Origin of the sequence: Ferroacidibacillus organovorans (assembly GCF_001642725.1) — a bacterium.
Lineage (GTDB): Bacteria > Bacillota > Bacilli > Alicyclobacillales > SLC66 > Ferroacidibacillus > Ferroacidibacillus organovorans.
The window spans coordinates 1-54,191 of record NZ_LSUQ01000015.1; the positions used below are offsets into that span (position 1 = coordinate 1).

Here is a 54,191-nt window from a genome sequence, read left to right on the forward strand (position 1 = left end):
GTCTCCCTATGCGGCACTCGGCACGAACAAGCTCGCGGGCACGTTCGCGTCATCGATCAGCACGCTCACGTACATGCGCTCGGGACGAATTCATTGGTCACTGATTCGCGGCATGATTCCCTTCACACTCGTCGGCGCGTGGCTCGGAGCGACTACAGTCCTGCACGTCAACCAACGCTATCTACAGTTGACCATTTTTTTCGCCATCGTCATCATTGCCATTCTTACGCTGGTCAGGCGTTCCCTCGGAAAAACCAATGCGTTTGCAGGTGTGACGACCGGTATCCGGATCAGCTCATCCATCGCGGCATTCGCACTCGGTTTTTATGACGGGTTCATCGGCCCTGGTACGGGCTCCTTTCTACTCTTTCTTTTTCTCAGCGCATACCGATTTGATTTTGTCTTGGCGGCAGGCAATGGCAGAGTCCTCAATTTCGCGAGCAACATCGCCGCTCTGGTTTATTTTGCTTTGCACGGTGAAGTCGCGCTTTTGGAAGGGCTGCCAATGGGCATCGCGATGATGATTGGCGCGCGCATCGGATCAAAGATGGCTGTCAAGCGTGGCGTTCCGTTTATCCGCCCACTGTTTGTCGTCGTTTCGCTCGTGCTCGCGATCAAAATGGCGATCACTGTCTTTCATTGACGATTTGACGTTCCCCGTATAAGCTAAGAAAAATTGCGAGTGACGTGATCGAAGCGATACGAAATTTGCAGGAAGTGAGAGAGTCATGGAAGAGAAAAAACATCCTCAAGAGATCGGATCAGCAAACGCAGGGAGACACGAACCCCTTATGGCGCGCATTGAGCGCGAGGTTTTGATTGCTGATGGCGCGATGGCGACGCAACTCTACCAAATGGGGACTCCCGTCGGAACTTGCTATGAGGCGCTCTGTATCGAGCGACCAAACGCAGTGACGTCCGTCCATCGCTCCTACCTAGAAGCGGGCGCTCAGCTGCTTGAGACCAACACGTTTGGCGCCAATGCGTATGGCTTGGCTCGCTATGGGCTTGAAGGAAAAGTGGTCGAGATCAATCGCGCGGCTGTGCGCCTTGCGCGCAACGTTGCAGGAGAGCACGCGTATGTGGCAGGCACAGTCGGCTCGGTCCGCGGCGTGCGTCCAGCGGGGCCTGCGCGTGCAGAACTCGAAGCGATTTACCGCGAACAGATTGATGCACTGCTCACAGAGGGACCTGACGCGCTGCTTTTTGAAACGTTTTATGATTTGGATGAATTGGAGATTGCTCTTTACGTCGCACGCTCCTTGACCGCACTTCCGACGATTGCGCAACTGTCACTGATTGATCTTGGAGTAACGCGCGACGGCGTCGCGCTCTCTGATGCGTTTGCAAGGCTCTATGAACACGGCGCGTCGGTCGTCGGCCTGAACTGTCGCTTCGGACCTTCGGATATGCTGCGCGTGTTAGAAAAGGCCCGTTTGCGAGAGACCGATCGCATCTCCGTGTTTCCCAATGCCGGGTTGCTCAGCGTCACAGATGGCGCGTATCACTACCCGTCAGAGCCTGCCTACTTTGGCGAAATCGCACAGGCTTTTCACACGATGGGTGTGCGTATCCTTGGCGGATGTTGTGGAACGACGCCAGAGCACATTCGCGCGATGGCGCGCACTGTAGCCGGTAAGGCGCCAATGCCTGTCAAAGTAGGTGGGCAGACGGTGAGCGTCGGGGTAGGGGACGCGCCCCGTTCGCGCGTGACGGAGCGGATTGACGAGCGCCGGGACGATGCGCAAGTGCTGGTACACGAGAAGGCGCGGCACGATTACACGGTGATCGTCGAACTTGATCCGCCGAAGGATCTCTCGCCAAACGTTTTTTTAGAAGGCGCGCGCGCGTTGAGCGATGCGGGTGCCGACGCGGTGACGCTCGCAGATAACTCACTCGCGGTGACGAGGATGAGCAACATGGCGCTTGGCGCGATGATGAGGCAAATGGACATTGAGCCGCTCCTTCACATGTCCTGTCGCGATCGCAACCTGATCGGCCAGCAATCCCATCTCATGGGACTCCACGCGCTGGGAATTCGCCAGGTGTTGGCAATCACGGGCGATCCCTCGCGCTTCGGTGATTTCCCTGGCGCTACGTCCGTGTTTGACGTGTCCTCTTTTGATTTGATCAAGATGATCAAGCAACTTAATGAGGGTCGTTCGTTTACAGGGCGGGCGCTTGATGAATGCGCGCGGTTTACGGTTGGCGCGGCGTTCAATCCACATGTCCGCCATCTCGACAAGGCGATTCGCCGCCTTGAGCGAAAGATTGAGGCGGGCGCAGATTTTATCATGACCCAGCCGATTTATGATCCGGAATTCTTTGACGTGCTCGCAGATCTGACGGCGCATCTGAATGTGCCTATCTTTGTCGGCGTCATGCCCCTTTTAAGCGCGCGTAACGCGGAGTTTTTGCACAATGAGGTGCCTGGCATTACACTGACAGACAATGTGCGAAAACGGATGGCGGAGGCAGGAACTGGCGCACACGCGCGAAGTGTGGGCGTCGAGATTGCGCGCGAGTTGGTCGATGCCGCCATGAAGCGGTTTCGCGGAATCTACCTCATCACGCCAATGATGCGCTATGAAATGACGGTCGATCTTGTAAAACATGTCGCGCGCGTGGCGCGTGAGGTGGATCAGGCGGGAGCGACGCCCGCGTAGGGGATGCTTTTCGATGCATGCGTTTGGAGGAATGCGCGATCGATGAAATAAGTTTGGCGATTATACGGTTTTTGCAGCAGGATGGACGGATCTCCAATACGGAGATTGCTCACCGCCTAGAGATCTCAGAGGGCACTGTGCGTGCGCGCATCAATAAGCTTATAAGCGATGGGGTACTGCGCATCGTTGCGGCGGTTGATCCGGTCAAGGTGGGAAAAAAGGCGCTCGCCATCATTGGCCTCCAGACGTCGCTGCCAGAGCGCGAGCGTGTGGCGGAAAAATTATCGGCGTTTCCTGAGATCCGATTTATGGCATACACCACAGGGAATTACGACATCATTGTGGAAGTATACGCTGAGTCAAATGAGCAATTGCTGGAGTTTGTGAACCAAAACCTGTCAACGATTGAAGGTATACAAAAGGCAGAACTATCTCTTCAACTAAAAATTGTCCGGGATTCATATACGTGGCTGTGATGTCACGCAGGAGAATTGGATCTTGACGTTTCATAGGATGGGAACCGCTGTTCTACTAAAAAAGAAAGCCCGCGCAAAGGTGGGCTTTTTTTATGTTTGCTCTGTTGTATAATAGACGCTGACATTATAGAGGGGGAGAGCCGTTGTTAACAAAGCACGATCAGATTTTGCAACATATTGAAGGGCTCCCGGTCGGATACAGAATTTCAGTGCGACAGATTGCGAAACAGTTAGGCGTGAGTGAAGGAACAGCTTATCGCGCGATTAAGGAAGCGGAAGGGCAGGGCCTGGTGTCCACGATTGAGCGAGTGGGTACCGTACGTATTGAGCGAAAGCAGCGCAGGGATATCGATCGTCTCACGTTTGCAGAGGTGGTCAACATCGTCGACGGATCGGTGTTAGGCGGACGTAGTGGACTTCACAAAACGCTTCACAAATTTGTCATTGGCGCGATGGAACTCGAAGCGATGATGAAATATGTGGAGTCGGGTTCTTTGATGATTGTCGGCAATCGTCAGGAGGTTCACGTCGCAGCGCTGGAGATGGGGGCGGCGGTTCTCGTCACGGGCGGATTTACGGTCAGTACCCGCGTGGCTGAACTCGCTGATCGGCTCGAACTCCCGGTCATTTCGTCGACATATGACACCTTTTCTGTCGCCTCGATGATCAATCGGGCGATCTATGACAGGCTTATTAAAAAGGAAATTCTGCTCGTCGAAGACATCCTTGGGAATCATGTGCCTTCTGTGCTTTATGACACGCAGACGGTGGAAAACTATCGCGAGCTTGTCGATACGACGGGTCACTCGCGCTTCCCCGTTCTTCGCGAAGATGGCAAACTTACGGGTGTCATTGCGGCAAAGGATGTGTACGGACAAGAACCTGTGACGCTGATTGCGCGGGTGATGACGCGCCAACCGATCTCGGTGACGCCAAAGACGTCCGTCGCATCGGCCGCTCACCTCATGGTGTGGGAAGGCTTGGAACTGCTCCCGGTCATCGAGTTTCGCCGCCTGGTTGGCGTGATCAGTCGCCAAGATGTCATTCGCGCGCTTCAATATAATCAAAAGCAGCCGCAGATGGGCGAGACGCTTGAGGATGTCGTTCTCAGTCGCTTTGCTGAGACGTACGAGGAGCAGACGCTCTCACTCGCGGGCGAGGTGACACCACAAATGTCGACGACGCACGGGGGACTCTCGCCGGGTGCGTTTATGACAATCGTAGGTGAGGCGGCTATGAATGTTTTGCGCAGACATCGCGACACGAACATGCTGATTGAAAACGCCACACTTTATTTTCTGAAACCCGTTCAGATTGATCAACGTGTCGAGGCGCGCGCGCGCGTGGTAGATGTCGGTCGCAAGATGGGAAAGGTGGATGTCGAGCTTTTCCGTCAAAATGAATTGGTGGGAAAAGCGCTGCTGACCGTTCAAATGTTAGAGCGGTAATCGACAGGATTCGCGGCGCGTATCGAAGTGATCCGATCTCTGGTGTAGACTGCGCGTGGTTTGAGAGGATAGGGAGACGAAAGACCGATGATTCATCTGCGAACATACAGTGAATATAGCCTGCTCTACAGCGCCGCGCGCGCCAGCGAGCTGGGCTCGTTTGCGTTTCGTCAAGGGATGGAGGCGCTCGGAGTCGTTGATCGCTTTCAACTTTTTGGCTTGCCCGCGGTCGCGCGTGCGCTTGAAGATCAGCAGGTGCGTCCGCTCCTTGGCATGACGGTGCGTATCGCGCCGACGCTTGAGGAGCGAGACCGCAGGCGTGCGCTTTTGCAAATTAGTGAAGTGAGCGTGCTTGCGCAGTCAGATGAGGGATACCGTCAACTCATGCGGCTCGCATCTTCTGTGTCCCTTGATCCGCTCGATTTGAAGCGCATCAGTGAGCAGACGCTGTTTGAAAATACCCGCGGCCTGCTTTGCTTGACGGGGGATCGCGAGGGGCCTGTGGAAGTGGCGCTTTCGCAAAATGAAGAGCAGCGCGCGCTGCGCAGTCTCTCAGCGCTCATAGAGGCGTTTGGTCGCGATGCGGTCTATATCGAGATGGCGAGAAGTGGACAGGCTGACGAGCGGGAGCGCGGAGAGCGATTGCAGGCGCTTGCACGAAAGATCGGATTACCCATTGTTGGGACGAGCCCGGTGCGTCACATGACACCGCCTGACATCCGTCTGCTTGATGTGCTGGCAGGCGTCGAACAGGGCATCACGCTCGCGGAGGCGGCGGCGCTGCGCCCGCGCGGCGCGAGCTTCCATTTTCGCTCGCAAGAAGAGATGGAGACGCTTTTTGCGGATTGCCCGGCGGCGCTCGCGACAACTGTCGAGGTGGCGGATCGCTGTCGAGCCATGATCCCGTCGCAATCGTTCGCCATGCCGCGCTACGCCCTGCCCGAGCGGATGACCGAGGCGCAAGCGCTCGAAAAACTCGCATATGATCGTTTGACTCGCCGCGTCACCCAGCCAACGGATGTCTACACAGAACGGCTCCGCTATGAGCTCGCGGTGATTGAGCGGATGGGGTTTTCCGGATATTTTCTCATCGTCTGGGATTTTATGCGCTTTGCTCGACGGCAAGGCATCACGACAGGCCCTGGGCGTGGATCGGCGGCCGGCAGTCTGGTTTCATACGTGTTGTCGATTACGGATGTGGACCCGATTGTGCACGACTTGTTGTTCGAGCGTTTTTTGAATCCGGAGCGCGTTTCTTGGCCAGATATCGACATCGACTTTGAGACGGAGCGCCGCCACGAAGTGGTTTCGTATGTCGCGATGACATACGGGCTCGATCACGTCGCACATATCGGGACGCTTGGAACGTTTGCTTCGCGCGCCGCCGTGCGTGACGTTGCGCGCGTGCTCGGCGTAGCCGCTGGGTCCCTGCAACCGCTGCTCGACGCGCTTCCGTCGATACCGGGGACAACGCTTGCGGGCGCACTGCGTGAAGACGCAGCGCTCGCGCAGCGCGTCGCGCGCGATCCGACCATGCAGCGCGTTGTACAGTTTGCCCTCGGAATTGAGGGCCTTCCCCGCCACACATCGATCCATGCGGCAGGTGTCGTCATTTCACCGCGCCCGCTTACCGATTTGGTTCCACTGATGGCTGGGGCGGATGAAGTGCGGGTCACACAGTATGCCATGGAAGATGTTGAGGCGTTGGGACTCTTAAAGATGGATTTTCTAGGACTCAAAACGCTTACACTGTGTGATCGCACCATTCGCTACATTCGCGATGTGCGAGGGGAGAGCGTGCACGTCGAGGCGTTGACACTTAACGAGGCGACGATTGAATTGCTCTCACAAGGGGATACAGACGGTTGTTTCCAACTCGAATCACCTGGCGTTAAACATGTGTTGCGCGAGATGAAACCGCGCAACCTAGAGGATTTGATCGCTGTCATCTCCTTGTACCGGCCCGGACCCATGGAGCAGATTCCTGCGTTTTTACGCGCGCGAAGCGGGACCGTCGCGCCGCGCTACGAGGTGCCGGAACTTGAGCCGATCTTGCGTTCGACGTTTGGCATTCTCGTTTATCAAGAGCAGATCATGCAGATTGCGTCGCGCCTTGCCGGATTCTCTCTGGGCGAGGCAGACGTTTTGCGCCGCGCGGTATCAAAAAAGAAACGTGACGTTCTGGATGAGTGGCGCGGAAGATTTTTAGAAGGATGTGCGTCCAGAGGTGTTATTGCGCTTCACGCAGAGCGGGTGTATGACCTGATCGTGCGCTTTGCGGACTATGGGTTTAATCGTTCGCACGCGGCAGCCTATGCGCTGCTCGCGGTGCGCACCGCGGCGCTCAAGGCGAATTATCGCCCGGAATTCATGTCGGCGCTGATGAACGAGCAGATGGCCCGCCCTGACAAGTTGGCGCACTACGCGAGTGCCTGTCGGCGCGCGGGGATCGCGGTTCTGCCGCCTGACATCAACTTGAGTGGAGAGGAATGCCGACCGGAGCGCACATTGTCTGGCGCGGTCGCGATTCGCTTGAGTCTTGAGGCGATCAAATACGTGGGGAATGCGGCTGTACGCCACCTGCTTGAATTGCGTGAAGCGGGGGCGTTTTTATCGGTGCGCGATTTGCTTTTGCGATCGGATAGCCGGGTGCTGACACGGCGAGTGACCGAAAGTCTGGTGCAGGCGGGTGCGCTCGATTCGCTCGGAGGGCGAAATGCGATGCTTTACGCGGTGAAACAATGGTTTGATGAGCGGGAGTTGCCAAGTTCGCGGGGGAAAACACGGTTGACAAAAAACGCTTCGGAGTCAGCGCTGTCCCTTTTTGATGATGACGTGCGCGAGGCGCTACGCGATAACCCCGCTGAGGCTGCTGTTGGAAAGGTCGTGGCGAACGATCCGGTCACGCTTGAACTTCCGGAGCAGTGTGACGCGTGGGAGCGGGAATTGATCGGATTTGTCGTTAGCCGCGATCCGTTTTCAGAACTGATCATGCTGCGCGAAACTGCACGACTCCCAGATCTCGCGCGGGCAAAGGAGCGCGCAAAAAAGGAACCGACGGATGTCGTGGCGCGTCTCCTACACGTGCGTCAGACAAAGACCCGACGCGGAGAACCGATGGCTTTTTTGCAAGTGGAAGATGAATCGGATCGCGCGGAGGTCGTCTTGTTTCCGTCTCTCTTTCGGACGCTCCGGGAGGAACCGACCAGCGGTCGACTCTGCTTTTTGCAGATGCGCACCGATGCGCGCTCCTCAGGACTTGTCGCAATGCGCTTCTCGTACACCCCCCCGGAAGGCGTAGGGGTGTCGGTGAGTTCACCTCCTGTTGCGCTGACGCAGGTGGTGGATGCGCGCGCGACTTCAGCAAAACGCCTTTGGTTGCGCATCGATCAGGAGCTTGATCACTCCGTTGAAAGCTTGCGCGCACTGCGCGAGATTCTGGTGCGTTATCCAGGGGATGTCCCCGTAATCCTCAGCTATTCATCCGGTCAAAATCGGCTGCTGGAGTCTGTTCGCGTCGATCTCTCAAAGGCCTTGGCGCGCGAATTGCTTACGCTTTTGTCGAAGAACGCAATCCGCGTAACAGATGAATAGATAAAAAAATGACATCTTTCAGAAGCGTGCTATAATAACTTCACAATTTATGCGTAAGCGTTTGCGAGAGTGGACGTTGTGAGAGGGCGGATTGATGTATGGCGTTGCGGGATGACGCACTGAAGTTACACAAGGATGCGGTGGGGAAGATTGCGCTCTCCCCGAAAGTAAAGGTCGTCACGAAAGAAGACTTGAGTCTCGCTTATTCACCTGGTGTGGCGGAGCCTTGCAAAGAGATCCACCGTGAACCCGAACGCGTGTACGAGTACACCTCGAAATCGAATCTTGTCGCAGTTGTCAGCAATGGCACCGCAGTGCTTGGCTTAGGAGACATCGGCCCAGCCGCGGCCATGCCCGTCATGGAAGGGAAAGCGGTATTGTTCAAATCGTTTGCAGGGGTTGACGCTTGGCCGCTTTGCATCGATGCACAGACGGTCGATGAGGTGGTTGCATTTGTGAAAGCGGTTGCCCCAACCTTTGGCGGGATCAATTTGGAAGATATTGCGGCGCCCGCCTGTTTTGAGATCGAGGAACGCTTAAAAGCGGAACTTGACATTCCGGTTTTTCACGATGATCAGCATGGAACGGCGATTGTCACAATGGCGGCGGTGTTAAACGCCTTGATTGTGGCAGGAAAGCGGCTTGAGGACGTCCGTATTGTCGTAAGCGGGGCTGGCGCTGCGGGGATCGCGACGGTCAATCTCCTGTTGTCGGCTGGCGCCAAGCATGTCGTCATGTGCGACACGAAGGGCGCGATCTATGAGGGGCGCGGTGATCTAAACACGTTGAAGCATAAGATTGCAGCGGTGACCAATCCTGATCGGATCGTGGGAGATTTGGCACGCGTCCTTGAAGGCGCCGATCTTTTTATTGGTGTCTCGGCGGCGAATGCAGTCACGAAAGAGATGGTGCACTCTATGAATCGCGATCCGATCCTCTTTGCGATGGCGAATCCTGACCCGGAGATCACACCGGCGGATGCGCTCGCTGCTGGGGCGTTGGTGATTGGGACGGGGCGCTCGGATTATCCGAATCAGGTCAACAATGTATTGGCGTTTCCGGGAATGTTTCGCGGCGCGCTTGATACGCGTGCGAAGGAAATCAACGAGGCTATGAAGGTGGCGGCGGCGCACGCGATTGCGAATCTGGTGACGGCTGATGAGTTGTCAGCCGATTATGTGATCCCGCGTCCGTTTGATCCGCGTGTGGCGCCTGCAGTGGCACAGGCGGTGGCCGAGGCGGCGCTTGCGACAGGTGTTGCGCGAATTCGCGTCGAACCGTCAGAGATCGCTTTGCGCACGCGACTTTTGTCGAGCATTCGCTAGGCTTTCTTTCTTGCACGTCTTCTTTTTGCCGTGTTAAGATGGACGATGAGATAGGGTAGCGAGGTGATGCGCAATGTGGACGGTGATCTATATCGCCCATACGTTGCGCCTTGCGGAGCAGATTCAGAGCCGCTTGACGACGGATGGTTTTCTAGTGAAGTTGCGAGCGGCAAACGGTATGCACCAGCAGTATGAGATCCTCGTCCCGGAGACGGAACTGGAAGACGTGCGAGATACGCTTCGGGAGATTTTGCACTCTTCCTTGCTCGGATAGAGTCGTAATGAATCCATGATGTGTCTGAGCCGAATGAAGCGTTGATGATGAGGTGACCTGTTGTTAAAGGATTTGTTTCCTAAGAAAAGAAAGTTTGCAACCATTTCACCAAACCAGGGCGCTAAGGATCGAGTTCCTGAGGGACTCATGAATAAGTGCAAACGGTGTGGTGAAATTCTTCTTTCGCGGGAATTGGAGAAAAACGTAAAGACGTGTCCGCACTGTGGGTATCACTTTTCAATGACGGCTCCTGAACGCATTGACGCGACGCTTGACGAAGGGAGCTTCGTTGAGTTTGACGCGCATCTGCTCACTGGAGATCCCCTCTCTTTTCCGGATTATCCTGAGAAAGTCCAAAAGGCGCGTGAAATGTCAGGCCTTGATGAGGCGATTGTGTCAGGCTATGGGACCATCGCTGGTTTTCCGCTCTACATCGCTGTCATGGATTTCCGATTTATTATGGGAAGCATGGGCTCGGTTGTCGGGGAGCGACTCGCCCGAACGGTCGAACGAGCGACGGATGACGGGGTGCCTGTCGTTATCTTCACTGTTTCGGGTGGAGCGCGGATGCAGGAGGGGATTTTTTCGCTCATGCAGATGGCGAAGGTTTCGGCCGCGTTGCGGCGTCACGCGGATGCGGGGCGACTGTACATTGCGGTGTGCACAAACCCGACGACGGGGGGCGTGACAGCGAGCTTTGCGATGCAGGGCGATTTGAACCTCGCGGAGCCGGGCGCGATGATTGGGTTTGCGGGCAGGCGGATTATTGAATCGACCATTCGCCAACAGCTCCCGGAAGAGTTTCAGACTGCAGAATTCTTACTCGAACATGGCATGTTGGATGAAGTTGTGCACCGCAAGGATATGAAACCTTATCTGGCGACCGTCCTCGCGATGCATTCGAAACGGGGTGAACCGAATGGCCACAGAACTGCCTTTTGAGAAGCCGCTTGTTGAGCTTCGCGTGAAGATCGATGAACTGAAACGCTTTACGGAAGAAAAAGGGATCGATATGAGCGAAGAGGTGGCGACGCTAGAAGCAAAGGCGAAGACGCTCGCGGAATCAATTTACCGCGATCTAAAGCCGTGGCAGAAAGTGCAGATTGCGCGCCATCCGGAACGCCCCACTGCGCTCGATTACATTCGCGCGATGTGTGGCGACTTTATTGAACTGCATGGCGACCGAAACTTTCGCGATGATCCAGCGATGGTCGGCGGCGTGGGGTTGTTTCGCGGACGTCCCGTCACACTGATCGGAACGCAAAAGGGCAAAGACACGAAAGACAATATACACCGCAATTTTGGAATGGCTCACCCGGAAGGTTATCGCAAGGCGCTTCGCTTGATGAAACAGGCGGAAAAGTTCCAGCGACCTGTCTTTACATTTATCGATACGGCGGGCGCTTATCCGGGCGCCGGGGCGGAAGAGCGAGGACAGGGCGAGGCGATTGCGCGCAACCTGATTGAAATGGCGGGTCTGCGCGTTCCTGTCGTCTGTGTTGTGACGGGTGAAGGTGGAAGTGGCGGAGCACTCGGCCTCGGTGTCGCGGATGAAATTTTGATGTTTGAGCACGCGTATTACTCAGTGATCTCGCCTGAGAGCGCGGCGGCGCTGCTCTGGAAGGATGCGACGCAAGGACAGCGCGCGGCGGACACGATGTGCATTACGGCGCAGGATCTAAAAGCGTTTGGCATTGTGGATCAGATCGTGCCCGAACCGTTTGGTGGTGTGCAACGCGACCGCGCGGAAGCGGTGAGCGCGCTTAGCGATGCGTTTGCACAAGCGCTTGATCGATTGGATGCGTTGGGGATGGATGCACTCCTTGAAAGACGTTATGACAAGTATCGAAAGATCGGGAATTATCGCGAAATGACGGAAGAACTGCCTAAACATTCTGTTGCGATGCAGGAATCGTGACGTTCGCGTAGAATCCTTTTCATAAGGATTGGGCGGACGTCCAGTTTCTTCACACTATGTGGGACGCATTTAGTCCCGCGTGGACGAAATGCGTCTTAGTGGGTGGTTGACCAATCAGGCACTCGTGTATCCCGGTATATGAAAACTCTGAGTGATCATGGAATGAGCATGGGGGTTTGCTACGTGGGAAGTGCTGGACAAAATAAGATTGAAAAGATTGCCGTTCTAACGAGCGGTGGCGACTCGCCAGGGATGAATGCGGCGATTCGCGCGGTTGTGCGCAAAGGGCTGTACCACGGGCTTGAGGTGATCGGTATCAAGCACGGCTATGCGGGGCTGATGCGCGGTGAAATGGAAGTGATGGATCTCGGTTCTGTCGCGGATATTATTCAGCGCGGCGGCACAAAACTCTATACGGCTCGCTGTGAGGAGTTCAAGACGCCGACAGGCCAGGCGCAAGGGGCTGCGCGTCTGCGCGAGTGGGGGATTGACGCGCTCGTCGTCATTGGCGGCGACGGATCCTTTCGCGGCGCGCGCGCCCTCTCAGCGCTTGGCATTAACACGGTGGGTATTCCTGGCACAATCGACAATGATATACCATGCACGGACTATACCATTGGCTTTGATACGGCTGTCAATACGGTCATTGAAGCGATAGACAAAATTCGCGATACGGCGACTTCGCATGAACGCACGTATGTCGTCGAAGTGATGGGGCGAAACGCGGGAGATATCGCAATGATTGCAGGGCTTGCCGGAGGCGCGGAGTCGATACTGATTCCAGAGGCGCCTTTTCAATTGCCAGAAGTGTTGCAGCGTTTGCAGCACGGCATTGAGCGTGGCAAGCGGCACAGCATCATCCTTGTCGCAGAAGGTGTCGGACACGGCATGAAAATTGGCGAACAGATCTCTGAAGCGACAGGGTGGGAGGTACGAGTGACCGTCCTTGGTCATCTCCAACGCGGCGGCTCGCCAACGGCGTTTGATCGCGCACTGGCATCGCGCATGGGCGCATTTGCAATTGATTTGCTTTTGCAGGGGACGACAAGCGTCATGATCGGCGTGCGTGGCCAACAACTTGTACCGATCGATATTGAAGAGGCGCTGCGAACGCCGCGGTCGTTTGACATGTCGCTCTATGAACTCGCGGGCATTCTATCCATTTAATCTGAGGAGGAAGTGAACGGATGAGAAAAAGCAAAATTGTTTGTACGATGGGGCCTGCATCCAATCAATTGGAGACGCTTCGCGAAATGATTCGAGCGGGGATGGACGTTGCGCGTTTAAATTTTTCGCACGGAACGCATGACGATCATCGCCGCGTCATTGAAACGGTGCGCGATGCAGCGCGTCTTGAAGGTAAAGCGATCGGGATCATGCTTGATATTAAAGGTCCGAAAATTCGTACGGGTCTCATTGAGGGAGACGAAGTCGAACTCATTGACGGAGAAACCATCATCTTGACCACGGATGCTGTACTTGGGACGAAGCAGCGTGTCTCGATTAGCTATGAAGGTCTGCCAGAAGATGTGACGGTAGGCTCGGTAATTCGCATCGATGACGGACTGATCGGGCTTCGCGTCTTGCAGGTTGTCGGACATGACATTCACTGCACCATTACCAATGGTGGTACGTTAAAAAATCGCAAGGGCATCAATGCGCCAGGTGTGCGCCTGCGCTTGCCTGGCGTGACGGAAAAAGACATCGAAGATATCAAGTTTGGCATTGAGCAAGGCGTCGATATCATCGCGGCATCCTTTGTGCGCAAAGCATCGGATGTCTTGGAAATTCGCGAATTGCTTGAAAATCATCACGTCAAGATGGACATCATCTCGAAGATCGAGGCGCAGGAAGGCATCGATTGCATCAGTGAGATCCTTGCGGTGTCCGACGGTCTCATGGTGGCGCGCGGCGATCTCGGCGTGGAGATTCCTACAGAAGAGGTTCCGATTGTACAAAAGCAACTGATCGAACTCTGCAATCGCGCGGGAAAGGTCGTCATTACGGCGACGCAGATGCTTGACTCCATGCAGCGCAATCCGCGACCGACGCGCGCAGAGGCGACTGATATCGCAAACGCGATTTTTGACGGGTCTGACGCGATTATGCTCAGCGGCGAGACGGCGGCAGGTCGCTATCCGATTGAGTCGGTGCGCACGATGGCAGAAATCGCAGAGCGGGCTGAGCGGGCGATCCTTGAGCGCGTCGTGATGGGGCGCCATCGCGACATCGTTGAAAATACGCAGACGGATGCGATCAGCTCCGCGGTGCAGCGAATTGCCGATGAGTTGCAAGCCAAAGCGGTGATAACCTCGACGGAGTCAGGATTCACTGCGCGGATGATCGCGAAACATCGTCCGTGCTGCGCGATCGTCGCGGTGACACCGTATGCGGCGGTAGCGCGTCGCTTGGCGCTTTGCTATGGCGTCTATCCTGTGTTGGTGAAAAAGACGCATACGACCGATGAAATGCTTTCTGTCGCAGTCGACGGAGCGCTTGCGTCTGGCTATGTTCAGAGTGGCGATCTCGTCGTCATCACGGCAGGCGTACCGGTCGGTGAGACGGGGACGACCAATATGTTGAAGATTCACACAATTGGGGATTCGATCGGCAAAGGTGTTGGCGTTGGGACGAGGAGTCTTGTCGGCCGCGCGGTGGTTGCAACGAATGTGAGTGACGCCTTGGCGCGTGTGGAGGACGGTGATATTCTGGTGACTGTGGCGACCGATCGCGACTTCATGCCAGCGCTTCAGAAGGCGGGCGCGCTTGTGACCGAAGATGGCGGCGTAACGTCGCATGCCGCAGTCGTAGGCCTCTCGCTTGGAATTCCTGTCATTGTCGGCCTCGCTGGCGCGACGCGTCTCGTGAAAGATGGGGAGACAGTGACGGTCGACGCCATTCGCGGACTCCTCTACCGTGGAAAAACGCACGTGCTTTAAGATGATTGACGAATGGATTTGACCTTGTGACAAGAGTGGAGATTGGACGATGAGCAAAAAGAGTGTCACAACGGTTCGCGTTCGCTATGCAGAGACGGATCAGATGGGTGTGGCGTGGCACGGCAATTATATCGCGTGGTTTGAGGCGGGGCGCACCGATTGGATTCGCGCGGCGGGTCTGTCGTATCGCCAGCTTGAAGAAGAAGGCGTCCTCCTCCCGGTGCTGCGCGTCGAAGCGGAGTACTTGAAGGCTACACACTTTGACGATGAACTGACGATTGAGACGCAACTCGCGTCGTATGAAGGGGTTCGCGTGTCGTTTGGGTATGTTGTCTACGCGGTCGATGGACAGTGCATGGCAAAGGGCAAAACGGAGCACGCGTTCGTCTCGCGTGAGATGAAACCGCTGCGAATTCCGCGCCATCGCCCTGATCTGCACGACATTTTTATCCGCAGACAGGAAGCGTGACGTAACACATGAGCCACACCACGCCGCGATTTGCGTATGCGCTGCTGTTTCTCGCCATTTTCTCTGTGTCATTCGCGGCCATTCTGATTAAACTTACAAACGCCCCAGCTGAAGTGACAGCATTCTATCGCATGAGCATCACGGCAGTTCTGCTCGCGCCTTTTGCTGCGCGGGGACTGCGCGCGCAGATCAGCTTGTTGACACGTCGCGATTGGGGCTTGCTCGCGATCAGTGGGGCATGTCTGGCGATTCACTTTGTTTTCTGGATCGGTTCGCTCTTCTACACGTCTGTCGCGAGTTCGACCCTCTTCTTGTCCCTTCAGCCCATTTTTGCGATGATCGGAAGTTTCGTATTCTTTCGAGAGAAAACGCGCGGGGCTGCGTGGCTATACGCGAGCATTGCAGTTCTAGGAACCGCGCTCATTGGCTGGCAAGATCTTCACCTGGGTGGACGAGCGGCGTATGGCGATCTGCTTTCCGTCCTTGGTACGCTGTCGGTGGTCGGTTACATGCTTGCCGGGCAGCGCCTGCGCCAGAAACTTTCATTTCTCCACTACAGTTTTCTTGTGTATTGCATCTGTTCCGCGCTTCTCTTCATCTACAGCGTTGGACGAGGCGATCAACTCACAGGTTATGCGGGTTCTGACGTCCGTGCATTTTTACTTCTCGCCATCATTCCGACGATCTTCGGGCACACGATGTTCAACTTTCTCCTGCGTTTCTTTAAAGCACCCACCATCGCAATGACGATTGTGGGAGAACCGCTCATTGCGACTGCGCTCGCCTATCTCTTTTTCGGAACCAGAGTTCACACCATTTGGTTTTTGGGGGCGACACTCGCCGTTTTTGGCATCATTCAGTTCATGAGAAACACGTTGCAATCTAAAACTTCGGTGCGCGCACCCTCAGGGGTTGATCTTGAGATGTGATGCTGGACGCTGAGAGAGTAACTGTCTTACAAAAAAACCGCGGCTGTATTGCAAGCCGTGCAATGCGTCTCTTTTTCGACAATCGCGAGAGCGTTTGGCCAACGGCGTTTGGCCAACGCTCTTATTTTTGCCAAAAGCCCTTACTGTGCGTGCGATTGTATGATGTATGCGCCGTAAATTGTCGGCCGTAGATGTCGAATTTCCCGGGAAATTGTCACACGCTGTTCCCGGATGTTCGTGCTACTTGCAAACTGTTTGTTGCCTGGAAAGATCCTGTGCTATGATGGGGAATGTAACGTATTCATGGGTGCTTTTTCGAAAGGGGCTAGTCCATTGTCTCTCTTTAAGCAACTTGAAATGCCGAAGCACGGCGAAAAGATTTCCATGCAATCATCCGGGTTACATGTACCCGACCATCCAGTCATTCCGTTTATCGAGGGTGACGGAACGGGTCGCGACATTTGGCGGGCATCCGTACGTGTCCTCGACGCGGCAGTCGAAAAATTGTACGGTGGAAAACGCAAAATTGAATGGTTCGAAGTGTATGCCGGAGAAAAAGCGTTCACACAGTTTGGGGAATGGTTGCCTGACGACACGCTTGTTGCGCTTCGCGAATACTTGGTCAGCATTAAAGGTCCACTCACCACACCGATTGGCGGCGGATTTCGCAGTTTGAACGTCGCGCTTCGACAGGAGTTGGACCTTTATGTATGTCTGCGTCCTGTGCGCCATTTTGCGGGAGTGCCTTCTCCTGTGAAACGGCCCGATCTTGTCGATATGGTAATTTTCCGGGAAAATTCGGAGGATATCTACGCGGGTATTGAGTGGGCAGCAGGAACGCCAGAAGTTCAAAAAGTGATCCGTTTCTTGCAAGAGGAGATGGGCGTTAAGAAGATCCGCTTTCCAGAGACGTCAGGGATCGGCATCAAGCCGATTTCGAAAGAGGGGACGGATCGGCTGATTCGCTCGGCGATCGAGTACGCGATTGCGCATCAACGGAAGTCGGTCACGATTGTCCACAAAGGGAACATTATGAAATTCACGGAGGGCGGCTTTAAAAACTGGGCTTATGAATTGGCGGAGCGCGAGTTTGGCGATCGCGTCTTTACGTGGGCGCAGTACGACCGCATCAAAGCGGACAAAGGATCTGCGGCGGCTGATCAAGCGCAAAAGGATGCAGAGACGTCTGGAAAGATCATCGTGAAGGATACGATTGCGGATATCTTCTTGCAGCAGATTTTGACGAGGCCTGCGGAGTTTGACGTGGTTGCGACGATGAACCTAAACGGTGACTACATCTCGGATGCGCTCGCGGCGCAAGTCGGCGGAATCGGGATCGCACCTGGCGCAAACATTAACTATGTCACAGGGCACGCCGTGTTTGAGGCGACGCACGGCACGGCACCGAAGTATGCAGATCTCGACAAGGTGAATCCTGGTTCGGTCATTCTTTCTGGCGTGATGATGCTTGAACATTTGGGCTGGCAGGAGGCGGCTGACGCGATTGTCGCGTCACTGCAGGCAACGATTAATCAGAAGGTCGTCACGTATGACTTCGCGCGTTTGATGGAAGGCGCAACGGAAGTAAAGACGTCCGAGTTTGCGGATGCGCTGATCAAGAATTTGTAAATGAAATCAATAAGTGTTGAAGTCGATTTGCGCTGAAATGGAGGCGTCCCGCAGGGGGCGCCTTCTTCTACTTTTCGGCTGCGGACCGCGTCGATGTGAGGCAATCGAGCAATGTACATGGTACAATCATGGTCAATGGAAGGTTCGGCTGCGAGGTCGGAGGATCGTCGCATAGAGAGGATTGACCGTGCATGACCGATGGGACGAAGCGCCCCAAACTACTCCTGATTGACGGGAACAGCGTGCTCTATCGCGCGTTTTTTGCCGTTCCCCTGTTATCAAACTCGCAGGGTGCCTATACAAACGCCGTATATGGATTCGCTCAGATGATTCTAAACGTGTTGAATCAGGAACAACCGACGCATATCGCGGTGGCGTTCGACAAAGGGAAAGCGACATTTCGCCACCAGGTTTATGAAGCGTATAAAGGGAAACGCGCGAAGACGCCGCCGGAGCTTAGCGGCCAGTTTGAAATGGCGAGAATGCTGCTCGACCAGTTTCACATGCGCTATCTTGAGGCGGAGGATTATGAGGCGGACGATTTGATCGGGACGCTTGCGCGCGTCGGCGAAGAAGCCAACTTTGATGTGATGATCGTGACTGGCGACAAGGACTTGTTGCAACTCGTTTCGAACCGGGTGACGACGTGCCTCACGAAAAAGGGAACAACCGACTTGACGCGCTATGACCCTGAGGGCGTGCGCGAGCGTTTCTCGCTCGACCCGCTTCAAGTGATCGACTTGAAAGGGTTGATGGGAGATGCGTCGGACAATATTCCGGGCGTACCGGGCGTCGGCGAGAAAACGGCGATTAAGCTCTTGACACAGTACGGCAGTGTGGAAGCTGTGCTCGACCATATTGATGAGATCAGCGGTGCAAAACTTCAGGAGCGCCTGCGTGAACACCGCGAGCTTGCATTGCTCTCGAAACGTTTGGCGACCATTGAGCAACATGCGCCGCTCTCTCTGTCGCTTGACGATCTGTCGTTTACGGGATTTGCGCAAGAGGATGTCACGGCGGCGTTTCGCGCGCTTGAATTCAAATCACTTTTGGCGCGTGTCAGAGACTGGCAAGGCATCTTTCAAGATACGCCGAAAAAGAGTGAGCAGCGCTCCTCAATCGTAGAGGATGACACTTCGCTGCCTACCAATAAGATGAATGGAAGCGACGGCGACGCGGATGGAAGCGCGGCTGCCAATGCGGATCGAGTGGAAGGTCGCGAGTATGGCGAAGCCGATGTGCGGATCGCGTCGCTCGCCGAACTTCCGGAGGTCATTGCGTCGCTTGAGGGGCCAATCGCGATTCTGGCAGATGGATTGCGGCACTATCACACAGACCGGCTCGCAGGCGTGGCGTTCGCAACGAGTGACCACGCGGTGTATGTGAGAATCGTTGCAGACGAGGTGCTGGCTGATGGAGGGATTGGCGCGGGGAAGGGCGATCAAGCTGCAGATGAGAGCGATCTTGCCGCGAATGAGCGTGTCATGGCGCTCTCACGGCAACTCGCGCCACTGGTTGATCTGCTCTGTGACGAAACGCGCGAGAAGGTCGTGTTTGACGCAAAAGCGTGGCGGGTTGGACTCTATGCGCACGGTGTGAGGGCGGTGGTAGAGCGACCGTTTGCGCAGGCGCTTGATGCGCTGCTCGGCACGTATTTGTTGCGCGCTTCAGAGGGCGTGCCGGAACTCGCAGATGCGATCATCTATGCGGTCCCTGAACTGCCGATTCCAGAGTCGCTCTACGCAGCGCGCGAGATGAACGGGGAACCGTATCAGATCGGGCTTGCGCAGTGGGCGCGGATGCTTGCGCGCGCGCGCGCGGCGATGATAGACCAACTGAAGTCGAAGAACCTCTGGTCACTCTATGAGGACGTCGAGGTTCCACTGTCTTATGTGCTCGCTGATATGGAAATTTATGGTGTAAAAATTGATGCGTCACGCCTTGAGGCGATTGGCGCGGAACTGGCGGTTGAGATTGAGCGTCTGACGAAGCGAATCTACGAACTCGCGGGGACGACCTTTAACATCAACTCCACGAAGCAGCTCGGGGAAATTTTGTTTGAAAAGATGGGATTGCCTCCCGTCAAAAAGACGAAGACTGGTTATTCGACGAGTGCCGACGTGCTTGAGAAACTCGCGCCGCAGAGTGAGATGGTCACGGAGATTCTGCGCTATCGCATTCTGACGAAGCTTCAATCCACCTATATTGAGGGGTTGCTTCGCGAGATTCGCATGCCGTCATCGCGAATCCACACGTCGTTTCACCAGGCAAAAACGGCGACCGGCCGACTCTCAAGCGAGGAGCCGAATCTGCAGAACATTCCGATCCGCATGGAGGAGGGAAGGCGGCTTCGACACGCGTTTGTCCCGTCGCTGGACGGATGGAAGATGGTGGCGGCTGACTACTCTCAGGTGGAACTTCGCATCATGGCTCACCTGTCGCGTGATGAGGCGCTCGTCGACGCGTTTATGACGGGGGTGGACGTTCACACGCGCACCGCGAGTCAAGTGTTTGGTGTGCCGGAGTCTGAAGTGACGTCGCTGATGCGGCGGCAGGCGAAAGCGGTCAACTTTGGGATCATCTATGGCATCAGCGATTTCGGACTCTCGCAGAATCTGAACGTCTCTCGCGCACAGGCGGGCGCGTTCATCGAGCAGTATTTCGCGAAGTTTCCGGGTGTGCGCAGCTACATGGATCAGGCTGTCGCGTTTGCCAAAGAGCACGGCTATACAGAGACGGTGCTTGGACGGCGGCGCGATCTGCCGGGCATCCACAGTCGCAACTTTAATGAGCGGAGCTTTGCGGAGCGGACGGCGATGAACACGCCGATTCAGGGAACGGCGGCAGACATGATCAAAGTGGCGATGATTCGCTTGGCGGAACGGCTGCGCGCAGATAGACTTGAGGCACGGATGTTGCTGCAGGTGCACGACGAGTTGATCGTCGAGTGCCCTGCGCGTGAGGTGGAGGCGGTTTCGCGTCACATGGCGGAGGCGATGGAGCAGGCGATTGAACTCAGTGTGCCGCTGCGCGTTGATTTGCACGTGGGCGATACGTGGTACGATGCGAAGTGAGGCTGTCTTTGAGGTGGGAAGGGTGAACGGATGTGCCTGAATTGCCTGAGGTGGAAACGGTGCGCAGAGGGCTTGACTCGCTTCTGGCGGGACGCGTCATCCTCGATGTACATGTTCATCTCGCGCGAATCGTACGCCAGCCGGACGTGGATACGTTTACGACGCTCTTGCGTGGGAAGCGCATTGAGAGAGTGCGTCGGCGCGGGAAGTATCTGTTGATCGATCTCGACGGGTGGACGCTGGTTTCTCATTTACGCATGGAGGGACGCTATGGGGTCTTCGCGGCAGATGGGGAGGTCGCACCGCACACACATGTGCGCTTCAGGCTAGATCGCGGTGAAGAACTGCGCTATCGGGATGTTCGCCAGTTTGGAACGATGGATCTTTTGCCGACGGTAGAACTCGATGTGCATCGCGGCCTCGCAGCGCTTGGGGTGGAGCCGCTCGCTGACGCGTTTGATGAGACGGAGCTTGAAGGAAAGTTGCGGTCGCGCTCGGGGGCGATCAAGGGTGCGCTTCTGGATCAATCGGTGGTGGCCGGGATCGGTAATATCTATGCGGATGAGATCCTCTTTGCGGCAAAGGTTCATCCGGAGCGCGCGGCCAATCGGCTCACGCGAAATCAGACGCGCGAAATCGTTCGCGCCACAAAGTTGATTTTAGCCGCTTCGATTGAACAGGGTGGAAGCTCAGTCAAATCGTATGTGGACGGGTTTGGTGAACAGGGGCAGTTCCAATTCGCGCTACGCGTCTATGGACGTGACGGGTTGCCGTGTGATTACTGCGGCAGTCTCATACGAAAAGGGCGAGTGGCCGGGCGCGGCACGCACGTTTGTGTCGCCTGTCAAACGCCGCCTCGCGGTGCGCGTATCACATCTCGAACGGGTTCGGAGTGAACAATTTTGTTGGTTGGGCTTACTGGCGGAATTGCAACAGGAAAAAGCACCGTTTCTACGCTCCTTATCGCGCGCGGAATTCCGGTTCTTGACGCGGACCGCATTGCGCGGGAGGTCGTCATGCCGGGAACAGAGACACTCAAGGCGCTTGTGGAGGCGTTTGGCGACGGAATTTTGACAGATGACGGAACGCTCGATCGCGCTGCGCTCGGACGTTTCGTGTTTCACGATGTGGCTGCGAGGGAACGCGTGAATGCGATCACGCACCCGGCGATTCGGTCGCTTATGGTGTCGCGCGCGAGAGAATTGGAGGCGGGCGTGCGGGCGCGCCCGATTATTCTTGATGTGCCGTTATTGTTTGAGGGAGAAACGCATAAAGTAGTCGATGTGACGGTGCTTGTCTATGCGAGCCGACCGATTCAATTGCAGCGGCTGATGCAGCGCAATCCGCTCACGGTGTCAGAAGCGAACGCGCGCATTGACGCGCAGATGAGTACGGAGGCGAAGCGCCGTCTGGCAACGATCGTTATCGAGAATGACGGGTCGCTCTCTGAATTGGAAGCGCGTGTGGATCGCTTGTGTGAAATTCTTGGGAAACTTGCGCGCGAAGACGAGATGGGCGAGGTGCAATCCGATATAAACTCGCGGAGCACACGTCCTCAGGTGGTGATTTCATGAGATCTTCAGGTACACCCTCACGCAAAGAGGAGGGTGGGATGGCTTCGCGTGATCATCGCGGGCTACGTGTGGGACGCATTCGCGCACGCTCGAATCGATCGGGTCAATCTCCGCGGGGAGGAAGTACATTGAAACGTACACGATGGGCGCGCTGGCGCGTCGTGCTTTCGGTGGTCTTGCTTGCGGGTCTGATGGATCTGGTGTTTCGACCGGACTTTCTCCAGTTTGTCTATCCAATCTACTATCAGCCGATCATCGAGCACGAGGCTACCGCGGCGAATGTCGACCCGATGCTTGTCGCGGCGATCACGCGCGTTGAGAGCCATTTTCGAGAGGATGACATTTCGCACGCCGGTGCAGTCGGCCTCATGCAACTGCTGCCGGGAACCGCTTCGTGGATTGCGGTACAGATCGGGATGCCCCAGCCGACCGCGATTCAACTTGCTCAGCCTTCGATCAATATCCGGTTTGGCACCTGGTATATCAGCTATCTCCTCAAGATGTTTCACGGACGTTTGCCGGAAGCCATCGCCGCGTACAATGCGGGACCAAACCGCGTGAGCGGCTGGCTGCAGTCAAACGTGTGGTCGGGCGACGAAGTATCCATCGAGGACATTCCGGTGCTTGAAACGCGCCACTTCGTTGCGCGCGTGTTGTATACGTATCGCCTGTTCCATCAACTCTACGAGTGAGCTAGCTCCCTCGGCGCGGATTCAGTGTTAAATGGAAGGGTAACATTGGCGATAGATGGGGACGAGTTTGACGCAGATCGCGGTGCTACTTTTTCAGCAGTCTATTTCCGCGACATCTCTTGCGTAGATGTCCAGGTTGTGCTATATTATTTTCGTTGACCTCAGAAGAAGAATGCACCATCCATGTCGGGGTGGCGGAATTGGCAGACGCGCACGTTTGAGGGGCGTGTGGGGTAACCCGTGCGGGTTCAAGTCCCGCTCTCGACACCAAAAATCGTAGAAAAGCCTTACTGCATAAGGGTTTTGGAGCCTTTTCGCTCCGAAGCCCTTTTTCGCGTAAAAACGCTCAAAACCAGGGGGTCCGTCACCAAGATGTGTGTGATCACACACTTCATGATGTGTGCTTGACGTGTCCGACAGCACACATCTGGAAAAAGGGGACGTGTGCACCATGCCCAGACGTCGTCAAAATATCGTGTCCTTTGGGACCGCGTTGGATCAGGACGAAACGCCGAAAAAAACCGTTTGGTCACTCGCAGAAGCCAAAACCTTGTTTCTGGAGGACATTCGCAATTTGGCCATGCATACCCAACGTTGGCATCGGGAAAACCTAAACGCGCTTGAAAAAGTGCTGGAGAAGCAGGGAATCGTTGTGCAAGACATGCGCGAATTGACGATGCCGCTTTTGAAAAACAATTTTGTGTTTTACATGCGTGACACCATGCATTTAAAAACGAACACCATCAACGGTCGTGTGCGCACGGTGCGCGCCCTTCTTCACTTTGTGTACGAACAAGGGTACGTGGCGCGCGATCCTGGCGCGGATGTGCCTTTGTTGCGCCCCGAACGGGTGATGATTCAAACCTTTTCAGAAGAGCAGATTACCCATCTCTTGCGTCAGCCGGATCGGCATACATTTACGGGACTGCGTGATTATACGATGATGCTTTTGCTGCTTGAAACCGGAATTCGACTCTCCGAGTGTGAAGGCATTACGCTTTCGGATGTGAATCTTCAAGAGGGCACGATTCTCGTGCATGGAAAAGGTTCGAAGGATCGGACGGTTCCCTTTCAGAGCAAAATGAAAAAGGTTCTGCAAACGTACATCGAGGCACGCGGAGCCGCGCAAACCGATCGGCTCTTTGTGACCCTCGAACGAAAGACGATGAGCCGGCGGTACATCCAGGAACTGATCAGCCAGTACGGTGAAGCGGCGCAGATTCGCGGTGTGCGCGTATCGCCGCATACCTTTCGGCACACGATGGCAAAATTTTATGTGTTGGCAGGGGGGGACATTTTTAGTCTGCAACGCATTCTTGGCCACAGTTCACTTGAGACGGTTCGAATCTATGTGGAGATGTTCTCCCATGAGGTGCAGCATCAGCATCAAAAGTTCAGCTTTGTCGAGCATCGCTTTCGATAAACCGTCTCACACGCTTTGTGTTTCGAGATAAGGCGCATGGCGTAGATATGGGAAAAACGATGAGCCTGTCGATGCGGACGGGCTCAAGGTTGAACTTTAAATTTTCGTGAGGGTCATGGCACCGAAGGGTGGAACAGGGGATCAGTGATGGACCTAGAAGAAAACGAAAAAAATTTCTATGAAGGGCTTGACAGGCCTAGGAGTAGCGTTACAATGGAGGTGTTTCAAGGATTGTCTGACACCTAGATAATCCTGTCGATGACAAGCGTGAGATCCCTAGCTGATCAAGGCCCACCATGCCTCAGCGACTCACTGCTCGAGACTGGGGCCGTAAAGCATACGGGAAATGGTAGTCCATTCGTTTTTTATACTCCAAGCTTTTGACGAATGGCAACGGTCCGGGTGAAGGAGTTATATCCTCGGCTTACATGATAAACGACAGCGAAGTATCTGTCGTCAAACCCAACGGATACGGGATCCTTGCGTCTTCAAATGCATCGAAAAGTGAAACTGGATTTGATCCATAACTTGTCCCATCCCCGGGATGAGATAGACCACAAAAGCCTCCGACAGAACATGTGTATACCCCAAACGACACGGGATTGTCCGTGTGAAATTTTCCTTTCACCCAAAAAACATTCGTATGAAAAAAAACGAAGCTCGTTTAGATTTCGTGTATGGATTGAATCGATGATATTGCGTGGATCTGTAAGTCGGTCCGTGCCAAAAACCTGGAATGCTTGCGATGGAAGGGTCTGATCCTTCCTTTTTTGTATTTTCTGTTTTTAATCTCCGTTTTACTGCATGCGATTTGTGTCTTGCTTTTGCTTGTTCGTTTTTCCTGTCCGGATGATATCTACCTTGCAAGGAGTGGAATCTGTATGACCCGTCGGCAAAATCAATTACTCGTTGTTCAGAATCCGCAACACAATGCGATCGCAAAGCGTCAGGCATCGGTAGCACTTGTGGATGCCATTGCGGCCTATCTGGAGTGGCACACGCTGCATGGTAGTTCAATGTACACCATCAAGCACGAGAGGGAGAATCTGCAAGCTGCGCGGAACTACCTGGGCGAGTTTGTGCTGGATCAATTGGCGCCCGCTGACATCGAGGTCAGATTTATTGGCTTTATGCGCGCAAAAGGTCTGAGTGGTAATACCATCAATTTACGATTAAAGACCCTGAAGCGATTCTACAAATTTGTAGTGCAACAAAAATGGGTCGCGTTTGACCCCGTGGCATCCGTCGCCAAAGTGAGATCGGTCTCGACAGAGATCCCGTCGTTAACGATGGAGCAATTGACGTGCCTCCTTGCACAACCGAACCGGACAACGTTTACCGGCGAGCGCGATTACACGTTCATCTGTTTGGCGGTTGATACAGGCCTTCGTTTACGGGAGATGCTCGATCTAACCGTCGCGCAAATCGACATCAAAAATCGCGTGATTAAAGGCGTGCTGGGCAAAAACCAAAAGCGTGAAACCATCACCTTGACTCGCGCCATGTGTGAGCAACTCCAAGTTTATCTCGACGTAAGGGGAGCGCATGTAGCGACCGACCATCTCTTTGTTAATTTGGATGGCGGAGCATTGCACCGAAAGACAGTTCAGGATCGGATCAAAGCTTATGGAACAAAGGCAAAAATCACGGATGTGCGTGTCAGTCCACACACGTTGCGACACACGTTCGCCAAGCAATGGATCTTAGGGGGCGGCGATGTGTTTTCGTTGCAGCGCATGCTCCGGCATTCCACCATGGATCAGGTCAGACAGTATGTGTATCTGTGGGGCAGAGAGATCCAGAATCAACACGACAAATTTTCACCGTTGGTAAAGCTTCAGTTGTCGCAAAAAGATCGAAACTCAGGAGTCTAGTTGCAAATAAAGTTTTGTAACCTTTTTTGTTCGAGAAGAAGTATATCAAGTATTAGGAGCAAGCAACCAAAGCGATGGTGCTGCATTATGACAAAAAACGGCAAAGTACATGCCAAGTCTACCCTTAAACTCCCTCCGGGGTATTGGGACGATTTGGAAGGAAAACTCAGTAAAATTACGGCAACCCCGGATGGAATGTCTAAGAGAGTGATCTTGGATTTCCTAAAGGAGGCGAAACGTAAGTGGGGAGAGGATCCGGAATGAAAGAGTCATCGGAGTATCTGTGGCCAAGAGAATTCCCAGCGAGTGACTGCATCACACTGACAATCCATCGTCATCGTGACGGGACAACGACGCGTCATGAGTCGTATCAGATCGCCATGGAGTTCACGGATAACGATGATCAAGCGAGAGAGATCCTGGCGGATAGTTCTAAGCTGGCGGGGGCAAAATAACCCATCCGTGGGGGTGGGCTATTTTGAGAAAAACTCCTAAATTAACAAAGCTAACATTTATGGAAGTCGATCATCGCCATGACGTTACAGAACGCTGGATGCGTAGGATCATCCAACGCATCCTGATCCAGGCTTTGGAACTTCCCACGCAGGATGTGGCCGATTTTTTGTGGAGTTCTCGTCAAGACAACAATCAGGCTGATGCTCATATTAGTGCAAAAGAGCATTGATAAAGCCGGACTTAATGGAGTAACTCGATCTAGGAGGTTATCAATGTGAGTAATGTATTAAAAGTAGCGCATTACACTCGTACCGTTGGTTCTTCGCAAAGTCTACGAATCCAAATAGAGGCTGCTCGATCAACGCTCAGTTCATATTCAATGGATCGAATTGTATTGTTCACTGATCGTGGTAGTGCGCGCCAGGGTAGAGGCCTTGATGCTCAACCGCAATTGAATCAGATGCTCGAGATGATTAAAGATGGAAAAATTGGCACAGTCGTCGTGTATGATCGCATGCGTTTAGCCGGAAATGTCGAAACCTACTCGGGAATCATTAAGTTGTTCTATCGTTATCGCATCCATGTCCTATTTGTATCAAACTATGAAAGGCCTTTTCATCAGTCGAATCTCGCAGAATTAATGGAATCGGCGATTTTACATGAGCAATTGCGTAGAATTGTGCGTCCCATGAAAGCATAGAGGCATCTGTACTTATGCTCACCGTGTACCGAATTTTCTGATGTGGGGATGTGTCGTGAAATGGGGAACCTAGGTATAGCGTTGTACATTCGTGTTAGCACAGCACAACAGAATATCGCGATGCAAGAGGGATCTGCTGGCTCGATACTGAGCCAGTTCCCCGCATCGCAGATTCATCGATTTATTGATGAAGGGGTTTCTGCTACAAAAACAAAATTACGTGAGCGTCCCGGATTGCAGAAGTTAATCCAATCCATTCAACACAGGGAAATTGGTACGGTTGTGGTGTATGATCGATCACGAATCTCGAGAAATACGTACGAGTATATCGCTTTTGTAAAAATCATCCAATCATATAACGTGCGAGTGATCTTTACTGGAGATAAGGAACCTGCATTTACTTCATCCCATTTCATTGAGGCTTTTTACGCGTTACATGCACAGGGTGAAGGAAAAAAAATCAGGCAACGTGCGTTAGACGCGCAAAGACACTTTCCTTCCAAGTTAATTGGGTACATAAAAATAGAGGAAAATGGACAGGTGCGATATATACGTGATGAACCAAGGGCGACGTACATTCAATCCTTATTTGAAAAAATGGCGAATGTCTCAACAACCGTGGAAATGGAATCGGTTTTTTTGCAATATCGAGCAAAGATAAAGCGCCCATACCTACGTCTGTTTAAAATCCTTAATACTCCTTTTTATAGTGCGATCGTACTTAATGAAAATCAGTGCCAACAGTTGGAGTATGTGGAGCCGATCACAACACAAGATCTTTACAATCGAGTTAAACAAAATTTGAATGTCATCGCAAGCGCAGATCAGCAAGTTAAAACGGAGCAACTAAGTTATCGCATGATGCCGGTATGCGGATATTGTGGAGAACCGATGAGCGTGCAATCCGGTGACTATTTTCATCGGAAAATGGCGACGTATGTGTGCAAAACAAAAATCCATAGGAGAAATGCGATTTCTATTCAAGAATATGAGAATGAAATTATGAGCATTATTTATGATTATTTGAAATCGATCGATATAAAGAAAATGGAGAAGATGTGTTTTCAGTATATTAGGGAACAGGAAATGAAGTCTAAAAATAAAAAAAGGTCTTTGGAGCAAGCATTAGTTCAAATAAATGTTGAGATCGTAACGTTTCTTGCGATTAAGAAAAGAACGGATGCCCTCTTAAAAAGGAAGGAACAACTTCAGGTGGCTTTACGGGATCAGGATGCAATGATTAAACGTTTGGATGACATTAAGGTTAACTTTTCAGAAATGGCATATTTAATAAAGGTTCGTTTAATTTCGGATCTGATTCAAGACAGTGATCTGTGGGACTTGGCGGAAGACTTGATTTGTCAAATTTCTGTTTTTAAATCAGAAATTAAGATGGTGTTACGATGCAAAACATTTATTCGAGAGGGTGCGTTCTAAAATGCAGCAAGCGATTGGGTATTGTCGGAGATCAGATGCAAAACAGGAAAATAACCACTCGATTGAGATTCAAATGATGTCAATAAAGGATGCTGCTAAACGTTTTAACGTCGAAATTGTTGAGTTTTATGTTGACGATGCAGTGAGTGCCTATGCATATAACGCCAAGGAAAGATTAGCAATGAAACGTTTGAAAGATCGCGTGATCAATGATCATAACATTAAAGTTGTCTTATTTTATGACGAATCCAGAATATCAAGGCAAATCGATGATTTTGTGAATGATGTTTTCTCTGAAATAAAAGAATTAAGATCTGATGTTATATTCTATAGCACTGATAGCTCAACTCAAAAAGCTTGGGATCCGAATGATTTTGAGACGATGTTGCAGCTATTGCTGGCCAATGAAGAATCTACGAAAAAATCATCGCGTGCCATGGATTCTCAAAAGAATGCCTTGAGAAAAAATAAGCCGGTTCGACCTGGATCTAAAGCGCCGTATGGCTTTACTAAAGAAGGAAATACTTTGGTGCATAATGATCAGGCGCCAATAGTTTACTTTATTTTCCATATGGCGAGTTACGGGTACTCTGAAGAGCAGATTGCTCAATATCTAAACCGAGCTGAAATTCCATCGCCATCCAATGGCTTATGGGCCCCTAGCAGTATCAATATGATCGTAACAAAGCGAGTATACGTTGGGGATCTCGAATGGTACGTGCGGAAAAATCGGAGAAATGGCGCAAGAAGCGATTCCACGCAGATTTCGTTGTTTCCCGCTATCTATGAGCCTATTATACCTTTAGATTTATGGGCCTTGGTACAAGAATTAAAAATGGAAAAAAAGACAACTAAACGCAAAATGAATTCACAATATATTTTACAGGGCTTGCTTAAATGTGGCCATTGTTTTGAAATACTCAATCACAAAAATTACACGCCAGGAAAGGCAAAAAAGCAATATGCAAACTATTCGTGCGAAAGTTGTGGTTATCGAATGGATTCTCGAGACGTAGAGGAACGAATTGTTAAAATGATCGCTAAAGATTGGGAAATTCATCCCGATGATTTTGTGCGACAAGCTAGTGGCATGCTGAAGGATTGGATTAAATCACTGGAAAAGGAAATTTCGACTAAAGGGAAATATCTGCAATACGCAGAAGCTGAGTCGAAAAATACACCTCTAAGTCCGGAAATAAATGATTCAATTGAGGCTGTACATCAATTAATCAATGATAAGGAGAAGTTAAAAACACAAATTTCTTTGTTTCTTTCTACAGAAGATGTGATCTGGAAAACACGGTTTGGCGACAAGATCGATATACAAAGTTTGAATACGACGGAGCGTCGAACGTTTTTATTTCAGATCGTGGAGGAAGTTCAAATTCGTAAAAACGCGAATGGGGGTTTTACGCCTAAAATTGTATACCGCGAAACCCCATTTATCTACTATAATAAAGTAATGAAGCCATCAGAAGAAACTTTATGAATTTGAAAGGTCATCTATTGGAATAAATAATCATTTACATTTTGAACACGGCATTTCGTAAACCGAAAAAATTCCATGCGAATTGCAAATAAGGTAGGCCTCAAGGTTAATTAAAATAATAAACAAAATTATTAAAAACGATAAATTATATCTGAATTAAAAGCTTAGATGAATTACGCATATTATTTGACGTCTCGAATGGCAATGCTCAACGATGTCAAGGTTATGTGATGCTTACGAGAAGAAGAAAATGATGATACATAACGAAGGGAAATATTCATACCTATTCATATTTTCGGTAGATGAAAAGGTGAAAACGTAGCAGATAGATGGGAACGATTAAAAGTCATAAAACGTTAAATATTCAATAATTATAATATTTGCGATCAATTAATTCGTCGATCTTTTGAAATTTAAAATGCATAATTATTCGCGGATATTTTGATCTTAATATTCTGTGATAAATTCGGGTTAGTGCCCAATATAACTATTTAGTTTTCGGTAAAGTACTTGTCTAAGGATCCTTAGACAAGTACTTTACCGAAAAAAAGGCTTGAGAAAGCCTTGTATTAGCGGGATTCTTAGGACCTCCGTTTTGGGGTGATCGCTCAGTCAATCGGATGTTTCGGTTTAGCGACCAATCAAAAAAGCCGTATATTGACCGTTTATTCCGATAATAATGAGATAGGTATGGAATATTTGTATAAATATACGGTTCGATTTGCGAAAATAATCGGGGTTATGACAATATATTGCAGGAGATTAACGGATAAGACAATAAACGCCAAAATATTTTTTTTACAACTATGCTCGGCCGTAAGGATAAATTGGAGTTAGCTCCATTGACCCCAGGGAAGTTCCGCTGTCCTCGCAGTATCGCTCAGCAGAATGTGGTTTTCCGAAGTTTCGAAACCATCGACTGGAACGACTTTTAAAGGAGATTGGACGCATGCAACTGTTCATTTTGGATGAGTGGGGCTCCGTAATCACGGACGACCAGATGGCGGCAGCGATGATTGACCGTGTGGTCCATCATGGGCACCTGTTAAATTTCGGAGGAGTGAGTTACCACATGAAGGACGCGCTGATGAAACAGCGCTAAAAATTCCCTGTCAGGGGCATGGAGAATTACCAATGACAATAACGGGTATTTTAGCTTGACAAAATACACAACCGCAGCATCGGTTCTCAATCGGGAAAGATGCGCATGACTCGCTCACGACGGCGAATTAAATTCTCTCGTTTAACCGCTCTACATTGTTCGTCGTTCGCAACTTCCGACCCAAAGTTGCGGGTAATGCCAAGACCGCAATCGCATCCTAAATCCTTCTTCCAACACTTTGATCATCTTGAAAAAGGGACTGCAATAGATCGAGATTTATCGTAAACTATGGTTGAGACCAATGGATTCTTCTTCTGTGAATAAGTGCTTGACACAACTATTCTACCAGAGGAAATCGAATGGCTCATCTTATTTAATAGAGTCTCGACAGCCTCGAGTTTGCGCACTTTTACACATAATACCGGACATAATTCTGACGAATAGTATTCTCTACTCACGACGATAACTTTGCAGTACTCCTCACAATAAAGTTGCGTAGTCGCGATGTGGTTCAGTACAAATTGGACGGTTACGGAAAGCAAGGGTCTTACATCATTTGGGTCAGATGATTTGGGCTTCAGTGTGTGATTTCATGCGAATGTCATTTAACTTATTTAAGACAGTGCTCTTTACCATGTATAGCTGCTTGACGTTCCATTCGGGTTTGACGGGCTAGATGATAAACCTGATTCTGTCAAGAAGTTCGAATATATACATCAACTTAATTGATATCATCTATGAAACTTCATTTTATTGAGAGGAACATTATGAAATGCGAAAAGCATACGATACATTTTTGCAATCCGAAGTATCTGCGGATTTAGCTACCAAAGCTGGTAGTTTTGAACCGTATCGTTATGAGTGCGCACATTGTGGCGAAGAAGTTCGATTTGCTGCGGTGGGAAGCAATAGTATGGTTCCGCATTTCAGACATCGCAGCGGGAATAGTGATGTTGAATGCGAGTATTATCTTGGGCAGTATCGTGCTTTTAGCACGGATGCACGTTCAAGAAAAAGCAAAAGCGAAAGAGCCGAATTCTACTTTGATAACAATACAAAGATGTTTTATCTTGGGTTACGGTTAAGTGACGACGAGATTTCCGATTACGAACTACGGTCTACTACTTTTGAGTTGAGAACCATGCCACATGCGGCCGCATTCTATTCATTGCGCATCAATGGCAGAAACTTTAGCCCTGATGTTCAGAGAATGATACCTATAGAAGAATTTTCATACAACTATTTTTTATCTAATACACTGAATGACGTTAAGCGAAAATACGAGGTTTTCAATAATGCTAGAAATGGTGCACCCACTTTTTTTAAGATGCAAATTGGGGATAGAGATTACAGGGCAAAATTGGTTCGCAGTTCTGTTCTCTATACTAACATCCCTTACCTTGTAGTATATCAGAGTCAGTATTGGGTTCCAGGAAATGTTCACTTGCCGAATGAAATCAACATTGAAAGTTCCTTCAAGTTTGAAACCATGGGCAGAAAATTCTTAGGAAAGGTTTTGACTATAACTTCGAAAACTGCACAAGTTGATTCATTATTGTTGTCTTGGGGATATCAGTTAGAATTCTCAGAAGAGCTAACACTGTTATGGCCGCCTTCGCCACTTGTTGACGAATCAATACTCGTTAATGCTGACAGTGCATATCTGTTCTCAACTTTTGAACTGCAAGCGCAGGGTAACATAAATGCTCATTCGCAGGACCTTAAGAAGATCGCCGACGGCATTTCAAAAGTACCGGTTCGGTCCAGGACGAAGGTGTATAGGAAAAACGCCGAACTGATGATTGAAAAGCGTGAACAGGCATCGGATTCTTATTCAGCTATTCCTGTGGCGCGTAAAGTTTCAAGAACTTATATTGTGCAGGATGACAGCACTTTTTTATTCAACCGTTCAGGTGTTTCACACTTAAATAAAGGTATGGCTGTCTTGCTGACCCCAGAAAGCGAAATAAGGCATTTTACATTTGGGTATCTTGATGGGTGCGTTACTCCTTCAAGTCATGATGCATTGGCAGGAGATCTTTTGCTTCAAGACCTTCTTATGTACTATAAGAGAAAGGAAACCTTTAAATGGGATGACTATGAATCGCTTGAACTTAGTCAAACCGCCTTTCAGTACATCGAATCATGCGAAAAATCAGAACTGATAAACTCTGCGGCAAAATGCTTCATCGAGGAGGAGCGTATATGAAATACCTTCCTATGATGACAGAAGATGAAATCCGATATGTTTGCTCTGTTTTACCGCTTCGAGAGTCGGTGTTGTACTTCAAGCGCTATCCGAAAGATTTTGGAAAGGTCATGCCTGGTTTCAGGGCTACAAGCCTGAAGAGCCAAGAACAAGTTAGTGGCGTTTTGTTTAGAAGCCGCAATCAGCACTTTATCTCGTCGTTCATAGAAAAACACATCATCCAGTGGATTGACGATATAGGCACGTCCATATCTGAAGAAATGGCCGCTGGCGCAAGCAAAGAATCTGCTTGGCTTCAAGTTTTGCCGCACTGTTTCTTTGTTGACAAGATTGGACTGTATTTTAAGCTGACGGGTGAAGAGCATTCTGAAGAGTTTATCGCAATACTCGGTGCAAGCATAAAGTTAACCAAGGATTCCGAAAAGGAACGCAAGCGTATGGAGGTTGTCCTCAAAGATAAGTCTTCTGAGGTCAGACGTGTTGAGGCAGAATTTGAGCGCGTTCAGTCAGAATATAATGAAACAAGAAAAAAACTGAGTGAACGTATTGGTGAAATAGAGGTCCTTAAGCGTACCAGTGCCGGCCTTGAAAATCTGAAAGAGACTATCCAGTCCCTAGAACAGGCGATTGAAAGATTGAAGCAGAAAGCGCAAGAGCGTGAGGTCTATATACAAGGGCTAAAGGGTGAGTTGCTTTCTGCGAGAGACGAGCAACATCATCTTAAAGAGAAAATCAGAGAGAGCATTGAGAAACAACGGGCAAAGGAGTATATCGAGCAAGAGGTCTTTCGAAAACCAAGATGTCCAAAAGACATTGACGAATTTAAGGATTATTTGGGATATAACCTGCAAGACCTTGGTGTACCAACAGATGCTGACTATTACGTCCTCCTCAAGGATTATCTGGGTGAGGTATTGTTTCAAGGGAAGCCTGTTATTGTGAGCAGAAACACAGGAATGTCCCTAATGAAATGTGTGTCAAATACACTGATCAATACGACCGATGTGCCAACGCTGGTTTTTGCTTCTGATATAACAGAAAGAGCAATTGATTCTTTCTTATCGCGGAGCAAGCGCATTGTTTGCTTGGATAATTTTATTGGAAATTATAATGAAACGACTCTGATAACAATTAGCGATAGGCATAAAGATAAGGTTATTTTCTTAACTGTCGCCTATGACCGAACGCTCCGCTATGTCCCAAATGAGCTAATGAAATATTGTCATTACTTAAATCTTAACCGCATTGAGGAATTTACTGCTAATAAGGAATTGTCAGAGGACCCGTCTATCGTAGATGAAACTGAAGTATCTAACGATATATTCACCCCGGATTCACGGTGGTCACAGCTGTTGAGAGAATTGCTTGATGAGTTCGGTATACGTGGTGCTTTGTCTGCATACAAAAGCGCTCGTGTTTCTGATGAAATGAGCCTTTCCCGTTTATTGGCTTTTGATGTTCTCCCTTACTGCGTGGATGTTCTTCAGATTGCTCCGTTTAATACTTCTGAGCGGTTAGTAAAGTATGCTGGAGATGGAGGCAGATGCTCCCATAAGGATTTGTTCAAGAGGTGGTTTGCGTGATGAATGACTTGTTGAGCACGATGTCTATTGATATGGGCATCCCACCTTTCCGCAATGAAACCGAAGAGTCCTTTGTTTATAGACTCTGCTACTCAGCGTTAGGGCAATGGTGCCTGACTACTGCGCGAAACTCGTTGGGCAATATTATTGGCACAACTAAGCATAATCAGACGATTGTGCTTAATGGCCTATTGGCAAGGTTCACAGAGTTATTCCCTTACATTGCTCACAGATTTACTGATATCGGCAAACAGCAAGCAAGTCTTGCTGTCAGCATTCGTAGGGCGTACGAGGAAACAGGGTATTTGCTGACGCATGTCGATAATCATAATAAAATAGCAGACTTCGGTAGAAGTATTCAAATTGGGGACAAAGCGCTATTCTTTGGATTACCCAATACAACTATAGAGGTCAATGGACTTGGGGTCTATGCAAACTCCACGGAGTATTTGGTTGATTTGAAAGACTTTCTGATTAGAGACACTCTAACGAGTGAGGAGTATTTTTGGTCACGGTTTGACCCAATTGATTTTTACGAAAGAGACATTAGCTTAACCGATTTAGAATTTTTCAATCCAAAGTCAAATAATGTTCCGTCAATGTCATGGCGCAAGAAGCCGGAGACGGATTGTACCGTAGCACGAAAAACTGAAACGGGACCGTTCTACCGAATTATGAGAATTGACGATACGTTTCATTTTGCTGATGAACCAGTCGAGCAGCAAAATGACAGCTTCACCTCGCATGAGTATAGGCGGTTGTACTTCGCGTTGAAAACGCATTACGACAATCCCCTGAAAGCTACAATCACAAAATTTGACGAGTTGTACTCGAAAATCCGAGTGGGAGGGCACTTGCCAAACCGCGAATACTACCTGCTGTTGCTTATGTCGTGGCCGGAAAACAACGCCTTCGACAAGGTGAATTTTATAATAAGAAATGACTTACTGCCACCAGCAATCAACGCACTTGAGAACATGGGCATAAAAATTAAGGGAGGACAAACGAATGAATAATCCTAGCGGTGTCCGTGAATACTATCAGGCTATTCGAGATAGGCTAAAGAACTACATTAAATCAGATTACTTGGCCAATAGCGAAACACTATTGCTGTATGTCGATGACCTACTCGGCGAGTTGAGTTCTGAATCTACGAACATTGCGCGTGAACCATATATTGAAACATCTGCCTCCTACAAGAAAATACAAGATGGTATCAAAAACTCTTCACGCATTGAGCAAGGAGTTAAAGAGTCTTTGATCAAATTGGTTTCTAACGGACTCGGCATCTTTCCTGACCCCTTTGAGCATCAGGTTATGTCACTGGAGTGCTTCCTTGCAGGTCGGGACTTGTTTGTTTCGACAGGTACTGGCTCAGGTAAGACCGAGTGCTTTCTCTGGCCAATTATTGCGAAATGTTTTGATGAAGCTAAGAATCACCCGAAGACTTTCAGGAACGAAGCTGTGCGGACTCTCATAATCTATCCCATGAATGCGCTTGTCTCTGACCAACTGGCTCGTTTTAGAAAAATCATCGGTAGCACAGAATTTGTGGATATTTTTACGCGAGATACACACGCAACGCGCATACCTCATTTTGGCATGTACACAGGCAGAACGCCTTACTCTGGAGATATGAAACCGGCAAGTAGTCGAGAACTGGCTAGGACTTTCCGTGACAATTATTTGATCGATGAAACCGCTGATGCAAATAAACAAAGAAGGCAAGCTAACAACATTGAGGGACTAAAAAGCATTAATAAATACCCAGCCAGATTTGGAGAAGACGGGCTTCGCATTTTTATCGAGAATCTCGAACGCAACATACACAGGCCGTCACAATACGACGCAGAATTGATTACTCGTTTTGAGATGCAGAATTGTCCACCGGACATCCTGATTACCAACTATTCAATGCTGGAATATATGCTTATGCGGCAACGCGAAGCTAACATTTGGGACAAAACAAAGGAATGGCTTGACGCTTCACCGGACAACAGACTTCTTATTGTCTTGGATGAAGCACATATGTACCGTGGTTCTGCCGGTGGAGAAATTGCTCTTCTGCTGGAAAGACTGTTCTATCGATTAGCCATTTCTGCGGAAAGGGTTCAATTTATCCTAACGACAGCGAGTATGCCGCAAAACGAGAAAGAATCAATTAATGCTTTCTACACAGGGCTAACAGGGAAAGATTCTGCTTCTAGCGAATTTATCTTCGGATCAAAAGAACAGATACCAGACGAGCAAGAAGTAAGAACGGATATCGATTCATTGGCTTCGATAGGTTCTGACCAAGCCCAAGGAGATGAAATAACCAAACGGATTGTCGCTTTTGCGTCGTCCGTGTTCAAAACGGCTTTGCCTTCAGATATAAGTCAAAGCGACGCCAAAGTATGGCTTTATGACAATCTCCCGAAATATGAGGCATTTGTTAATCTGAATAAACTCTGCCGTGATGGTGCGAAATCCTACAACGAAATTAGAAATGCACTTTTTGGAAGCGAAGCCAATAGCGGAAAGGCTCTTGACGCTCTGTTGGCATTAGTTTCGTTGGCTGCAAAAGATGACACTATTCTGTTCCCTGTCAGGCTACATATGTTCCTTCGCGGTTTACAAGGACTTTACGCTTGCTCCAATCCTAAGTGTACTTCTGCAAAGCACTCAGCGAGTGAGAAACTACCACTTGGAAGAGTAATCTCTATTCCAAAGGCCAAGTGTGAATGCGGCGGCAGAGTATACGAACTCGTCAACCACATTAAGTGCGGTGCGCTTTATTTCAGAGTTTACGTTCAGAAAAACGAAGGGCGCCCATTCTGGTATGTTTTCCCGCAACGCGGATTAAGCGGAGATGCCGGCTCGCTTAAAGAAATGTTGCTATATGTGATTCCGGAAAACTATCAAAAGGGGAAGAAAGACAAGATTGGGGCGCTCGACCCCCTAACGGGTAAGCTGTATTTAACTCCACAAGACGATGAGTCTTTACTTCATGTAGTCTACAACTTCGGGGTATGCCCCAAATGCAAAAAGCCGATGCCCTTGAAGAAGCCTGTTGACTTGTCAACAAAGGGCAATATACCGTTTTATAATCTCACAAAGGCTCAGTTTGAACTTCAGTCTCCAAAATCAGACCTTATCAATCAAGGCAAAAAGGTCTTGTTATTCTCAGACTCGCGCCAGAACGCGGCCAAACTTGCATTAGACCTCTCAAAATCGTCGGATGCAGATGCTTTCCGTCAAGCGGTGATGCTTGCGTCGCTGCTGTTGGAAGTGAATGGCAAAGAGCATTCTTTGGCAGACCTGTACCCTGCGTTTTTAGATGTTTGTATCCAGTACAACCTTACTTTCTTTAGCGGAAAGAGCAAGGAAAAATTTTCTGACGATAAACGCAAGTTTGGTGCCTCAAAATCACGGGCAGAAAAACGTGGTCGAGCCGTTGAATATGCATCTCTTTCGTCAGAATACCGCTCTTTGCCCGATGAATATTACGAGCAACTACTTACATTCTTTACAGAAAGTCCGCGTTCGTTTAAGGATATTGGAATTGGTTTCTTGGCGCCAGTTTCCGCAGTTCTGGATGATTGCTTGTATGACTTAGAAGATGCCGAGATTAGTATTGGTAATACTATGTTGTATCAGTTACTTGTCCTGATGTTTTGGGATGTTATGGACGACAGTGCCGCCTTGGGAGAGACCATTCAAGATGATGTTCGAAAAGGATTGCCTGGGCGGAGCAAAGGCCAGGTTTTTGGTTTGAGTTATGACTTTTCTACTTCCCTAGACAAGGCACTACTTCAGCGCATTCAGGAGTTACTTGCTCTTGATAACAGTTCAATGGGCAAGATTGTTGAAAAAGTTCGTGACTTGTTTTTTGCTTCATCGTCCACGAATCGGTTTTACATTAAATTGAGCGCAGTGAAGATTGAGTTAGCAAGCGCAGATTTTACATGGTACCGTTGCGTCAAATGCGGTAAAATGTCACCGTTCAAGATTGGAAATTACTGTGGTGCTTGTTTTGATTCGGTTGACTTGGTTTCCATTGGAAAAAACGAACTTGCCCGTTTCGATTTCTGGCGAATTCCGGTTCTGAACGCACTGAAAAAAATCGAGAGTATTCACACCATTGATACTGAGGAACATACTGCGCAGCTTTCCCATAAAGAAATTCGCAGTGACACTTGGAGTCGTACAGAAAAATATGAAATGCGGTTTCAAGACATTAACGCAGGCGAAAATGGCGAAGATGCGATTGACGTGCTGAGTTGCACGACGACGATGGAAGTCGGTATTGACATTGGGTCTTTGACCGCTGTTGGGCTTCGCAATATACCGCCAATGAGGGAAAACTATCAGCAAAGGGCAGGGCGTGCTGGCCGTAAGAATACGGGGATATCCACAATCGTAACCTATGCTTCGGGCGGTACACACGACAGCCATTATTTCCAGCACCCAGATGAGATGATATCAGGGGCTCCGCGTAAACCGTGGATAGACCGAGACAATCCCAAAATCAAGCAGCGCCATGTAAATATGTTGGTGCTGAATGGATTTATGTCAACGCAAGATATGAGAAGTCAATTTGATGGCATCGTCGATATAGGAATCATCACATTCTGCGAATCATACGGCGAGAACTTTGTTGAATTCGCGGAGCAATTTGCGCGTTGTGATACGGGTTTGCCAACAACCAAAACGATTGAACATTTCCGAGAAATATGCGGGCTTGTTTTAACAGAAGGCAGGCGTGACGAGTACATTAACGACAACAATGAGACACCGGCGTTTGATATCTTTTACCGAGAGGGTTTTATTCCTTCGTATTCATTCCCGAAGAATGTCGTCAAGTTCTTCGTTGAAAAAGAATCTGAAAGAGGAAAGAATGCGCCAAGAGAAATTCAGTATGCTCCCGAGCGTGACATCGCCGTGGCACTCAGTGAATACGCGCCTGGGCGCTTTGTTACCATTGATAAGAAAATCTTCAAAAGCGGTGGGATTTACGCAAATCCCCGTCCACGTGGGTTTGAAGGGAATCAGGCTGAGTTTTACTTCAAGAATAATGACTACTACAAAGACATCTTGATCTGCTCCGAGTGCAATTGGTTTGCCTTACAGGAGGAGGCCCATCGTTCGAAATGTCCGTATTGCGGGTCTGATATTGTAAAAAACAAAATGTTGCGTCCTTGGGGTTTTTCCCCTATGAAAGGCGATGAGGTGAAGTTCAAGGATGAGGACGAACAGTATACCTACGCCGAAGCGCCGTATTACTCCTATGTGCCTGAAGATACACGGATGGATAGTTTCGGGCAGAGCAAAATACGCTTTGCCAATCTACCCGATCGAAAGGTATTAACTGTTAATATGGGCACGGGCAAGGACGGCTTCAACGTCTGCAAGAAGTGCGGCGGAGCAGAAGTTGCTGACACTAACGGAAATGGCGTCTATTCATTTTCACAGCCTTACCATGATAATCATCCGATTTGTCGGCATGACGGGACGGTTGCCCCTGGTATCTATTTGGGATATGAGTTCCTAACAGATATGTTTATGCTCGACATATCCTACGATTCAACAAAACTCGTTGGGAATAGAAGCGCGGAAGAAAAAAGCATTCTCCGTGCTGCCGTAACTACTCTGCATGAAGCTTTTAAAAAAGCCGTCTCACTTGTCTTGGATATCGATTATAACGAAATTAGCGGAGGTTGGCGTCCGAGAATCAAGACTGACGGGAATTCACATATAGAGATGTTCTTCTATGATAATCTGACCAGTGGTGCGGGTTACTCTTCACTGATTGGCTCGATTTTGGACAGAGTTCTTGAGAGGGCGCGAATTATACTGACGGGCTGTGAGTGCTCATGTTCTTGCAGAAACTGCTTGGACAATTACTGGAATCAGAGACACCATCAGTTATTTGACCGTCACCTGGGGTTGCAACTGCTCGACTACGCCCAATATGGGCATTTGCCCGGTGACTATGATATAGCAGAACAGCAAGAATATCTTCGCCCATTGCAGAAACTGATATACGAAGATTCAGGTTTGCCATCGAACCAATCCATCTCGTTTGAGGTTATTCCTGCAATGCGAAAGAAGCCAGACAACACACGAAGCCAACTTTATCTTTATCCATACGATTTATCTGACTGGCTTCCAAATGCGTTTATGACATATAGAAATCTTGTGAACGAGGGGTAGTAATATGGCTAAGTCGCTTTCGCCCCTTCGTTATCCGGGCGGAAAATCGAAAATCTACGAAAAAGTTAAGAACCTAATCATTGCTAATGGCTATGAAGACAGAACCTATGTCGAGCCTTTTGCCGGCGGTTTTGGTATAGGGATTGGTTTGCTATGCGAAGGCATAGTGAAGGTGGCCATTCTGAACGATTTCGATGTGCATATTTATCATTTTTGGCACTCCGTTTTGAATGACACGGAAAACCTCCTTCGCTTGATTACTGATACGCCGATAACGATTGAAGAACGAGAAAGGCAAAAGCTGAATTACAGAGATGTGGACGCAGACCCTTTGAGCGATGGATTCGCAACGCTATTTTTGAACCGCGTTAATTTTTCCGGAGTTATTAAAGGCGGACCTATTGGGGGTTTGGCTCAAACAGGAACCTATAAGGTTGACTGCCGCTTCAACAAAGCAGATATACGTAGTAAAATCGAGACAATCGCCAAGCTTAAAGGGAAAATAAAGCTGTACAACAAAGATGCTGGTTATCTTATAAGAATGAGTTTGATGAAGATGAAAGCACCGATGTTTCTTAACATTGATCCACCATATGTTGTAAAGGGCAGTCAGCTTTATACAAATTTTTTCACTGAAGGAGACCATCTTAACCTTCAGCGAGTTATCATCAGGCACTTGGGTGAAGAGTTCCCTTGGATAATTACTTATGATGTATGCAATTTGGTCAGGGATTTATACAAGCGATTTCATATGCAAGAATATGGGATTACTCACAACGCCGGAGGTACCGTTCAGGGAAAAGAGATTGTTATTACAAATATCCCGACGGGCAGATTTGTATGGTGAAGCCAAGCGGAGGAGGTTACGAATGGTAGAAAAGCTGTGATCTATATACGAAACGTTCCTTACCTGTTGCGGCGTGCCCAAACTGTTTTCGCGCATACTAGTATAACATTTCATAAATAATGATATTACGAAGAGGAACCGGTCGCGGATTGCATTTTATACTTCCACCAGAAGGTTACAGGGTTCCGATTTACCTCTTCCAAGTAGAGCAGAATGCGTTCTCTCAGTTCTTCTTTGGATTGGACCCGTATGCATGCTCTTCGTCATCTTAGTAAAAAAGGATTCAATTATATTGAGCTATGATGCATGCTTTGGGGTGAAAACAAATTCAAACCGATTCGGCACGGTTTGCAGATAAGCCCTCGTTTCTTTTGAGGTATGGGCGGAGTGATTGTCCAAAATAAATTGAATTTTGGCGGTGTTCGGATATTCTTCATTAAATTTCTTGAGATAGGCTACGAATTCACAACTGCGATGGCGATCCTCAACACTCCCGATAACTCGCCCCGTCATGAGATCAATGCCTGCCAATAGGCTGAGCGTGCCGTAGCGTACGTACTCATGATCCCTCTGTACGGTAGCATGTTTGCCCGGTACAGGCGGCAAGTCTGGTGCCGTGTTGCCAATGGCTTGAATGCCCGGCTTCTCATCGTACGAGACGACGACCATCTCCCGCGTTTGAGCAGACCCATCCTGAAGGCACCACTCAACCTGTTGGTACACGATCAATACCTGCGCCATCTTCTCATCGAAGTCTGGATCTCGCCGCTCCAAGTAGTACTCAACCTTGTGCGGTTTAATGTCCTGCCCTGACAAAAGGCGGGATATCGTTGCAGAACCAATGTTTACAGCGCTGGGATGCCCCGCATAAAGCGCCTTTTCCCTCACGTGACGACTCAATAAACGCGTTGTCCATACTTCATAGGAATACCCAAGATCCTTTGGTTTCTGACAGGCCAAGGAGGTGATCCAAGCGTGTGCATCCGGCGTAATTTCAGGGGGTCTGCCCGATCGTTTAAGATCATCCAATGCTGCAATCGGTCCAAGTTCCAGCGCCTTATTCAGCAGACGATAGATCTTAAGGGTCTTCATGCTCAACTGTTTACCGATCTCGTTTGGATGCTGCCCTTCGTCCAACAACAAAAGCAGTTTCGCTCGTTCTACACGGCGAGCTTGGTCGGTGCGAGAACTGGAAACGCGAGATAGAACATCATGTTGATCCTGCGTGATTTCAAGTTGGGTTTTGGATCGCTGAAAGGGCATAGGGATTCCTCCTTACCCTAGGTTCCATATCCAGCATATAATATCGATATTTATGGATCGATCTACTAGATAGTTACCCCTGAAAAAGTCGGGCATTTTTTGACAAAACAAAAAGGAATTCGGCACCTCAAAATGGAAATTGTTATTGTCGAGACAACAAAGTTCCAAACCCCGAGGGAAGAATTCCTTTTGTTAGGAATTCAACGCAAAGCCTCGGGAATCCTTCCTTGAGGTGAAGAAAATGTTGAAACTTCGCGACGTACAACTTACGATGTGGGACGCTATTCTGCTGGAAGCTGTACGTGCACTTCCTGCCGAACTTGCGATCATCGACGCGCTTTTGGATGACGAACGTTTTCTTCAGCCGTTCGTTAAGCTACACCCGAAGGGTAAGAAAAGCGGCCGTCCCACGTTCGCTATTGAAAAGTATGTACGTCTCATGGTGCTTAAGCACAAATACAATTTGGGTTACGAATCGCTGGTAAAGGAAGTTGGCGACAGCATCACCTGGCGGATGTTTTGCCGGATCGCAATCGATGAACTCATGCCGGATCCATCCACGCTCATCTATGCTCGCAAACGCTACGGCAACAAGATCGTCGAAGATGTCAACGCCGCATTGGTAAAGCAACTCGAGGAAAAAGCGATTCTGAAAACCCGTAAATTCCGGACCGACACAACGGTAGTGGAATCCGACATCCATCACCCGACAGACGCCACGCTGCTACAAGATGGTGTAAAAGTCATGAGCCGAATCATTCGAAAAATCCGTAAGGTCGCTTCTCATGCCGTTCAAGGAATGGAGGATCGCACCTTGGAAATCAAAGAAAAGATTCTGTCCATTGCCAAGGTCCTTCGTCGGCGCACTCGCGAATCATGGGAAGAAGTCGACAAGATTACGCAAAGCGTGATCGAAATAACCGAAAACGTCGTTTCTCAAGCCCATGCCGTCATCGAGAAATTACAAAACCAAAGGAAGACCATTGTTCAGCAAAAGAAAGAACGTCTCGTTACCGCGGTTCAGCTTACGGAGAAGCTGCTGGATCAAGCGAGGCAGGTCGTTTCCGGTAACCGAATCATTGCAGATCGCATGGTTAGTTTCTTTGACCCGGAAGCAAGACCGATCAAAAAAGGGAAGCTCGCGAAAGGTACCGAGTTCGGGTACAAAGTTCGGATCGACGAGACAGAAAGCGGCTTCGTTACCGGCTATGCCGTGTATGAAGGAAATCCGTCGGATGATGAATTGCTCGTTCCTGCCATTGAAGAGCACATCAAGCAGTTCGGAAAAGCACCGCAGGCCGTAGCCACTGACCGCGGTTTTTCGAGTAAGAAAAACGAAATCGCGATGACTGAACTTGGTGTTAAACGGGCCAGCCTACCAAAAAAAGGTAAGAAAGGCGCTGCCCGAACGGAATATGAAAATGAAAAATGGTTCAAGGACTTGCAGCGTTACCGTGCAGCTGGAGAAGCGAAGATTAGCCTTCTCAAGCGGAAGTACGGTTTGAACCGCAGCAGGTACCGGGGATTTGCTGGCTCAAAATGCTGGATCGGATTCGGAATTCTGACCCATAACTTGCAAAGGGCGGCAAAGATGCTCCAAAACTAAGGTAAATACGGAAAAACGGGGAGAATCCCCCCAAAAATCAGTGCGGCAGGAAGATGCATTTTTGAAATTCATACTTTTTCAGGAGCAACTAGATAGTTTCACCATTTTACGGATTTATAAATTGAATTCCACGACTTTAGCAATCCCACGAGGCTGTCCCCTTTGATTACGTGTAGGTAAGGGAAAGGGTGTCTCGCCACCTCCATAAGCGTCTGGTATCCATAACTCCCAATACCAATGTAAGATCCGGAGAAGCTAACACCGTCACTAAATTCCACTGTAGTTAGCATTGGACCGTAGGAAATCGAATCGTTGTGCTGAGTTTTCCGAAATATTGGGTACGGTAAACTAGGTATCCCAGGGACAACCTCGCGGCCAAATAGAGTTTCGTCAAAGTAATAGGAAAAGACTATTGCAAAAGAACCAAACGCGCGTTTCCAACGGGAATTTAGCGGATGGTGCGACATTGATATTCTTGCATACATATTGCCGTCTGTACCCACGGTGTACGCTGTAATTCGGTTAATTATTGGCAAAGAAGCGACGGGAGGATCCCATGCAGTTGCGTATACTAGTGGAGCGGCTTGAGAAAGTGCGGTTAACGCCGCGAATTTGCAATCCGCCAAGGCTTCGCTAATAGTAACAGGACGTAACCCTCCCGCCTTACTTACGTTTGCAATAAAGGATGCCTCTGGATAGGTAACATGGAATATCACTTTTCCCATGATAGCATAGCCATAAAGTATCGTCTGAAGGAATTGCTCTTCGGACATGCCATATTTTTTATGAAAAGTTGAAGCTTCATTTGGATTTAAAAATTGCGACATTGACATGTGAGCCACAGTTAAGAAAGCATCCACTTCCTTCCTGCTCGCGTTCTTACCTAATCCGCCATAATGAGATGCTGCTATAGAAGGCTGGGGCGGGAAGCATTCGATTAACAGTAAGCAAATCACCAAAACCGCAACTACCCGTATCTTTTTCATGGTGTCCCGCTCCTTGCAGCAGTCTCTCTATACGTCACCTTTATCGGTTTTGAACAACGTTTCCACTAGTCGAAGTTAACTAAAGCTCACCACTATATTACTATATTTTCTTAGTTGGGGAAATAGTCTCTTTTCATGTCGGGCCTCTGCCTCTGTCTTGTCGCATCCTGTGGTACGACGCGGGAGCATGTGGTATTATGTCAATAGAGTAGACACCGCGAATTGAGAGAAATTTTCCACTGACCGGTGCTTGTTGTACTGTACCATTCTCGTATTCCTCCCAGTAGATCAGTTGTTGACAAACTCATTCTACCAAAGAGGGACGAGGTGCCACTTTTACATTATGTCAACTAGTGCGTTCACTGAATTTACACCAATTATACGGACTCAACTCAGGTGGATGGCTGCCCAATTGGCATATAATAGTCTTTCATCTTGGTGTACAATAATGGCAACCGGTGCCTCGTTTAGCCATTTTTCTACTTTTTCCGACGAAATACTCGAGCCCTTTTTCACAGAGCATCCACGCCTTTCTTCCATGTTGTAAAAATTGATAAAAAGGTGATCCTTATGACTTCTTTTTTTTCATTGATTACATTAAAGCGATTATCTGTAGAGAAACGAATTTTGAGTTTAATTAGGGACTGCTTAACGGCACTAAACGGCCAACCCGGTTTCCTCACGGATGATCAGAAAGAGTGGACAGAATTGACGACAAAAAAGAAGCCGTAATCTCCTCTCCAGGTTCATCACCAGCAGTTGGATAGCAATCACCGTCGCGCTCGTGTTTGCCAGTCGCGCTTTAATAAGACCAAGCCCGTAGATTCGCTTGCCTTCGCCAAATTTTCCTTCGACGGCATTGCGCTCCGCCGCATCAAGCTTCGCCTGTCGTTTCTGTTCTTTGCGCTCTCCCTTCGCAGGCCTTCCAAGCGCCGGGCCACTCAATCGAATCTCGTGTGTCTTGCAGTACTGGAGATTTTCTCGTGTCCGGTAGATCTTGTCTGCCAACACCGCCTCTGGATAACAGCCGTACCGTTCTCGGTACTGTTCAACCGATGCCTTGAGTGTGGTGCCTTCGTTGTAACTGTCCCACTGCAAGCTCTCCATTCGGGCAAAGCCGTCCACAACGCTGATCGACACTTTCGCGCCAAATTCCACCGCAGCCTTCGCTTTTCCTCGCACAATCGGTCGCACATGCGGCTGTGAAAGATTGACGATCCGATCCTCGATCCGATGGATTCGCTTGCTGTGCATTTCTTTCTGTTGTCGGTAAAGCTCCGAGATCACCAACAACAGTTTGTAGTTTCGCGCGCTCAGGGATGTCAGGCCGACGTGTTCCTTAAGCTTCTCCACGATGCGCAAATCTCGATCCACAAACCGCAGTTGCTGACCGACCGCCTTTCTGATCGTACGCTCGCTCGCACGGCGCTGTTTGGCGACGACCAAATACGCTTTGCGCGCAACCTCTCGGTATGTGCGTGGTTTCGGCACCTCTTTACGCAAGGGGGCATGCAGGAGATCGATGAAATGCTCAAGCTTCTCACGCGCTTCGTTGAGCAAAGACAGATCCGTCGGATACGCGATGTCTGCCGGCGTGCAAGTGGCGTCAAGCAACAACTTTCCTTGATTGGGCGCGTCCTCGGTCGCTTCATGTTCTAGTTCTGCTGGTGGGACAACTTCTATTTTCGTTGCTTCCATGCCGCTGTCATGATCGTTTTCCTTGTCGACGCTGCCTCCATCTTCATCACAAGTCTTTGGATCGTCCTTCTCATCGTCGCCTGCGATGATCCAGTCGTTAACCTGGTTGATCACATCATCAGGGAAACGTTTGCGAAAATGAACCAGAGAGCTTGGGTGAAACGGGGGCTCTTCTTGAAACTGGGGCAACCCAATAAAGTACTGGAGGTATGGGTTTTCCGTGATCTGTCGAACCGTCTCACGGTCACTCAGATGGAGTCGCTGCTGGATGATGAGCGCACCAAGCGCAATACGTACAGACATGGCTTGTTCCCCTGTGTTAGAGGGTTTGAACGAATGGGCATAGTGAGCTTCAATTTTCCACCAAGGAATGAGGAAAGCGAGTTGAACCCACCGATTCTCCTTATTCAATTTCCCGCCAAAAGGTAGGAAAAAATCGTCTGGCATCACGAATTGAAGCTCTGTATATTTGTACATGTCGCCCTCCATGTGCAAGGATTTAACCAGCTACTCCTTAGAAACCCATGCATACAGATTCGACATAAAGCCTCATAAATCCTTGTATTTATTGTGATTATGAAACCATCAGCAGTCCCTATATAGAGATGAATCATCGCTGATTCATCATGCTGTTCTTTTTGTTATAATGGAAATACGAGGTGAGTGATGATGGGTAATTTAAAAAAGGTCTCTTTAGACCCATCTGTCCAGGAAAGCTTGTGGAAATTACTCCAGGATCAAAATGATGTCGTGGCAAATGTGATGGGAAGGGAAGTGCACTTGTCCATCATCGATTCCGGTTTCGACGAGATTGCTCATGAAATTGATTCCGACCCGGAATTGCGCGAGGTCTTGTTAGCGTCGGAAGAAGACATTAAAGAAGGACGCACCTATACAACGCAGGAAGCGATTGATTACATCTTAAAGGAACATTCGCTTTGACCCGTCGAATCACTTTTTCTCAGTCCGCTTTGAAACAGATATCCCGAATTCAAAGTGAGCGGTTTTCCGTTGCGGAGACTGCCGATTTTCAGGTGCGACTGATTCAGGAAATAGAGAACCGCTTGATAAATGTCGGGTCAGAAGAAGGACTCCGTGAACATTACCACGGGTCGTGGGCAAATACGAGAAGAGTAATCGTCTTTGGTTACCGAGTCTATTACGTTTGGGAAGCTGATGAGAGAGTTACGGTCCGGGGCTTGAAGGCGCCAGGAATGAAATAAAGCCCTCGGCCCTATTCGTCAAGGAATTTTTGATGAGATACATTGCCACAAAGCGACAAACGGGCGGTTGCCATTCGTGGTGATTGCCCGTTTGTCGTTACCTTTTTTGATATCTGTCCAGCATTTTGGGACTGACTAGATCGGGAGAATGCCGACGGCAAGGTCTTCAGTGTCGATAAAGTACGAACCGAGCTCTTGGCTGGAGCGGATTCTCTCGCGAAATGGGCTAGTGAGCGGGGAGATCGTTTCGCTTCTTCGCCGTTTAGCGTGTCATAGAACTACCCAAACATGGAGCGGTTTCATCGGCTACTGATGAAAGATGGGTGTTTATCGACTTCGACAGTTACGGGTTAATCCGCTTGGATCTACATTTGCGGCGGAGAGGTATCGAGACTCTCGTGTTGTATGATATCGCTACTGGTAACGGCGTATACACGCCCGCACGGGAAGCATATCAGCATGCGACTGATGTTGTGACAGGACTTTTATGAATACGACTATGTCTTGAAGCACATCTTTTCAAGGCAGAAGAAGCCGTGTAGCGGACAAAATTGTGAATGCTTTGAAGCAGGGGTGAGTGAATGGAATCGATCGATTTGCAGGGGATACATGTTGTAGTAACCGGAGCGTCGAGTGGACTTGGACTTGCTATGGCGGAAGCACTGCTTCAATCCGGCGCATCAGTTGCTTTGGCGTCTCGGTCTGGGGAGAAGCTGGATGACGAAGTGGGGCGACTGAAAGCAACCGGATATGATGCGTTCAAACTGTCACTTGACGTGCGATTCGAGCATTCCGTAAGCGATGCAGTCAGGTGGGTTCGGAAGACATGGGGCAAGTTGGATGTACTTGTAAACAACGCCGGGATCGGGATGAGAACGGTCAATCCCAAGTTCATGATGGAACCACAGCCGTTTTTTGAAGTAACGTCTGAGGGATTTCGAAATGTGATTAACACGAATCTGACTGGATACTTCCTTGTGGCTCGTGGCTTTGCGCCAATGATGGTCGATCAGGGTCACGGAAAGATTATCAACATTTCGATGAACCACGAAACGATGCGTCGGCGTGGTTTTGTCCCGTATGGGCCGTCTCGTGCCGGAGCGGAATCACTATCGTACATCATGGCCGAGGACTTGCTGCCTTATGGGGTCACGGTCAACATGTTGCTGCCGGGCGGAGCAACCGAAACTGGTATGATCCCGGAAGAGTTGAAGGCACAACTGATAATGCCATTACTTCGGCCAGACGTGATGGCGGAACCGATTGTCTTTTTGGCATCGGAACAGTCGGATGGGATCACGGGTGAAAGAATTGTAGCCAACAAGTTTGCGGAGTGGTACAAGAGCAAGATTAGAATAACCTGAGACCGCTCGTAGTGAACCGCGAGTCTCCAGTGGGAGTCTCACGGTGACTTGGTATCAGAATGGGGATGAAAGGCCAACAGAGCGCGCTCCTGCAAGCACGGGAGGAGACTCGCTACGCAAACCCGCTCCTAAACTAGCTGACAGGCATACGGAGCTATAGACGAGGGTATGAAAACGAACATGCTTACGAACCAGGAGATATACCAGAGCTTGTAAGCCATCGATCCGAGGTTCATGTCGCTTAGCCAAGTTGAGGAGATCATTTATCACCAGGGGTATGAGGCGGCCAAGGACAACTTCGACTTCTACCACAGCAAGGTAAGGTATCTGATGGTATCCGAATACGCATACCACGCCTTGAGATTCTCGCTAAGTAACTAAAGTTACTTGCCGAAGTCGTATCATTGATAGAGCTGGATGTTTCTAGCCTCTCAGCTGAATCTCATAATCTGCGACAACTTTTCCGTCGTACTGAATCATTTGGCCATTTTGATTCTTGTCAGACAGGATAATGTCGGTACACATTTTTCCAGCGGCTTCAGGAGATTTGACGAAGCCGCCGTGTGCACCAGCTTCCATGCCGTTCAAGTCGGTCGCGACAGCACCAGGCATAATGCCGAAAATCTGGCGGTGGCTGCCCATTTTTTCAAACTCGTAAGCGTAAGTCAGTGTCATCACGTTGAGTGCTGCTTTGCTCGTGATGTAAGCCAGGGGATGCCAAAAGTCGGTCGGCGAAATCGGAACGGTGATGTTAACGATTTTCGCGTTGTCTGTCAGAACGGACAGCAGGTTTTTCATGAGTTCGTGTGTACCGAGAAAATTCGTTTCCATCGTCGTGCGTAAATCCTCAGTTGTATAGTCAAATGTGTGCTTTGTGAGGTCAAGCGCCGCGCGCCCAGGCTTGACACGATCAGGAATTCCAGCATTATTGACCAACACATCGAGCGAATCAATCATTTTACCTGCTGTGTACAAGCTATCAAGACCATTCAAATCAATCTTGATGAACGTCGCTGATATGGCTTCTGCGGCAAGTTTTTCGACTGCTGCCTGCCCACGGGCTTCATCACGCGCCCCGACGAGAATGTCATAGCCACGCTTTCCAAGATTTCGAGCGATTTCAAAACCGATTCCTTTATTTGCGCCTGTAACGAGTGCTTTCATAAGCGAGCTCCTTTTCGTTTTTACTTGACACACACACATTATAACGTAACGACAGAATCATCATCGAGGTGGATAAGATGGCAAAGTGATTCGATACGGCGCTTTTTCTTGACCCGCGCCAGCAACGTGTCTCTTAATGAAATTCGCGCGGTGTGGGAGACTAACGTGTTTGGCGTCCTGCCATCTATCAGGCGATGCTTCCGATTTTGCGAGAGGTGTCTGCAGCCCGCAATGTGTTAAGTGGCGTCGGTTCGTTGATGAGAAGGCAGACCGAGCTATGCGTATCGAAAGTATTTCAGAGGAGATTACGGCTCCTTTTTTTGATCGCCCATGAAGATGGACACCACGGCGCACTGCAGGCACAGCTGGAGCAGGCAGCAAGCCGAGCCTGTGACGTGCCAGGCGCAGACCAAAAGCGTTTCTCCATTCGCACACCCAAGCGGTACATGGCGCTTTACGATAAAGGTGGACTTGACGCGTTGCATAACGCGCTTCGCCAGATCATTCGCGTTATCCGCCAGGAACTGTTAACTCCCATATCCCATCTGCATCAAAATGACATGAATCCGTTTGAGAATCTCAGCAACACTTCTCCCGTTGGCTTGTAGTTTCGGGGGCTGTTTAGAAGGTCAAGCCCGCAATTATGTATAACTTCGTGTAATTTAGTTTTTGGTCTGTCGATGGGGGGTCTTACCCTTTCATTCACGCAATTGCATAGTACGGGAAGTGAGCCAGTATTAGCAATGTTCGAGTCAGTGCCCATACATTCCGGCGTTATTTCAGGGTATGGATTACGAGCGATGATGACTGCTTAACGGTTGTTGCTTTGAACCCGAAGACCATCTAAGAACATGTACTGTGACGGCCCATCGCTGTATAATGAATGCATGGAATTGAGGAGGTGACAGAGGGACTATGGAAGTCATTCATACCCCACATGAACTGATGGAACGAATTGAAAAGTTAGACAAGGAGCACTCTGTGTGCCAGGTCTTCATTCCTGGAAAGGGACAGGTCACGATTGTATTTCAAGCCAATGATGTGGATACCATCGCTTCCGAAGTGCAGGCTGACCCTCAGCTAGGAGAATTGATTCATAGTAGTCGGAATGCATACCAACGAGGAGATGTCATGACAACGTCCGAATTGCTTACATCTTTATCCTCGAAGGATTTTGCTCAGTGACAACCCGAAGAATCATCTGGCCTTTTCCTATTCGGTTAAAATTGCTTACCTTGGAATTTCTCGCATTGTGATTCGAAAATTCAGGGTTTATTTTGAGGTATCAGGTCATGATGTCGTGATCCTTGCTATAAAGTTTCCGGGTGAAGCATGATAATATGGAAACTGTCTGAGAGCGAAGCGAGATCCAAGTCTACTCCGCTTTTTCCTCGTTCACGTCGTCAAATTGAGTAATACTAACGGTTCCTCCGTCGAAAAAATCCCCCAAGAAGTTCACTCTCAAATACGAATCGATTCGAACAGCGTTTTATGATAAAACGGCAAAAATGCTACTAAAACGTGTGCTCGAAAAATATGGCGAGAAGGCCCCAAGGCGTTCGATGTGTTGGAAAGAGGGCTTGTGGATGCGAAGGCGGTCTTGGCATTACCTGCATCGTTTCGTCGAAATTTGCGGACGACGAACAATATAGAGCAGTTAAACGAGAAAATACGACGTCGTGAGCGAATGATTCAATCGTTGTTATTTACTCTTTTTCCTTGCTCGAGTCTGTGCGAGGGCAGAACCTGCCACGCTTTTAGAGGCTGCACTGAATCGTTTGTCACGCAGAATGCGGGAGGCCTCTGAAGCAACCGATTTGCTTGTGACCTTACGAGTGCTACTTTTTATGGCACATACCCCATATTATATTGCAGAAATAATACAATGTTACATTAAATCCGCCAATTAGGCGTGCCAGCGTATCACTGGCTAATAAAACGATTTCTATGGCGTAGCCATTCCTATTATTATCCATCCCGATGGAGGTATATTTCACAGGAAATTCGTACACACTTCTATATGATCACACATCTTTGGACGTGATACCTCGCTTTTGTCAGATCGAGTTTTGCGGACGTGTGCATAGTTCCGAGAATTGCGCACTCAAAAATCGCGATAAAGCCTTATGCAGTCTACGATTCTGGGTTTTCTCTGTGTTTGTCAATCGAAAAGTTGACCATGTTGCTAACTGAAGAGTTGACCACCCCGGCATAATAAAAAACTCTTGTTCTAGGCTGTTACACCAGACCTTTGTTGGCTTTCTCGAAACCGGTACGACTCTGCGTCAAACAACAGGATGTGCGAATGGTGGGTGAGTCGGTCAAGAAGCGCAGTCGTTAGTGTCGCATCATGAAATACGTCAACCCAACGGGAAAATTCTAAGTTCGTCGTCATCAGAAGACTGCCCTTTTCATATCGATCCGCAATGAACTGGAAGAGTAGCGTGCCGCCCTGCGACAAGGAAACGTAACCTAATTCGTCGAGGCAGACCAAGTCGTATTTGTCCCAATTCCTCAAATAGCGTGGCAGTCGAAACTCCGCTTCTGCCTGTAGAAGTTCCTGCA

Annotated in this window: 41 protein-coding genes, 1 tRNA gene and 3 pseudogenes; 39 read left to right on the forward strand and 6 right to left on the reverse strand. The window is 49.5% G+C overall.

The genetic code is table 11. The features are described 5' to 3' along the window. The 27 genes from AYW79_RS06800 to AYW79_RS15825 form a co-directional block, all read left to right on the forward strand. A partial coding sequence (locus tag AYW79_RS06800) for a sulfite exporter TauE/SafE family protein (protein ID WP_067563638.1) occupies positions 1 to 643 on the forward strand: 643 nt, incomplete at its 5' end. 85 nt (positions 644 to 728) lie between these two features. Continuing rightward, positions 729 to 2,666, forward strand: coding sequence for a bifunctional homocysteine S-methyltransferase/methylenetetrahydrofolate reductase (locus AYW79_RS06805; RefSeq protein WP_082806607.1), 1,938 nt, complete (start codon positions 729 to 731; stop codon positions 2,664 to 2,666). A 17-nt stretch (positions 2,667 to 2,683) separates the two neighbouring features. Continuing rightward, positions 2,684 to 3,142 carry an Lrp/AsnC family transcriptional regulator gene (locus AYW79_RS06810; protein WP_067563641.1) on the forward strand — a complete coding sequence of 153 codons (459 nt, stop codon included), beginning with the start codon at positions 2,684 to 2,686 and terminating at the stop codon, positions 3,140 to 3,142. Positions 3,143 to 3,285: 143 nt separating this feature from the next. Next, complete coding sequence (locus AYW79_RS06815) at positions 3,286 to 4,590, forward strand: DRTGG domain-containing protein (RefSeq protein WP_067563645.1); 1,305 nt, start codon at positions 3,286 to 3,288, stop codon at positions 4,588 to 4,590. A gap of 87 nt (positions 4,591 to 4,677) precedes the next feature. Continuing rightward, positions 4,678 to 8,184, forward strand: coding sequence for a DNA polymerase III subunit alpha (dnaE, locus tag AYW79_RS06820; RefSeq protein WP_067563648.1), 3,507 nt, complete (start codon positions 4,678 to 4,680; stop codon positions 8,182 to 8,184). Between the two features lie 98 nt (positions 8,185 to 8,282). Next, positions 8,283 to 9,509 (forward strand): NAD(P)-dependent malic enzyme, encoded by a 1,227-nt coding sequence (locus AYW79_RS06825; protein ID WP_067563651.1) that lies wholly within the window; start codon positions 8,283 to 8,285, stop codon positions 9,507 to 9,509. Between the two features lie 73 nt (positions 9,510 to 9,582). Beyond that, complete coding sequence (locus AYW79_RS06830) at positions 9,583 to 9,783, forward strand: glutamate decarboxylase (RefSeq protein WP_067563654.1); 201 nt, start codon at positions 9,583 to 9,585, stop codon at positions 9,781 to 9,783. A 60-nt stretch (positions 9,784 to 9,843) separates the two neighbouring features. Continuing rightward, complete coding sequence (gene accD / locus AYW79_RS06835) at positions 9,844 to 10,725, forward strand: acetyl-CoA carboxylase, carboxyltransferase subunit beta (protein ID WP_067563658.1); 882 nt, start codon at positions 9,844 to 9,846, stop codon at positions 10,723 to 10,725. Continuing rightward, positions 10,703 to 11,701 (forward strand): acetyl-CoA carboxylase carboxyltransferase subunit alpha, encoded by a 999-nt coding sequence (locus AYW79_RS06840; RefSeq protein WP_067563661.1) that lies wholly within the window; start codon positions 10,703 to 10,705, stop codon positions 11,699 to 11,701. Before accD ends, AYW79_RS06840 begins: the two co-directional genes overlap by 23 nt. Positions 11,702 to 11,908: 207 nt before the next feature. Next, a complete protein-coding gene (pfkA, locus tag AYW79_RS06845) occupies positions 11,909 to 12,868 on the forward strand; it encodes a 6-phosphofructokinase (RefSeq protein ID WP_067563749.1) in 960 nt (319 codons plus the stop codon). Positions 12,869 to 12,888: 20 nt separating this feature from the next. Beyond that, the gene (gene pyk, locus AYW79_RS06850) at positions 12,889 to 14,640 is read left to right on the forward strand and encodes a pyruvate kinase (protein WP_067563665.1); all 1,752 of its coding nucleotides are present in this window, start codon (positions 12,889 to 12,891) and stop codon (positions 14,638 to 14,640) included. A gap of 49 nt (positions 14,641 to 14,689) precedes the next feature. After that, the gene (locus tag AYW79_RS06855) at positions 14,690 to 15,109 is read left to right on the forward strand and encodes an acyl-CoA thioesterase (RefSeq protein ID WP_067563668.1); all 420 of its coding nucleotides are present in this window, start codon (positions 14,690 to 14,692) and stop codon (positions 15,107 to 15,109) included. Between the two features lie 8 nt (positions 15,110 to 15,117). Continuing rightward, positions 15,118 to 16,038 carry a DMT family transporter gene (locus AYW79_RS06860; protein WP_067563671.1) on the forward strand — a complete coding sequence of 307 codons (921 nt, stop codon included), beginning with the start codon at positions 15,118 to 15,120 and terminating at the stop codon, positions 16,036 to 16,038. Between the two features lie 357 nt (positions 16,039 to 16,395). After that, positions 16,396 to 17,667 (forward strand): NADP-dependent isocitrate dehydrogenase, encoded by a 1,272-nt coding sequence (gene icd / locus AYW79_RS06865; RefSeq protein ID WP_418251485.1) that lies wholly within the window; start codon positions 16,396 to 16,398, stop codon positions 17,665 to 17,667. Between the two features lie 191 nt (positions 17,668 to 17,858). Then, on the forward strand, positions 17,859 to 20,741 hold the full coding sequence (gene polA, locus AYW79_RS06870) for a DNA polymerase I (RefSeq protein WP_067563675.1): 2,883 nt from the start codon (positions 17,859 to 17,861) through the stop codon (positions 20,739 to 20,741). 32 nt (positions 20,742 to 20,773) lie between these two features. After that, positions 20,774 to 21,637, forward strand: a complete 864-nt coding sequence (gene mutM, locus AYW79_RS06875; protein WP_067563678.1) for a bifunctional DNA-formamidopyrimidine glycosylase/DNA-(apurinic or apyrimidinic site) lyase — start codon at positions 20,774 to 20,776, stop codon at positions 21,635 to 21,637. A gap of 6 nt (positions 21,638 to 21,643) precedes the next feature. Further along, positions 21,644 to 22,315, forward strand: a complete 672-nt coding sequence (gene coaE / locus AYW79_RS06880; protein WP_067563680.1) for a dephospho-CoA kinase — start codon at positions 21,644 to 21,646, stop codon at positions 22,313 to 22,315. Positions 22,316 to 22,443: 128 nt separating this feature from the next. Beyond that, positions 22,444 to 23,007, forward strand: a complete 564-nt coding sequence (locus AYW79_RS06885) for a lytic transglycosylase domain-containing protein (RefSeq protein ID WP_067563752.1) — start codon at positions 22,444 to 22,446, stop codon at positions 23,005 to 23,007. Between the two features lie 185 nt (positions 23,008 to 23,192). After that, a tRNA-Leu gene (locus AYW79_RS06890) sits at positions 23,193 to 23,277 on the forward strand. Between the two features lie 181 nt (positions 23,278 to 23,458). Beyond that, on the forward strand, positions 23,459 to 24,430 hold the full coding sequence (locus tag AYW79_RS06895; protein ID WP_067563683.1) for a tyrosine-type recombinase/integrase: 972 nt from the start codon (positions 23,459 to 23,461) through the stop codon (positions 24,428 to 24,430). A gap of 881 nt (positions 24,431 to 25,311) precedes the next feature. Continuing rightward, on the forward strand, positions 25,312 to 26,304 hold the full coding sequence (locus AYW79_RS06900) for a tyrosine-type recombinase/integrase (protein WP_067563686.1): 993 nt from the start codon (positions 25,312 to 25,314) through the stop codon (positions 26,302 to 26,304). Between the two features lie 260 nt (positions 26,305 to 26,564). Continuing rightward, positions 26,565 to 26,759: a hypothetical protein gene (locus AYW79_RS06905; protein WP_067563690.1), complete on the forward strand. Its 195-nt coding sequence runs from the start codon at positions 26,565 to 26,567 to the stop codon at positions 26,757 to 26,759. 23 nt (positions 26,760 to 26,782) lie between these two features. Next, positions 26,783 to 26,989: a hypothetical protein gene (locus AYW79_RS06910; protein ID WP_067563694.1), complete on the forward strand. Its 207-nt coding sequence runs from the start codon at positions 26,783 to 26,785 to the stop codon at positions 26,987 to 26,989. A gap of 45 nt (positions 26,990 to 27,034) precedes the next feature. Continuing rightward, positions 27,035 to 27,460 carry a recombinase family protein gene (locus AYW79_RS06915; protein WP_197460914.1) on the forward strand — a complete coding sequence of 142 codons (426 nt, stop codon included), beginning with the start codon at positions 27,035 to 27,037 and terminating at the stop codon, positions 27,458 to 27,460. Between the two features lie 60 nt (positions 27,461 to 27,520). Continuing rightward, positions 27,521 to 28,897 carry a recombinase family protein gene (locus AYW79_RS06920; protein WP_067563700.1) on the forward strand — a complete coding sequence of 459 codons (1,377 nt, stop codon included), beginning with the start codon at positions 27,521 to 27,523 and terminating at the stop codon, positions 28,895 to 28,897. Position 28,898: 1 nt separating this feature from the next. Beyond that, positions 28,899 to 30,386 carry a recombinase family protein gene (locus AYW79_RS06925; protein WP_067563702.1) on the forward strand — a complete coding sequence of 496 codons (1,488 nt, stop codon included), beginning with the start codon at positions 28,899 to 28,901 and terminating at the stop codon, positions 30,384 to 30,386. A gap of 949 nt (positions 30,387 to 31,335) precedes the next feature. Continuing rightward, positions 31,336 to 31,488, forward strand: a complete 153-nt coding sequence (locus AYW79_RS15825; RefSeq protein WP_197460912.1) for an ATP-binding protein — start codon at positions 31,336 to 31,338, stop codon at positions 31,486 to 31,488. Between the two features lie 89 nt (positions 31,489 to 31,577). Here AYW79_RS15825 and AYW79_RS15500 read toward each other — a convergent pair. Beyond that, positions 31,578 to 31,731 (reverse strand): annotated as a pseudogene (locus AYW79_RS15500) (transposase); the annotation flags it as partial. 529 nt (positions 31,732 to 32,260) lie between these two features. Between AYW79_RS15500 and AYW79_RS06930 the strand changes: the two are divergent. The 5 genes from AYW79_RS06930 to AYW79_RS06950 are packed head-to-tail and all read left to right on the forward strand — an operon-like array spanning position 32,261 to position 42,322. Further along, positions 32,261 to 33,697 carry a hypothetical protein gene (locus AYW79_RS06930; protein WP_067563705.1) on the forward strand — a complete coding sequence of 479 codons (1,437 nt, stop codon included), beginning with the start codon at positions 32,261 to 32,263 and terminating at the stop codon, positions 33,695 to 33,697. Continuing rightward, the gene (locus AYW79_RS06935) at positions 33,694 to 35,280 is read left to right on the forward strand and encodes a hypothetical protein (protein ID WP_067563708.1); all 1,587 of its coding nucleotides are present in this window, start codon (positions 33,694 to 33,696) and stop codon (positions 35,278 to 35,280) included. Before AYW79_RS06930 ends, AYW79_RS06935 begins: the two co-directional genes overlap by 4 nt. Next, entirely contained in the window at positions 35,280 to 36,296 is a 1,017-nt protein-coding gene (locus AYW79_RS06940; protein ID WP_197460911.1) for a hypothetical protein, read from the forward strand. Before AYW79_RS06935 ends, AYW79_RS06940 begins: the two co-directional genes overlap by 1 nt. Next, positions 36,289 to 41,475 (forward strand): DEAD/DEAH box helicase, encoded by a 5,187-nt coding sequence (locus AYW79_RS06945; RefSeq protein WP_067563715.1) that lies wholly within the window; start codon positions 36,289 to 36,291, stop codon positions 41,473 to 41,475. The genes AYW79_RS06940 and AYW79_RS06945 overlap by 8 nt, the downstream gene beginning before the upstream one ends. Before the next feature lie 4 nt (positions 41,476 to 41,479). After that, positions 41,480 to 42,322 (forward strand): DNA adenine methylase, encoded by an 843-nt coding sequence (locus AYW79_RS06950; protein ID WP_067563718.1) that lies wholly within the window; start codon positions 41,480 to 41,482, stop codon positions 42,320 to 42,322. Between the two features lie 297 nt (positions 42,323 to 42,619). Here AYW79_RS06950 and AYW79_RS06955 read toward each other — a convergent pair whose 3' ends face one another. After that, positions 42,620 to 43,585, reverse strand: coding sequence for an IS630 family transposase (locus AYW79_RS06955; RefSeq protein WP_231877748.1), 966 nt, complete (start codon positions 43,583 to 43,585; stop codon positions 42,620 to 42,622). 241 nt (positions 43,586 to 43,826) lie between these two features. Between AYW79_RS06955 and AYW79_RS06960 the strand changes: the two genes are divergently transcribed. Then, positions 43,827 to 45,191 carry an ISNCY-like element ISAfer1 family transposase gene (locus AYW79_RS06960; protein WP_067563722.1) on the forward strand — a complete coding sequence of 455 codons (1,365 nt, stop codon included), beginning with the start codon at positions 43,827 to 43,829 and terminating at the stop codon, positions 45,189 to 45,191. Between the two features lie 98 nt (positions 45,192 to 45,289). Here the strand turns inward: AYW79_RS06960 and AYW79_RS06965 are convergent, their stop codons facing one another. Both AYW79_RS06965 and AYW79_RS06970 read right to left on the reverse strand, forming a co-directional pair. Continuing rightward, positions 45,290 to 46,177, reverse strand: a complete 888-nt coding sequence (locus AYW79_RS06965; RefSeq protein ID WP_067563725.1) for a hypothetical protein — start codon at positions 46,175 to 46,177, stop codon at positions 45,290 to 45,292. A 657-nt stretch (positions 46,178 to 46,834) separates the two neighbouring features. Further along, a complete protein-coding gene (locus AYW79_RS06970) occupies positions 46,835 to 48,352 on the reverse strand; it encodes an IS5 family transposase (protein ID WP_067563755.1) in 1,518 nt (505 codons plus the stop codon). Between the two features lie 192 nt (positions 48,353 to 48,544). Between AYW79_RS06970 and AYW79_RS06975 the strand changes: the two genes are divergently transcribed. From AYW79_RS06975 to AYW79_RS06985, 3 genes and pseudogenes are all read left to right on the forward strand, one after another. Further along, positions 48,545 to 48,817, forward strand: a complete 273-nt coding sequence (locus AYW79_RS06975) for a hypothetical protein (RefSeq protein ID WP_067563728.1) — start codon at positions 48,545 to 48,547, stop codon at positions 48,815 to 48,817. Positions 48,818 to 49,245: 428 nt separating this feature from the next. Beyond that, positions 49,246 to 49,374 (forward strand): annotated as a pseudogene (locus AYW79_RS16380) (DUF4411 family protein); the annotation flags it as partial. 305 nt (positions 49,375 to 49,679) lie between these two features. Beyond that, the gene (locus tag AYW79_RS06985) at positions 49,680 to 50,462 is read left to right on the forward strand and encodes an SDR family NAD(P)-dependent oxidoreductase (protein WP_067563735.1); all 783 of its coding nucleotides are present in this window, start codon (positions 49,680 to 49,682) and stop codon (positions 50,460 to 50,462) included. Positions 50,463 to 50,885: 423 nt separating this feature from the next. Here the strand turns inward: AYW79_RS06985 and AYW79_RS06990 are convergent, their stop codons facing one another. Continuing rightward, complete coding sequence (locus AYW79_RS06990) at positions 50,886 to 51,626, reverse strand: SDR family NAD(P)-dependent oxidoreductase (protein ID WP_067563738.1); 741 nt, start codon at positions 51,624 to 51,626, stop codon at positions 50,886 to 50,888. A gap of 320 nt (positions 51,627 to 51,946) precedes the next feature. On the opposite strand from AYW79_RS06990, the gene AYW79_RS06995 reads away from it, so the two are divergent. The 3 genes and pseudogenes from AYW79_RS06995 to AYW79_RS16385 form a co-directional block, all read left to right on the forward strand. Further along, positions 51,947 to 52,234, forward strand: coding sequence for a hypothetical protein (locus AYW79_RS06995; RefSeq protein WP_067563741.1), 288 nt, complete (start codon positions 51,947 to 51,949; stop codon positions 52,232 to 52,234). Positions 52,235 to 52,541: 307 nt separating this feature from the next. Further along, positions 52,542 to 52,811, forward strand: coding sequence for a hypothetical protein (locus AYW79_RS07000; protein ID WP_067563743.1), 270 nt, complete (start codon positions 52,542 to 52,544; stop codon positions 52,809 to 52,811). Between the two features lie 331 nt (positions 52,812 to 53,142). Beyond that, positions 53,143 to 53,433 (forward strand): annotated as a pseudogene (locus AYW79_RS16385) (transposase); the annotation flags it as partial. A gap of 423 nt (positions 53,434 to 53,856) precedes the next feature. Here the strand turns inward: AYW79_RS16385 and AYW79_RS07005 are convergent. Continuing rightward, positions 53,857 to 54,191, reverse strand: a 335-nt coding sequence (locus tag AYW79_RS07005) for an ATP-binding protein (RefSeq protein ID WP_197467710.1), incomplete at its 5' end; no start/stop codon positions are given.

Coding starts and splice junctions, on each gene's coding strand:
- icd (WP_418251485.1), top strand. CDS start 16,396: ATGCCGAAGCACGGCGAAAAGATTTCCATGCAATCATCCGGGTTACAT.
- AYW79_RS06930 (WP_067563705.1), top strand. CDS start 32,261: ATGCGAAAAGCATACGATACATTTTTGCAATCCGAAGTATCTGCGGAT.
- AYW79_RS06955 (WP_231877748.1), bottom strand. CDS start 43,585: ATGCCCTTTCAGCGATCCAAAACCCAACTTGAAATCACGCAGGATCAA.
- dnaE (WP_067563648.1), top strand. CDS start 4,678: ATGATTCATCTGCGAACATACAGTGAATATAGCCTGCTCTACAGCGCC.
- AYW79_RS15825 (WP_197460912.1), top strand. CDS start 31,336: ATGCAACTGTTCATTTTGGATGAGTGGGGCTCCGTAATCACGGACGAC.
- AYW79_RS06905 (WP_067563690.1), top strand. CDS start 26,565: ATGAAAGAGTCATCGGAGTATCTGTGGCCAAGAGAATTCCCAGCGAGT.
- AYW79_RS06825 (WP_067563651.1), top strand. CDS start 8,283: ATGGCGTTGCGGGATGACGCACTGAAGTTACACAAGGATGCGGTGGGG.
- AYW79_RS06810 (WP_067563641.1), top strand. CDS start 2,684: ATGCGTTTGGAGGAATGCGCGATCGATGAAATAAGTTTGGCGATTATA.
- AYW79_RS06945 (WP_067563715.1), top strand. CDS start 36,289: ATGAATAATCCTAGCGGTGTCCGTGAATACTATCAGGCTATTCGAGAT.
- AYW79_RS06895 (WP_067563683.1), top strand. CDS start 23,459: ATGCCCAGACGTCGTCAAAATATCGTGTCCTTTGGGACCGCGTTGGAT.
- AYW79_RS06860 (WP_067563671.1), top strand. CDS start 15,118: ATGAGCCACACCACGCCGCGATTTGCGTATGCGCTGCTGTTTCTCGCC.
- AYW79_RS06830 (WP_067563654.1), top strand. CDS start 9,583: ATGTGGACGGTGATCTATATCGCCCATACGTTGCGCCTTGCGGAGCAG.
- AYW79_RS06975 (WP_067563728.1), top strand. CDS start 48,545: ATGGGTAATTTAAAAAAGGTCTCTTTAGACCCATCTGTCCAGGAAAGC.
- AYW79_RS06805 (WP_082806607.1), top strand. CDS start 729: ATGGAAGAGAAAAAACATCCTCAAGAGATCGGATCAGCAAACGCAGGG.
- AYW79_RS06990 (WP_067563738.1), bottom strand. CDS start 51,626: ATGAAAGCACTCGTTACAGGCGCAAATAAAGGAATCGGTTTTGAAATC.
- AYW79_RS06970 (WP_067563755.1), bottom strand. CDS start 48,352: ATGTACAAATATACAGAGCTTCAATTCGTGATGCCAGACGATTTTTTC.
- AYW79_RS07000 (WP_067563743.1), top strand. CDS start 52,542: ATGGAAGTCATTCATACCCCACATGAACTGATGGAACGAATTGAAAAG.
- polA (WP_067563675.1), top strand. CDS start 17,859: ATGACCGATGGGACGAAGCGCCCCAAACTACTCCTGATTGACGGGAAC.
- AYW79_RS06965 (WP_067563725.1), bottom strand. CDS start 46,177: ATGAAAAAGATACGGGTAGTTGCGGTTTTGGTGATTTGCTTACTGTTA.
- AYW79_RS06900 (WP_067563686.1), top strand. CDS start 25,312: ATGACCCGTCGGCAAAATCAATTACTCGTTGTTCAGAATCCGCAACAC.
- pyk (WP_067563665.1), top strand. CDS start 12,889: ATGAGAAAAAGCAAAATTGTTTGTACGATGGGGCCTGCATCCAATCAA.
- AYW79_RS06935 (WP_067563708.1), top strand. CDS start 33,694: ATGAAATACCTTCCTATGATGACAGAAGATGAAATCCGATATGTTTGC.
- AYW79_RS06950 (WP_067563718.1), top strand. CDS start 41,480: ATGGCTAAGTCGCTTTCGCCCCTTCGTTATCCGGGCGGAAAATCGAAA.
- AYW79_RS06940 (WP_197460911.1), top strand. CDS start 35,280: ATGAATGACTTGTTGAGCACGATGTCTATTGATATGGGCATCCCACCT.
- AYW79_RS06985 (WP_067563735.1), top strand. CDS start 49,680: ATGGAATCGATCGATTTGCAGGGGATACATGTTGTAGTAACCGGAGCG.
- AYW79_RS06960 (WP_067563722.1), top strand. CDS start 43,827: ATGTTGAAACTTCGCGACGTACAACTTACGATGTGGGACGCTATTCTG.
- AYW79_RS06920 (WP_067563700.1), top strand. CDS start 27,521: ATGGGGAACCTAGGTATAGCGTTGTACATTCGTGTTAGCACAGCACAA.
- AYW79_RS06925 (WP_067563702.1), top strand. CDS start 28,899: ATGCAGCAAGCGATTGGGTATTGTCGGAGATCAGATGCAAAACAGGAA.
- AYW79_RS06855 (WP_067563668.1), top strand. CDS start 14,690: ATGAGCAAAAAGAGTGTCACAACGGTTCGCGTTCGCTATGCAGAGACG.
- AYW79_RS06840 (WP_067563661.1), top strand. CDS start 10,703: ATGGCCACAGAACTGCCTTTTGAGAAGCCGCTTGTTGAGCTTCGCGTG.